The organism is Streptomyces sp. NPDC051173 (assembly GCF_040689515.1).
Classification (GTDB): Bacteria; Actinomycetota; Actinomycetes; order Streptomycetales; family Streptomycetaceae; genus Streptomyces.
On the sequence record NZ_JBFBBD010000007.1, the window covers coordinates 57,510 to 114,030 of the forward strand.

General features: G+C 72.6%; 50 protein-coding genes, 1 tRNA gene and 1 pseudogene (2 of these 52 only partly in view). 30 read left to right on the forward strand and 22 right to left on the reverse strand.

From position 1 onward, the window contains the following. The 8 genes from hpnE to AB0435_RS06875 form a co-directional block, all read left to right on the forward strand. Positions 1-1,290, forward strand: partial view of a hydroxysqualene dehydroxylase HpnE gene (gene hpnE, locus AB0435_RS06840; RefSeq protein ID WP_366003853.1) — the 3' portion only. The gene continues 171 nt to the left of window position 1, outside the view; only the last 1,290 of its 1,461 coding nucleotides appear in the window; its start codon lies off the left edge, out of view; the stop codon is at positions 1,288-1,290. Positions 1,291-1,361: 71 nt separating this feature from the next. After that, positions 1,362-2,426: a polyprenyl synthetase family protein gene (locus AB0435_RS06845; RefSeq protein WP_366003852.1), complete on the forward strand. Its 1,065-nt coding sequence runs from the start codon at positions 1,362-1,364 to the stop codon at positions 2,424-2,426. A 115-nt stretch (positions 2,427-2,541) separates the two neighbouring features. Next, complete coding sequence (gene shc, locus AB0435_RS06850; RefSeq protein ID WP_366003851.1) at positions 2,542-4,545, forward strand: squalene--hopene cyclase; 2,004 nt, start codon at positions 2,542-2,544, stop codon at positions 4,543-4,545. Beyond that, positions 4,545-5,195 (forward strand): 1-hydroxy-2-methyl-2-butenyl 4-diphosphate reductase, encoded by a 651-nt coding sequence (locus AB0435_RS06855; RefSeq protein WP_361527171.1) that lies wholly within the window; start codon positions 4,545-4,547, stop codon positions 5,193-5,195. Before shc ends, AB0435_RS06855 begins: the two co-directional genes overlap by 1 nt. 5 nt (positions 5,196-5,200) lie before the next feature. Then, complete coding sequence (gene hpnH, locus AB0435_RS06860; protein WP_366003850.1) at positions 5,201-6,223, forward strand: adenosyl-hopene transferase HpnH; 1,023 nt, start codon at positions 5,201-5,203, stop codon at positions 6,221-6,223. A gap of 5 nt (positions 6,224-6,228) precedes the next feature. Continuing rightward, positions 6,229-7,395: a flavodoxin-dependent (E)-4-hydroxy-3-methylbut-2-enyl-diphosphate synthase gene (gene ispG / locus AB0435_RS06865; protein ID WP_366426382.1), complete on the forward strand. Its 1,167-nt coding sequence runs from the start codon at positions 6,229-6,231 to the stop codon at positions 7,393-7,395. Positions 7,396-7,477: 82 nt separating this feature from the next. Then, positions 7,478-9,406, forward strand: a complete 1,929-nt coding sequence (gene dxs, locus AB0435_RS06870; RefSeq protein WP_366426383.1) for a 1-deoxy-D-xylulose-5-phosphate synthase — start codon at positions 7,478-7,480, stop codon at positions 9,404-9,406. Continuing rightward, positions 9,403-10,809 (forward strand): aspartate aminotransferase family protein, encoded by a 1,407-nt coding sequence (locus AB0435_RS06875; RefSeq protein ID WP_366003847.1) that lies wholly within the window; start codon positions 9,403-9,405, stop codon positions 10,807-10,809. Before dxs ends, AB0435_RS06875 begins: the two co-directional genes overlap by 4 nt. 68 nt (positions 10,810-10,877) lie before the next feature. Here the strand turns inward: AB0435_RS06875 and AB0435_RS06880 are convergent, their stop codons facing one another. From AB0435_RS06880 to AB0435_RS06890, 3 genes are all read right to left on the reverse strand, one after another. Then, on the reverse strand, positions 10,878-11,669 hold the full coding sequence (locus AB0435_RS06880) for a hypothetical protein (protein ID WP_366003846.1): 792 nt from the start codon (positions 11,667-11,669) through the stop codon (positions 10,878-10,880). A gap of 67 nt (positions 11,670-11,736) precedes the next feature. Next, positions 11,737-13,113, reverse strand: coding sequence for a HAMP domain-containing sensor histidine kinase (locus AB0435_RS06885; protein WP_366003845.1), 1,377 nt, complete (start codon positions 13,111-13,113; stop codon positions 11,737-11,739). Continuing rightward, a complete protein-coding gene (locus tag AB0435_RS06890; RefSeq protein WP_366426384.1) occupies positions 13,110-13,772 on the reverse strand; it encodes a response regulator transcription factor in 663 nt (220 codons plus the stop codon). Before AB0435_RS06890 ends, AB0435_RS06885 begins: the two co-directional genes overlap by 4 nt. Before the next feature lie 322 nt (positions 13,773-14,094). On the opposite strand from AB0435_RS06890, the gene AB0435_RS06895 reads away from it, so the two are divergent. Continuing rightward, complete coding sequence (locus AB0435_RS06895; protein ID WP_366003843.1) at positions 14,095-14,643, forward strand: carboxymuconolactone decarboxylase family protein; 549 nt, start codon at positions 14,095-14,097, stop codon at positions 14,641-14,643. A 21-nt stretch (positions 14,644-14,664) separates the two neighbouring features. Here AB0435_RS06895 and AB0435_RS06900 read toward each other — a convergent pair whose 3' ends face one another. The 5 genes and pseudogenes from AB0435_RS06900 to AB0435_RS06920 all read right to left on the reverse strand — a co-directional run bounded on the left by AB0435_RS06900 (position 14,665) and on the right by AB0435_RS06920 (position 19,121). Then, the gene (locus AB0435_RS06900; protein ID WP_366426385.1) at positions 14,665-15,525 is read right to left on the reverse strand and encodes a TIGR04222 domain-containing membrane protein; all 861 of its coding nucleotides are present in this window, start codon (positions 15,523-15,525) and stop codon (positions 14,665-14,667) included. 4 nt (positions 15,526-15,529) lie between these two features. After that, positions 15,530-16,817, reverse strand: a pseudogene (locus AB0435_RS06905) (DUF692 domain-containing protein). A 328-nt stretch (positions 16,818-17,145) separates the two neighbouring features. Beyond that, positions 17,146-17,994: an SAM-dependent methyltransferase gene (locus tag AB0435_RS06910; RefSeq protein WP_366003839.1), complete on the reverse strand. Its 849-nt coding sequence runs from the start codon at positions 17,992-17,994 to the stop codon at positions 17,146-17,148. Further along, entirely contained in the window at positions 17,991-18,248 is a 258-nt protein-coding gene (locus AB0435_RS06915) for a DUF397 domain-containing protein (protein WP_116214726.1), read from the reverse strand. The genes AB0435_RS06910 and AB0435_RS06915 overlap by 4 nt, the downstream gene beginning before the upstream one ends. 3 nt (positions 18,249-18,251) lie before the next feature. Next, a complete protein-coding gene (locus AB0435_RS06920) occupies positions 18,252-19,121 on the reverse strand; it encodes a helix-turn-helix transcriptional regulator (protein ID WP_366003838.1) in 870 nt (289 codons plus the stop codon). Between the two features lie 193 nt (positions 19,122-19,314). Here AB0435_RS06920 and AB0435_RS06925 point away from each other — a divergent pair, with 193 nt between their 5' ends. Further along, positions 19,315-19,725: an ATP-binding protein gene (locus AB0435_RS06925; RefSeq protein WP_366003837.1), complete on the forward strand. Its 411-nt coding sequence runs from the start codon at positions 19,315-19,317 to the stop codon at positions 19,723-19,725. Between the two features lie 13 nt (positions 19,726-19,738). Here the strand turns inward: AB0435_RS06925 and AB0435_RS06930 are convergent, their stop codons facing one another. After that, positions 19,739-20,530, reverse strand: coding sequence for an SGNH/GDSL hydrolase family protein (locus AB0435_RS06930; RefSeq protein ID WP_366003836.1), 792 nt, complete (start codon positions 20,528-20,530; stop codon positions 19,739-19,741). A gap of 210 nt (positions 20,531-20,740) precedes the next feature. Here AB0435_RS06930 and AB0435_RS06935 point away from each other — a divergent pair, with 210 nt between their 5' ends. From AB0435_RS06935 to AB0435_RS06950, 4 genes are all read left to right on the forward strand, one after another. Then, on the forward strand, positions 20,741-21,538 hold the full coding sequence (locus AB0435_RS06935; RefSeq protein ID WP_366003835.1) for a tyrosine-protein phosphatase: 798 nt from the start codon (positions 20,741-20,743) through the stop codon (positions 21,536-21,538). 146 nt (positions 21,539-21,684) lie between these two features. Beyond that, complete coding sequence (locus tag AB0435_RS06940; protein WP_366003834.1) at positions 21,685-22,329, forward strand: alpha-ketoglutarate-dependent dioxygenase AlkB; 645 nt, start codon at positions 21,685-21,687, stop codon at positions 22,327-22,329. Between the two features lie 252 nt (positions 22,330-22,581). Beyond that, positions 22,582-23,757: an MBL fold metallo-hydrolase gene (locus AB0435_RS06945; RefSeq protein ID WP_366003833.1), complete on the forward strand. Its 1,176-nt coding sequence runs from the start codon at positions 22,582-22,584 to the stop codon at positions 23,755-23,757. Positions 23,758-23,902: 145 nt separating this feature from the next. Continuing rightward, entirely contained in the window at positions 23,903-24,769 is an 867-nt protein-coding gene (locus AB0435_RS06950; RefSeq protein WP_366003832.1) for a chitosanase, read from the forward strand. 48 nt (positions 24,770-24,817) lie between these two features. On the opposite strand, the gene AB0435_RS06955 is transcribed toward AB0435_RS06950, so the two are convergent. The 3 genes from AB0435_RS06955 to AB0435_RS06965 all read right to left on the reverse strand — a co-directional run bounded on the left by AB0435_RS06955 (position 24,818) and on the right by AB0435_RS06965 (position 29,962). Further along, positions 24,818-28,045, reverse strand: a complete 3,228-nt coding sequence (locus tag AB0435_RS06955; protein WP_366426386.1) for an amidohydrolase family protein — start codon at positions 28,043-28,045, stop codon at positions 24,818-24,820. A gap of 269 nt (positions 28,046-28,314) precedes the next feature. Continuing rightward, complete coding sequence (locus AB0435_RS06960; RefSeq protein WP_366003830.1) at positions 28,315-29,220, reverse strand: transketolase; 906 nt, start codon at positions 29,218-29,220, stop codon at positions 28,315-28,317. Positions 29,221-29,254: 34 nt separating this feature from the next. Then, positions 29,255-29,962: a transketolase gene (locus AB0435_RS06965; RefSeq protein WP_366426387.1), complete on the reverse strand. Its 708-nt coding sequence runs from the start codon at positions 29,960-29,962 to the stop codon at positions 29,255-29,257. A 148-nt stretch (positions 29,963-30,110) separates the two neighbouring features. Between AB0435_RS06965 and AB0435_RS06970 the strand changes: the two genes are divergently transcribed. Continuing rightward, positions 30,111-30,184 (forward strand) — tRNA-Pro (locus AB0435_RS06970). Between the two features lie 58 nt (positions 30,185-30,242). On the opposite strand, the gene AB0435_RS06975 is transcribed toward AB0435_RS06970, so the two are convergent. Then, entirely contained in the window at positions 30,243-32,549 is a 2,307-nt protein-coding gene (locus AB0435_RS06975; RefSeq protein WP_366426388.1) for an NHL repeat-containing protein, read from the reverse strand. A 693-nt stretch (positions 32,550-33,242) separates the two neighbouring features. Here AB0435_RS06975 and AB0435_RS06980 point away from each other — a divergent pair. After that, positions 33,243-33,878 (forward strand): response regulator transcription factor, encoded by a 636-nt coding sequence (locus AB0435_RS06980; RefSeq protein WP_366003827.1) that lies wholly within the window; start codon positions 33,243-33,245, stop codon positions 33,876-33,878. Here the strand turns inward: AB0435_RS06980 and AB0435_RS06985 are convergent. Continuing rightward, entirely contained in the window at positions 33,817-34,950 is a 1,134-nt protein-coding gene (locus AB0435_RS06985; protein WP_366426389.1) for a histidine kinase, read from the reverse strand. The genes AB0435_RS06980 and AB0435_RS06985 overlap by 62 nt on opposite strands. 331 nt (positions 34,951-35,281) lie before the next feature. On the opposite strand from AB0435_RS06985, the gene AB0435_RS06990 reads away from it, so the two are divergent. Continuing rightward, positions 35,282-36,097, forward strand: a complete 816-nt coding sequence (locus tag AB0435_RS06990) for an AfsR/SARP family transcriptional regulator (RefSeq protein WP_366003825.1) — start codon at positions 35,282-35,284, stop codon at positions 36,095-36,097. A 17-nt stretch (positions 36,098-36,114) separates the two neighbouring features. Here AB0435_RS06990 and AB0435_RS06995 read toward each other — a convergent pair whose 3' ends face one another. After that, complete coding sequence (locus tag AB0435_RS06995) at positions 36,115-36,546, reverse strand: nuclear transport factor 2 family protein (protein ID WP_366003824.1); 432 nt, start codon at positions 36,544-36,546, stop codon at positions 36,115-36,117. Between the two features lie 179 nt (positions 36,547-36,725). On the opposite strand from AB0435_RS06995, the gene fabG reads away from it, so the two are divergent. The 3 genes from fabG to AB0435_RS07010 are packed head-to-tail and all read left to right on the forward strand — an operon-like array spanning position 36,726 to position 39,317. After that, on the forward strand, positions 36,726-37,511 hold the full coding sequence (gene fabG / locus AB0435_RS07000) for a 3-oxoacyl-ACP reductase FabG (protein WP_366003822.1): 786 nt from the start codon (positions 36,726-36,728) through the stop codon (positions 37,509-37,511). Then, positions 37,511-38,251: an SDR family oxidoreductase gene (locus AB0435_RS07005; RefSeq protein ID WP_366003821.1), complete on the forward strand. Its 741-nt coding sequence runs from the start codon at positions 37,511-37,513 to the stop codon at positions 38,249-38,251. Before fabG ends, AB0435_RS07005 begins: the two co-directional genes overlap by 1 nt. Positions 38,252-38,279: 28 nt before the next feature. Then, a complete protein-coding gene (locus tag AB0435_RS07010) occupies positions 38,280-39,317 on the forward strand; it encodes an LLM class flavin-dependent oxidoreductase (RefSeq protein WP_366003820.1) in 1,038 nt (345 codons plus the stop codon). Here the strand turns inward: AB0435_RS07010 and AB0435_RS07015 are convergent. Beyond that, positions 39,312-39,860, reverse strand: a complete 549-nt coding sequence (locus AB0435_RS07015) for a hypothetical protein (RefSeq protein WP_366003819.1) — start codon at positions 39,858-39,860, stop codon at positions 39,312-39,314. The two genes, AB0435_RS07010 and AB0435_RS07015, sit on opposite strands and share 6 nt — an antisense overlap. A 2-nt stretch (positions 39,861-39,862) precedes the next feature. After that, entirely contained in the window at positions 39,863-40,693 is an 831-nt protein-coding gene (locus tag AB0435_RS07020) for an SAM-dependent methyltransferase (protein ID WP_366003818.1), read from the reverse strand. Between the two features lie 232 nt (positions 40,694-40,925). Between AB0435_RS07020 and AB0435_RS07025 the strand changes: the two genes are divergently transcribed. Next, positions 40,926-41,816, forward strand: a complete 891-nt coding sequence (locus tag AB0435_RS07025) for a TIGR03619 family F420-dependent LLM class oxidoreductase (RefSeq protein ID WP_366003817.1) — start codon at positions 40,926-40,928, stop codon at positions 41,814-41,816. On the opposite strand, the gene AB0435_RS07030 is transcribed toward AB0435_RS07025, so the two are convergent. Then, the gene (locus tag AB0435_RS07030) at positions 41,779-42,480 is read right to left on the reverse strand and encodes a TetR family transcriptional regulator (protein ID WP_366003816.1); all 702 of its coding nucleotides are present in this window, start codon (positions 42,478-42,480) and stop codon (positions 41,779-41,781) included. The genes AB0435_RS07025 and AB0435_RS07030 overlap by 38 nt on opposite strands. Positions 42,481-42,544: 64 nt before the next feature. Between AB0435_RS07030 and AB0435_RS07035 the strand changes: the two genes are divergently transcribed. Continuing rightward, positions 42,545-44,011, forward strand: a complete 1,467-nt coding sequence (locus AB0435_RS07035; RefSeq protein ID WP_366426390.1) for a DHA2 family efflux MFS transporter permease subunit — start codon at positions 42,545-42,547, stop codon at positions 44,009-44,011. A gap of 16 nt (positions 44,012-44,027) precedes the next feature. On the opposite strand, the gene AB0435_RS07040 is transcribed toward AB0435_RS07035, so the two are convergent. Genes AB0435_RS07040 through AB0435_RS07050 form a run of 3 tightly spaced genes read right to left on the reverse strand, consistent with a single transcriptional unit; the run spans position 44,028 to position 47,079 of the window. Continuing rightward, the gene (locus AB0435_RS07040; protein WP_366426391.1) at positions 44,028-45,053 is read right to left on the reverse strand and encodes a methyltransferase; all 1,026 of its coding nucleotides are present in this window, start codon (positions 45,051-45,053) and stop codon (positions 44,028-44,030) included. Next, entirely contained in the window at positions 45,050-46,192 is a 1,143-nt protein-coding gene (locus AB0435_RS07045) for an acyltransferase (RefSeq protein ID WP_366003813.1), read from the reverse strand. The genes AB0435_RS07040 and AB0435_RS07045 overlap by 4 nt, the downstream gene beginning before the upstream one ends. Continuing rightward, a complete protein-coding gene (locus AB0435_RS07050; protein WP_366426392.1) occupies positions 46,189-47,079 on the reverse strand; it encodes an NmrA/HSCARG family protein in 891 nt (296 codons plus the stop codon). The genes AB0435_RS07045 and AB0435_RS07050 overlap by 4 nt, the downstream gene beginning before the upstream one ends. A 185-nt stretch (positions 47,080-47,264) precedes the next feature. Here AB0435_RS07050 and AB0435_RS07055 point away from each other — a divergent pair, with 185 nt between their 5' ends. The 4 genes from AB0435_RS07055 (at position 47,265) to AB0435_RS07070 (ending at position 50,732) form a co-directional block, all read left to right on the forward strand. Further along, on the forward strand, positions 47,265-48,170 hold the full coding sequence (locus tag AB0435_RS07055; RefSeq protein WP_366003811.1) for a DUF6081 family protein: 906 nt from the start codon (positions 47,265-47,267) through the stop codon (positions 48,168-48,170). Next, on the forward strand, positions 48,167-48,568 hold the full coding sequence (locus AB0435_RS07060; RefSeq protein WP_366003810.1) for a DoxX family protein: 402 nt from the start codon (positions 48,167-48,169) through the stop codon (positions 48,566-48,568). Before AB0435_RS07055 ends, AB0435_RS07060 begins: the two co-directional genes overlap by 4 nt. 71 nt (positions 48,569-48,639) lie before the next feature. Beyond that, positions 48,640-49,737 (forward strand): acyl-CoA dehydrogenase family protein, encoded by a 1,098-nt coding sequence (locus tag AB0435_RS07065; protein ID WP_366426393.1) that lies wholly within the window; start codon positions 48,640-48,642, stop codon positions 49,735-49,737. A gap of 296 nt (positions 49,738-50,033) precedes the next feature. Then, positions 50,034-50,732, forward strand: a complete 699-nt coding sequence (locus tag AB0435_RS07070; protein ID WP_366426394.1) for a hypothetical protein — start codon at positions 50,034-50,036, stop codon at positions 50,730-50,732. A gap of 33 nt (positions 50,733-50,765) precedes the next feature. Here AB0435_RS07070 and AB0435_RS07075 read toward each other — a convergent pair whose 3' ends face one another. After that, positions 50,766-52,505 carry a chloride channel protein gene (locus AB0435_RS07075; protein ID WP_366426395.1) on the reverse strand — a complete coding sequence of 580 codons (1,740 nt, stop codon included), beginning with the start codon at positions 52,503-52,505 and terminating at the stop codon, positions 50,766-50,768. A gap of 410 nt (positions 52,506-52,915) precedes the next feature. Here AB0435_RS07075 and cseB point away from each other — a divergent pair, with 410 nt between their 5' ends. The 4 genes from cseB to AB0435_RS07095 form a co-directional block, all read left to right on the forward strand. Further along, positions 52,916-53,656: a two-component system response regulator CseB gene (cseB, locus tag AB0435_RS07080; RefSeq protein WP_366007655.1), complete on the forward strand. Its 741-nt coding sequence runs from the start codon at positions 52,916-52,918 to the stop codon at positions 53,654-53,656. 5 nt (positions 53,657-53,661) lie between these two features. Further along, positions 53,662-54,909, forward strand: coding sequence for a HAMP domain-containing sensor histidine kinase (locus tag AB0435_RS07085; RefSeq protein ID WP_366426396.1), 1,248 nt, complete (start codon positions 53,662-53,664; stop codon positions 54,907-54,909). A gap of 233 nt (positions 54,910-55,142) precedes the next feature. Continuing rightward, positions 55,143-55,937, forward strand: a complete 795-nt coding sequence (locus AB0435_RS07090; RefSeq protein ID WP_366007657.1) for an ABC transporter ATP-binding protein — start codon at positions 55,143-55,145, stop codon at positions 55,935-55,937. A gap of 46 nt (positions 55,938-55,983) precedes the next feature. Further along, on the forward strand, positions 55,984-56,521 hold the 5' end (the start) of the coding sequence (locus AB0435_RS07095; RefSeq protein WP_366426397.1) for an FtsX-like permease family protein. It continues 2,021 nt past the right edge of the window; 538 of the gene's 2,559 nt are visible here — the first part of the coding sequence; the start codon lies at positions 55,984-55,986; the stop codon falls past the right edge of the window.

Here is a 56,521-nt window from a genome sequence, read left to right on the forward strand (position 1 = left end):
CTGGGCGGGCTCGCCTTCTCCTTCCGTCGTGGTGAACTGACGATCGACAACGGACAGCACGTCTACCTGCGCTGCTGCACCGCCTACCGGTGGTTCCTCGACCGCGTCGACGCCGCCGAACTCGCCCCGCTGCAACAGCGGCTGGACGTCCCGGTGCTGGATGTCGGCCACCCCTCCGGGCGGCCGCGCCTCGGCCGGCTGCGCCGCGCGCAGCTGCCCGTGCCCCTGCACCTCGCCGCGAGCCTCGCCACCTACCCGCACCTCTCGCTCGCCGAGCGGGCCAAGGTGGGGCGCGCCGCGCTGGCCCTCGGCGGCCTCGACCTCGACGACCCCGCCCTGGACGGCGAGGACTTCGCGAGCTGGCTGCACCGCCACGGCCAGTCGGACCGCGCGATCGAGGCCCTGTGGGACCTCGTCGGCGTCGCCACGCTCAACGCCACCGCCGACCGGTCCTCGCTGGGCCTGGCCGCCAAGGTCTTCAAGACCGGGCTGCTGTCCGAGCCGGGCGCCGCCGACATCGGCTGGGCCCGCGTACCGCTCGGCGAGCTGCACGACGTCCGCGCCCGCGCCGCTCTCGACAAGGCCGGCGTGCGCACCGAGCTGCGCACCCGCGCCACCGCGATCACCCGGGGCGAGGACGGCGGCTGGCACGTCGACATCGAGGCCGGACCGGGCGGCGCCGAGCGGCTCGCCGCCGCCACCGTCGTGCTCGCCGTGCCCCAGCGCGAGGCCCACGGCCTGCTGCCCGAGGGCGCGCTCGACGACCCCGACCGGCTGCTGGACATCGGCACCGCGCCGATCCTCAACCTCCACGTCGTATACGACCGCAAAGTTCTGCGCCAGCCGTTCTTCACGGCGCTCGGCTCGCCGGTGCAGTGGGTCTTCGACCGCACGGACTCCTCCGGACTCGGCGCCCGCGCCGACGGCGGCCAGTACCTGGCCATCTCCCAGTCGGCCGCGTACGACGACATCGACCGGCCCGTCGCCGAGCTCCGCGAGCGCTATCTTCCCGAGCTGGAGCGCCTGTTGCCCGCGGCACGCGGCGCCGGCGTACGGGACTTCTTCGTGACCCGGGAGCGGACAGCGACGTTCGCCCCCACTCCGGGCGTCGGCCGGCTGCGGCCGCACGCCCCCACGAACGCGCCCGGCCTCTGGCTGGCCGGTGCGTGGACCGCCACCGGCTGGCCCGCGACCATGGAGGGCGCGGTGCGCAGCGGTGTCGACGCCGTCGGCGCGGCACTCTCCGAGCTCGGCCTACCCCGCCGGAACCCCTTGTGGGAGGCGGCATGAACGAGGCGAGCCACCCAGGCGTGCCGCCCCGCGAAGGGGCGCGCACGAGCACGACCACCAGAGGAGAGACCGTGACTTCGGCGATCCCAGCTGTCGACACCGCAGGCGTCAACGCCCTGCTGGAGCGCGGACGGACGCTTGCCACGCCGGTGCTGCGTGCTGCCGTGAACCGGCTCGCGCCGCCCATGGACACCGTCGCCGCCTATCACTTCGGCTGGATCGACGCCGAGGGCCGGCCGGCGCACGGCGACGGCGGCAAGGCCGTACGTCCCGCTCTCGCCCTGCTCTCGGCCGAGGCCGCGGGCGCCCGTCCCGAGGTGGGCATCCCCGGCGCCGTCGCAGTGGAGCTCGTGCACAACTTCTCGCTGCTCCACGACGACCTGATGGACGGCGACGAGCAGCGCAGGCACCGCGACACCGTGTGGAAGGTGTACGGCCCCGAGCAGGCCATCCTGGTCGGTGACGCACTGTTCGCGCTCGCGAACGAGGTGCTGCTGGAGCTCGGCACCGTCGAGGCGGGCCGCGCCACCCGGCGTCTGACCACCGCCACCCGCAAGCTGATCGACGGTCAGGCCCAGGACATCTCCTACGAGCACCGCGAGCGGGTCACCGTCGAGGAGTGCCTGGAGATGGAGGGCAACAAGACGGGTGCCCTGCTCGCCTGCGCGGTCTCCATCGGCGCGGTCCTCGGCGGCGCCGACGACCGCACGGCCGACACCCTGGAGGCGTACGGCTACCACCTCGGCCTCGCCTTCCAGGCCGTGGACGACCTGCTCGGCATCTGGGGCGACCCGGAGGCCACCGGCAAGCAGACCTGGAGCGACCTGCGCCAGCGCAAGAAGTCGCTCCCGGTCGTCGCCGCTCTCGCGGCGGGCGGCCCGGCCTCGGCCCGGCTCGCCGACATCCTCGCCGCTGACGCCAAGCTCAGCGACGCCCAGTCCGCCGACTTCGACGAGGAAGAATTCGCCAGCCGCGCGGCGTTGATCGAGGAGGCGGGCGGCCGGGAGTGGACCTCCCAGGAAGCCCGCCGCCAGCACGCCACCGCGATCGAGGCGCTCAACGGAGTCGACATGCCCACCGAGGTCCGCGCGCAGCTGACCGCGCTCGCCGACTTCGTCGTCGTACGAAAGAGATGATCACCATTCACCCGATCTGACAGATCGCAGTCGCCGGCCGACGCCCTGACGGAGCGTCGGCCGACGGAGCCCCCAGCACGGCAGAGAAGAAAGATCACTGCAAAAAGGGGAAACCATGACAGCGACGACCGACGGAAGCACCGGGGCCCTCGCGCCCCGCGCAGCCGCGGCCAACGAAAGCACCACAGCATCACCCCCGCTCCCGGCCGGCGGGGTCACCGTCGCGACGGCCGCCGAGCGGGCCACGGCCCGGGCCGTGGAACACCTCCTGGCCCGTCAGGACGCCGAGGGGTGGTGGAAGGGCGACCTGGCGACCAACGTCACCATGGACGCCGAAGACCTGCTGCTCCGTCAGTTCCTGGGGATCCAGGACGAGAAGACCACGCGGGCGGCGGCCCTCTTCATCCGGTCCGAGCAGCGGCCGGACGGCACCTGGGCCACCTTCCACGGCGGACCGGGAGAGCTCTCCGCCACCGTCGAGGCGTATGTCGCCCTGCGGCTCGCCGGGGACACCCCCGACGCCCCGCACATGGCCGCCGCCTCCGAGTGGATCCGCGCCCAGGGCGGCATCGCGGCCGCCCGCGTCTTCACCCGGATCTGGCTCGCGCTCTTCGGCTGGTGGAAGTGGGACGACCTCCCCGAGCTGCCACCCGAGATCATGTATCTGCCGAAGTGGGTCCCGCTCAACATCTACGACTTCGGCTGCTGGGCCCGGCAGACCATCGTGCCGCTGACCGTCGTCTCGGCCAAGCGCCCCGTACGGCCCGCGCCGTTCGCCCTGGACGAGCTGCACACCGACCCGGCACGGCCCAACCCCCCGCGCCCGCAGGCGCCCCTCGCCAGCTGGGACGGCGTCTTCCAGCGCCTGGACAAGGCGCTCCACCAGTACCGCAGGTTCCCGCTCGGCCGGGTGCGCCGCAAGGCGCTCGACGCGGCCGCCCGCTGGATCATCGAGCGGCAGGAGAACGACGGCTGCTGGGGCGGCATCCAGCCACCCGCGGTCTACTCCGTCATCGCCCTCCACCTCCTCGGCTACGACCTCGACCACCCCGTGCTCCGCGCCGGGCTGGAGTCGCTGGACCGTTTCGCCGTCTGGCGGGAGGACGGCTCGCGGATGATCGAGGCTTGCCAGTCGCCCGTCTGGGACACCTGCCTCGCCGCCATCGCCCTGGCCGACGCCGGGGTGCCGTCCGACCACCCGGCGCTCGTCAAGGCCGTCGACTGGATGCTGGACGAGCAGATCGACCGGCCCGGCGACTGGGTCGTGCGACGGCCCGAACTGGCCCCGGGCGGCTGGGCGTTCGAGTTCCACAACGACAACTACCCCGACATCGACGACACCGCCGAGGTGGTCCTCGCGCTGAAGCGCGTCGCGCACCCCGACCCCGCGCGGGTCGAGGCCGCGATCCGGCGCGCGGCCCGCTGGAACCTCGGGATGCAGTCGAAGAACGGCGCCTGGGCGGCCTTCGACGCCGACAACACCAGCCCCTTCCCCAACCGGCTGCCGTTCTGCGACTTCGGCGAGGTCGTCGACCCGCCGTCCGCGGACGTCACGGCGCACGTGGTGGAGATGCTGGCGGTCCTCGGGCAGCAGCACCACCCGCGCACCCGGCGCGGCATCGAGTGGCTGCTCGCCGAACAGGAGGAGAACGGCGCCTGGTTCGGCCGCTGGGGCGTGAACTACGTCTACGGCACCGGCTCCGTGCTGCCCGCCCTGGCCGCCGCGGGCATCCCCGCCTCCCACCCGGCCGTCCGCCGGGCCGTGCGCTGGCTGGAGAGCGTGCAGAACGCCGACGGCGGCTGGGGCGAGGACCTGCGCTCCTACCGCGACCCCGAGTGGATCGGGCGCGGTGCCTCCACCCCCTCGCAGACGGCGTGGGCGCTGATGGCCCTGCTGTCGGCGGGCGAGCGGGAGAGCAAGGCCGTCGAGCGCGGCGTCGCGTATCTCGTGGAGACCCAGACCGAGGACGGCACCTGGGACGAGCCGTACTTCACCGGCACCGGGTTCCCGTGGGACTTCTCCATCAACTACCACCTCTACCGGCAGGTGTTCCCCGTCACGGCCCTCGGCCGCTACGTGCACGGGGAGCCCTTCACCCCGAACCGCCGGGAGGCGTGATGACCACGGGCACGGGTCCTGCGTCCGCACCGCTGCTGATCGCCTGCGCGCTCGGCATCGAGCGCCTCGCCCTGCGCGGCGGCGGCCTCGGCGGTGCGGCCGGACCCGTGACCGTCCTGCGTACCGGCATGGGCCCGCACGCCGCGGACCAGGCCGTCACGCAAGCGCTCGGTGACGGCACGGCCATGCGGGACGCGGCCGTGATCGCCACCGGATTCTGCGCCGGCCTGGCTCCCGGGATGCACCCCGGGGACCTGGTCGTCGCCGACGAGACACACGACCGCGAGGGCCGCACCGAGTGCTCCGGCGTCGAGCTGCTCGCCAAGGAGCTCGCCCGGGCCGTGCCCAAGCGCGTCATCCACACCGGCCCGCTCGTGGGCTCGGACCACGTCGTACGGGGCGCGGAACGCTCGGCACTGCACGCCGCGGGCGCGATCGCGGTGGACATGGAGTCCGCCGCCACGCTCCGGAGCGCCGTGCGGATGGGCCCGCGCCCCGTTGCGGCCGTCCGGGTGGTCGTGGACGCTCCAGAACATGAACTCGTACGAATCGGGACGTTGCGGGGTGGAATATCAGCCTTCCGGGTGCTCCGCACCGTCCTTCCCGCATTTATCGAATGGCACCGATCTTTACTGCTCCCCAGGAGGTGAGCCAGATGGCCATGCCGCTCCGTCAGTCCATCCGGGTGGGTACCTACCTTTTTGAACAGAAGCTGCGCAAGCGGGAGAAGTTCCCCCTGATCGTGGAACTCGAACCGCTCTTCGCGTGCAACCTGAAGTGCGAGGGCTGCGGCAAGATCCAGCACCCGGCGGGCGTGCTCAAGCAGCGCATGCCCGTTGCCCAGGCCGTGGGTGCCGTGCTGGAATCCGGCGCGCCGATGGTGTCCATCGCCGGTGGCGAGCCCTTGATGCACCCCCAGATCGATGAAATCGTCCGGCAGCTGGTCGCCAAGCGTAAATATGTCTTCCTGTGCACCAACGCGTTGTTGATGCGCAAGAAGATGGAGAAATTCACCCCCTCCCCCTATTTCGCGTTCGCGGTGCACATCGACGGGCTGCGGGAGCGGCACGACGAGTCCGTTGCGAAGGAGGGCGTCTTCGACGAGGCGGTGGAGGCGATCAAGGAGGCCAAGCGGCGTGGCTTCCGGGTGACCACCAACTCCACCTTCTTCAACACCGACACCCCGCAGACCATCGTCGACGTGCTCGACTTCCTCAACGACGAGCTCCAGGTCGACGAGATGATGCTCTCGCCCGCCTATGCCTACGAGAAGGCTCCCGACCAGGACCACTTCCTCGGCGTCGAGCAGACCCGTGAGCTCTTCAAGAAGGCGTTCTCCGGCGGCAACCGCGCCCGCTGGCGGCTCAACCACAGCCCGCTCTTCCTGGACTTCCTGGAGGGCAAGGTCGATTTCCCGTGCACCGCCTGGGCGATCCCCAATTACTCCCTCTTCGGGTGGCAGCGCCCCTGCTACCTGATGAGCGACGGCTATGTGCCGACGTACCGGGAGCTGATCGAGGAAACCGACTGGGACAAGTACGGCCGCGGCAAGGACCCCCGCTGCGACAACTGCATGGCGCACTGCGGCTATGAGCCCACGGCGGTCCTCGCCACCATGGGATCGCTGAAGGAGTCGCTGCGCGCGGTCCGCGAGAGCGTCGCAGGAAACCGGAGCTGACCGCCATGGGATCCTCGGAGCCGGTCTCTCTGGGGCTCCCCGGCGTGCCGGCCCGGCCGCTCGCGATGCGCCGCACCTCGCGGCGCATCCAGGTCGGGCCGGTGGCGGTCGGCGGGGGAGCACCGGTGTCGGTGCAGTCGATGACCACGACCGTGACGGCCGACGTCGGCGCCACGCTCCAGCAGATCGCGGAGCTCACGGCGGCGGGCTGTCAGATCGTGCGGGTGGCGTGTCCCTCGCAGGACGACGCCGAGGCGCTGCCGGTGATCGCGAAGAAGTCGCAGATCCCGGTCATCGCGGACATCCACTTCCAGCCGAAGTACGTCTTCGCCGCGATCGACGCGGGCTGTGCGGCGGTGCGGGTGAATCCGGGCAACATCCGCCAGTTCGACGACAAGGTGCGTGAGATCGCCAAGGCGGCGTCGGACGCGGGCACCCCGATCCGGATCGGCGTCAACGCCGGTTCCCTGGACCGGCGGTTGCTGGAGAAGTACGGCAAGGCCACTCCGGAGGCGCTGGTCGAGTCCGCCCTGTGGGAGGCGTCCCTCTTCGAGGAGCACGGCTTCCGCGACATCAAGATCTCGGTCAAGCACAACGACCCGGTCGTCATGGTCAACGCCTACCGGCAGCTGGCCGCCCAGTGCGACTACCCCCTCCACCTCGGCGTGACGGAGGCGGGTCCGGCGTTCCAGGGCACCATCAAGTCGGCCGTCGCCTTCGGGGCGTTGCTCTCGGAGGGGATCGGGGACACCATCCGCGTCTCCCTGTCGGCCCCGCCGGCCGAGGAGATCAAGGTCGGCATGCAGATCCTGGAGTCGCTCGGGCTGCGGGAGCGCCGCCTGGAGATCGTCTCGTGTCCGTCCTGCGGCCGCGCGCAGGTGGACGTGTACAAGCTGGCGGACGAGGTGTCCGCCGGCCTGGAGGGCATGGAGGTCCCGCTGCGCGTCGCCGTGATGGGCTGTGTGGTCAACGGCCCGGGTGAGGCGCGCGAGGCGGACCTCGGTGTGGCCTCCGGCAACGGCAAGGGCCAGATCTTCGTCAAGGGCGAGGTCGTCAGGACCGTCCCCGAGTCGAAGATCGTGGAGACGCTGATCGACGAGGCGATGAAGATCGCCGAGGACATGGCGGCGGCGGGCGTCGCCTCCGGCGTGCCCGACGTCACCGTCGGCTGACCGCCGGCGTCGTACCGCGGGGGGAAACAGGGGCCGAGGCGGCAAGCCCGGCCCGGGGCCGAGAGAAGAGGAGGGGGCTCGCGTGTCGTTGCTGGAGAACATCCGCGGTCCGCGCGACCTGAAGGCGCTGGACGGCGAAGACCTGACCGAACTGGCCGAGGAGATCCGCCACTTCCTGGTGCACGCCGTGGCCAGGACCGGAGGACATCTCGGACCCAACCTCGGCGTGGTGGAGCTCTCCATCGCACTGCACCGCGCCTTCGACTCCCCGGCCGACCGCATCCTGTGGGACACCGGCCACCAGTCGTACGTGCACAAGCTCCTCACCGGCCGCCAGGACTTCTCCAAGCTGCGCGGCAAGGGCGGACTCTCCGGCTATCCCTCGCGCGACGAGTCCGAGCACGACGTCATCGAGAACAGCCACGCCTCCACCGTGCTCGGCTGGGCCGACGGCCTCGCCAAGGCCAACCAGGTGCTCGGCCGCTGGAACCGCCACGTCGTCGCCGTCATCGGCGACGGCGCCCTCACCGGAGGCATGGCGTGGGAGGCGCTCAACAACATAGCCGCCGCCCGCGACAGGCCGCTGATCATCGTCGTCAACGACAACGAACGCAGCTACGCGCCCACCATCGGCGGCCTCGCCGACCACCTCGCCACCCTCCGCACCACCGACGGCTACGAACGCTTCCTGTCCTGGGGCAAGGACGCCGTCCAGGGGCTGCCCGTCGTGGGCAAGCCGCTCTACGAATCGCTGCACGGCGCGAAGAAGGGCTTCAAGGACGCCTTCGCCCCGCAGGGCATGTTCGAGGACCTCGGACTGAAGTACCTCGGGCCGATCGACGGGCACGACATCGAGGCCGTCGAATCGGCGCTGCGCCGGGCCAAGCGCTTCCACGGCCCCGTCCTCGTCCACTGCCGCACCGAGAAGGGCCGCGGCTACAAGCCCGCCCTGGAGGACGAGGCGGACCGCTTCCACACCGTCGGCGTGATGAACTCGCTCACCGGTGAGCCCCTGGCCGTCTCCTCCGGCCGGTCCTGGACCTCGGTCTTCGGCGACGAGATGCTCAAGATCGGCGCCGAGCGGCCCGACGTGGTGGCGATCACCGCCGCGATGCTCCACCCCGTGGGCCTGACCCGGTTCGCCGAGGCGTACCCGGACCGCGTGTGGGACGTCGGGATCGCGGAGCAGCACGCGGCGACGTCGGCGGCCGGTCTGGCGACGGGTGGTCTGCACCCGGTCTTCGCGGTGTACGCCACCTTCCTCAACCGGGCCTTCGACCAGGTGCTGATGGACGTGGCGCTGCACAAGTGCGGTGTCACCTTCGTCCTGGACCGGGCGGGCGTCACCGGCACCGACGGTGCCTCCCACAACGGCATGTGGGACATGTCGATCCTCCAGGTCGTCCCCGGCCTGCGGATCGCCGCGCCCCGCGACGCCGACCAGCTCCGTGCGCAGCTGCGCGAGGCCATGGACGTCGGCGACGCCCCGACCGTCATCCGCTTCCCCAAGGAGACCGTGGGCGAGCCCGTCCCGGCCCTCGGCCGGGTCGGCGGCATGGACGTGATCGCCCGCACCGGCACCACCGAGCCGGAGGTGCTGCTCGTCGCCGTCGGCACCATGGCCCAGGTCTGCCTCCAGGCGGCCGACCTGCTCGCCGCCCGCGGCACCCCTTGCACCGTCGTCGACCCACGCTGGGTCAAGCCCGTCGACGCGGCCCTGCCCGCCCTCGCCGAACGGCACCGGATCGTCGCCGTGGTCGAGGACAACAGCCGCACCGGCGGCGTCGGCTGGGCCGTCGCCCAGGCCCTGCGCGACGCCGAGACCGACGTCCCCGTGCGCACCTTCGGCATCCCCGAGCAGTTCCTGCCCCACGCCAAGCGCGGCGAGGTCCTGGCCGACCTGGGCCTCACCCCCGCCGAGATCGCCGGCCGGATCAGCGCCGCCCTGGCCCGTAAGGAGGCCGCGGCGGCGGACCCGGCCTGTAAGGAGAACAAGGAGAACAACGCATGACACCCGACGGCACCGACGGCGCGAAGGGATTCGACCTCACCCGGCTCCTCGCCGAGCGCGGCGGCGAGCGCTACGAGCTCCACGCCCGCCACCTCAACCACCAACTGCCCCGCATGCTGCACACCATCGGCTTCGACAAGGTCTACGAACGGGCCGAAGGGGCCTACTTCTGGGACGCCGACGGGCAGGACTACCTCGACATGCTCGCCGGCTTCGGGGTGATGGGCGTCGGCCGCCACCACCCCGTGGTCCGCAAGGCCCTGCACGACGTCCTCGACGCCTCGCTCGCCGACCTCACCCGCTTCGACTGCCAGCCGCTGCCCGGCCTCCTCGCCGAGAAGCTGCTGTCGTACACCCCGCACCTGGACCGGGTCTTCTTCGGCAACAGCGGCACCGAAGCCGTCGAGACCGCGCTGAAGTTCGCCCGCTACGCCACCGGGCGGCCACGGATCCTCTACTGCGCGCACGCCTTCCACGGCCTGACGACGGGCTCGCTGTCCGTCAACGGCGAGGACGGCTTCCGTGACGGCTTCGCCCCGCTGCTGCCCGACACCGCGATCCCGCTCGGCGACCTCGACGCCCTGGAGAGGGAGCTGCGCCGCGGTGACGTGGCCGCCTTCGTCGTCGAACCCATCCAGGGCAAGGGCGTCCACGAACCACCGCCCGGGTTCCTCCGCCAGGCGCAGGAATTGCTGCGCCGGCACAAGGCCCTGCTCATCGCCGACGAGGTGCAGACCGGCATCGGCCGCACCGGCGACTTCTACGCCTACCAGCACGAGGAGGGCGTCGAGCCGGACCTGGTGTGCGTCGCCAAGGCGCTGTCCGGCGGTTATGTGCCCGTCGGCGCGACCCTCGGCAAGGACTGGATCTTCAAGAAGGTCTACTCCTCCATGGACCGGGTGCTGGTCCACTCGGCCAGCTTCGGCTCCAACGCCCAGGCCATGGCCGCGGGCCTCGCGGTGCTGTCCGTCATGGAGGACGCCCGGATCGTGGCCAACGCCCGGCACACGGGCGACCTGCTGCGGACGCGGCTGGCGGCGCTGGTCGACAAGTACGAGCTGCTGCACGACGTGCGCGGCCGCGGCCTGATGATCGGCATCGAGTTCGGCAAGCCCCGCTCACTGGGCCTGCGCAGCCGCTGGGCGATGCTCCAGGCCGCCCGCAAGGGCCTGTTCGCCCAGATGGTCGTGGCCCCGCTGCTCCAGAAGCACCGCATCCTCACCCAGGTCTCCGGCGACCACCTGGAGGTCATCAAGCTCATCCCGCCACTGATCATCGGCGAACCCGAGGTGGACCGCTTCGTGACCGCGTTCACAGCCGTCATGGACGACGCCCACGCGGGCGGCGGTCTGATGTGGGACTTCGGGCGGACGTTGGTCAAACAGGCGGTGGCGAACCGCTGAGAAACCTTCGCGGGGCATGGCACGGATCCACGGGGCCCGTCCGGCACACCGGCAGCGCGTCCTGCCGCTCAGCCGGCGGCGTGGGCGCGCGTGTCGCGCCGTGACACGGCGATGTAGCCGACGAATCCGACGATCGCGACCGTCCACGCGAGCGTGACCGGCGCCAGCCCCAGGCCGAGGCCGCCGCGGGTGCGGTCGAGCGCCATCCAGTCGGCGAGGGAGGCGCCGAGGGGCCGGGTGATGACGTACGCCGTCCAGAAGGCGGTCACCGCGTTCAGGGCGCCGAAGCGATGTGTCAGAGCGGGCATGCAGATGGCGACCGCGAAGAGGGCGACCGACCCGAGATAGCCGAAGCCGGCGGTGGCGGTGAGGTCGCCCGCGGCGGTGCCGAGGGCGAAGGTGGCGAGAACGGCCGCCCAGTAGAACGCTTCACGGCGGCGGGTGCGGACGCTGTGGATGGACAGCGTCCGCTCACTCGCGTACCAGAGGACGAAGACCGCGGCCAGTACGGCGAGGAAGGCCGGGGCCGACGCGGCGTACGGCACGCCGAGGCCGACATGCAGGACGTCGGCGGCCATGGTGCCGAACACGCTGACCATGACGACGGCGGTCCAGTAGGCCCAGGCGACGTATCGGCGAAGAGTGAACTGCACCGCCAGGGAGGTCACCAGGGCCAGGCCGCCGAGCGCGACCGCCGGTATGGGGCCGAGCAGCCGGGCCAGGAGGTCCGACGCCGTCTCGCCCATGCCGGTGGTCAGTACCTTGATGATCCAGAAGTAGACGGTCACCTCCGGCACCTTGTTCGCCATCCGGCGTACAGGGACGAGGGGGCGGTCGTCGAGGAGGTGCGCTGCGGTCATGATCCGCACCCTTGCACTCCGAGCCTGAATACAACCTGAACAGCGTGGGGCGCTCGTCGGCAGCCGGTCACCCCGCGGGCAGGCTGACCAGGAAGCGTGCTCCGGGCGTCCGCCCGGGGTCGTGGGACACCTCGCCGCCGGCGGCGCGGGCCAAGCGCCGCGCGAGCGGCAGCCCGAGGCCCGCGCCGTCGTGCCCGTCGTCGGGGTCGGCCCGGCGGCCGGGCTGGAAGAGGTCGTCGACGAACGCCTCCGGCACGCCGGGGCCGTCGTCGGTGACGTCGATGCGTACGCCGCCGGGCAGCTGCCGCGCGGACACGGTCACCGTGGAACGGGCGTACCGGACCGCGTTGGTCAGCAGCGGGCCGACGATGCGTTCGAGGAGAGCGGGCGCGACGCCGGCCTCCAGCTCCGGATCCGTCACGTCGACGACGGTTGTCACCCGTTTCCGCGCGTCGAGGTTCCCGACGAGCCGGTGCAGGACGGGTGCGACGGCAGCGGCACCGGGGGCCGTGGTGGCGTTCCGCGCGCCCTCGCGGGCATCGTTCAGCAGCGTGTCGCAGATGGTGTGCATGGACCGGGCCGCCTCGGCGATCACCTCGTGGGTGGCACGGGTCTCGGCGGCGGAGCGGGGCCGGGCCCGCCACCAGTCCAGCTCGACGATGATCCGGGTGAGCGGGGTGCGCAGTTCGTGGGACAGCTCGCCGGTCAGCTGCTGCTCGTGGCGCAGCACGGTGCGGATCCGGTTCAGCAGCGCGTCCAACGAGGCGCCCAGGCGGGCGAGTTCGGCCGGATGGTGCTCCGCGCCGAAGCGTTCGTCGGAGCCGACGGCGCTCCACTGGGCGGCCTGGTCGGTCATGGTCCGCACGGGGCGCAGCGCCCGCCCGACGGCCAGGCGGGTCAGCGCGTAGGTGCACGCGAGCATGACGGCGTCCAGGATCAGCGAACCCAGCAGCAGGGTGTCCGCCGAGTTGCGGTACGGGGCGAGATCCAGCGCCGTGACGACAGTGGCGGCGCTGCGGTGGCCTGGCACGGGCCGCGAGCAAAGGCGGACGGAGCGGGGGTTTTCGCCCTCGACGGTCGTGCAGACCTCCTTCCCCGGCGCGGCGAGCCGGTCGGCGGCCCGGGTCAGGGTGCCGTCGGGCGCGGTGGAGGGCGGCTTCTCCACCAGCCGTGTCCCGGCGTAGATCCACACGTTCGCGTCGAGGAGGCGGTCGTTGACGGTTTCCAGCACCCGCGCCTGGGGACCGCTGGTGTCGATGGTCGTGGCGACGGCGGCCGCGCGGTTGCTCAGTTCGTCGTCCGCTTGGTGCTGCAGGTGCCGATCCATCACGGTGTTGAACGCCACGGTCAGGACGGTCATCAGGAGCGCGGCGGTGGTCAGCGCCACGAGGGAGAGCCGGCCGCGCAGGGTGCGGGGGGCCGGCCGCCGCAGGACACGGTTCATGACAGCCGGTGTCCGACCCCGCGCGCCGTCGTGAGGCTCAGGTCGCTGCCGCCCTCGCGCAGTTTGCGGCGCAGCCGGCTCAGGTACTGGTCCAGAGTGTTGTCGCTGACCTGTGCGCCGTCCGGCCAGGCGCCCCTGACCAGGTCGCGGCGGCGCACGATGCCGCCGCCCGCGGCCACGAGCGTGGCCAGGAGACGGAACTCCGTCGGGGACAGACCGATGTGGACTTCGCCGACCCTCGCACTGTGCTGTGTCGCGTCCAGGACCAGATCTCCGGCCGTGGCCACGGCCGGTGTCCCGGCGCGTTTGAGGGCGGCCCGCAGCCGGGCGACGAGTTCGGCGAGGTGGAACGGCTTGGGCAGATAGTCGTCGGCCCCGGCGGAGAATCCGGACAGCCGGTCGGTGAGGTGATGGCGGGCCGTGAGGAAGATGATCGGGGCGGCGAACCCGTTGGCGCGCATGGCCTGGCAGACGTCCCTGCCGTCCGCGTCGGGCAGCCCGACGTCCAGGACGACCGCGGCGATGCCGGCGGTGGTCAGTCGCAGGGCGGTGGCGCCGTCGGGGGCGAGCACGGGCTCGAAGTCCTCGTCGGACAGGCCGCGGCGCAGCACGTCACGCAGGGCGTGATCGTCCTCGACGACAAGGATCTTGTGGCGCATGGTCCTCCGACGGATCTTCACGGATCTGCCCGCTTGCCCGCCGATGAGCATGGGGAGCAGCAGTGCGGCCGCACGCCGTGACAGGGTGCGGGGCGGTGGTGGTCTCGCGTGCACCGCACGTACGGGCGGTGCTCGGCGGACGGCCGGGGGCCGTCGGCCGGTCCGGCACAGGATACGGCGGTTCGTCCGGAGAAGCAGACTCGGCCGGACGCTGGTCGGACAGGCGGTGGCGAACCGCTGAGAAACCTTCGCAGGGCATGTCACGGATCCACGGGGCCCGTCCGTCGTACGGGCAGAAGCGACCGCACCCATGGAGGCCCGCATGCCCCGCGTATCCCTCGAACCCGAGCGCACCACCCTCGTCCGCCTGATCCGGTGGTACTGCAAGCGCAGCTACGGCAAGGTCCTCGACCCGGTGACGGCCACCGCGCACAACGCGCGGGTCGTGCTCGCCACCAGCGGGTTCGAGTTGGCGGTGGCCCGGTGGAAGAGGCTCGACCCGCAGCTCAAGGCGCTGGCGGTGATGGCTTCGGCCGCGTCCATCGGCTGCTCGTGGTGCATGGACTTCGGCTACTGGGAACACCACCGGCACGGCATGGCGCCCGAGAAGCTGCGCGACGTGCCCCGCTGGCGCGAGAGCGAGGCCTACACCCCGCTGGAGCGGGACGTCATGGAGTACGCCGAGGCGATGTCCGCCACCCCGCCCACCGTCACGGACGAACTGGTGGAGAGGCTGCGGAAGCACCTCGACGACGCCGAGCTGGTCGAGCTGACCGCGATGGTCGCGGTGGAGAACCTCCGCTCACGCACCAACGCCGCGCTCGGCCTGACCAGTCAGGGCTTCAAGGAGACGTGTGAGATCCGGCCTTGAGGGCGGGCGCGGGTTCCGGGCTCAGAAGCCGCCGCCGCATCCCCCGCCGTACCCCGAGTGCGAACCGCAGGCGGGGCCGTGGGACGAGCACGTCGGGAAGGCGCACATCGCCCCGTAGCCGTTCGTGGAGCCTCCACCACCGTTTCCGGAGGACTCGCTCGCCCGCTCGGGCTTCGCCGCCCGGAGCAACTGGTCGCGCAGGACGCTGTCCGGGAGGGCCGAGGGGCCTTCGAGGGCGACCTTGCCCGGGGCCCCGCAGGGGTGTTCGGCCCGCGCCGCCCGGCGGCCCGCCGGGGTCGCCCTCGACCACCGGACGCGGACCGCCAGGCGCAGCGCGACTCCGCAGGCCACGCACGCGAGGAGGGCGCACGGCACGGGGTACGTGCGCGTGGCGAGGAGCAGCGCCGACGCCATGAGGGCGGCCGCGGTCAGGCCCGCCGTGTGCAGCCGCTCGGCCCGGCGGCCGGCCGCGTCCGGTCCGGGGGGCGCGAGCAGGCCCCCGCTCACCAGCGCCGACTGGATGTCGCGTACGGCCGGTGCGCGCAGCAGCGCCATCCGCGCGCCGCGCATGGTGCAGAACCAGCGGTCACCGCAGCACTTGAGCAGGGCGCGCTCGACCGGGTCGTACGTGACGGGGCTGAGCACCTTGATCAGGCCGTCGGTGGTCGCCGTGATCCGCCCGTCGTCGTCCATCACGGTGATCACCGTCTCCGCGACCCGCAGCGGACCGCCCGTCAGGCACGCCACCTCCAGCAGGCCCGGTGTGCCGCTCCCGGTGCGCGTCGGCGCGATCGCCCGGCGGCGCGACCGGACCAGCAGGGCCGAGGGGAGGGCGACGGTGGCCGCCGCGACGGCGAGTGCGATTGCCCATGCGGTGATCATGCTGTCACGTGCCTTTCGCGGAACGCGGTGTCGGGCGGACGGGACGGGGTGCGGCACGCGGCCGGAGGGCCCGTACGGCCGCGGCGAGCCGGCTCCGCGGCGGCCGCGGCGCCGCGCGCCAGTCGGCCAGGCGACGGCGGGGCCCGGGGGCGCGGGGGAGGCCGGCGGCCAGGAGGTGGTCGGCGAAGGCCGCGGCGTCGCGGTGGTATCCGCCGGTGAGGGGCCGGGTGCGGGCGTAGGCGAGGAAGAGGCCGCGGAACTCCTCGCCCGGGGCGGCGGGGAGGCCGGGCGCGGCCCTGGCTACGGTGTCCGCCCGCTTGGCGAGCAGTATCCGGCGCTGCACGTCGAGTTGTGCCCGGTCGAAGCCCCGCGGCGGCGGGCCGCCCGCGACGAGCGCGGCCAGCAGGGCGGCCTGGTCCCGGGCGAGGCGGGTGCGGGCCTGCTCCAGGCCGGAGTCAGACACGGCCGGGGCCCGGGGTCACCACGGCGCGTACGGCCGCGAGTTCCGCAGTGAGCTCGTCCGGGCCCGGGAAGCGGTCGTCGCGCTCCAGCAGGACGCCGGGTGGCTCGGCGCGGGCGTACAGCTCGGCGAGCAGGCCCAGCACCGGCGGGGGTACGGGGTGGGCGTGCGTGTCGTACCAGATGCCGTCGGCCTTCACGCCCCCGGCGACATGGACGTAGGCGACGGCCTCCAGGGGGAGGGCGTCCAGCGTCTCGGCGGGGTCCTGGCCCAGATTGACGTGGTTGGTGTGGAGGTTGGCCACGTCGACGACCAGCCCGACCCCGGTGCGCTCGACCACCTCGGCGAGGAACTGACCCTCCGTGAACTCCTCGCCGGGCCAGCGCAGGCAGGCGGCGACGTTCTCCAGGGCGAGGGGCACGGGCAGGAACTGCCGGGCCAGGCGGATGTTCGCGCAGATGACGTCGAGCGCGTCGCGCGTGCGGGGCACGGGCAGCAGGTGCCCGGCCTCCATGCGGGGCGTGCCGGTCCGCGGGCCTCCCGCGCGCACGGTCGCGAGGTGCTCGGTGACGAGCGGCGCGCCGAGCGCTTCGGCGCGCTCGGCGAGGGCGGCCAGCCGCGCGAGGTCGGGGCGGTCCGCGTCACCGAGCCCCAGGGTGACGCCGTGCGGGACGACGGGGACGCCACGGGCACACAACTGCCTTACGGGGCGGGGGAGGTGGGCGGGGTCGATGTTCTCCGCGACGGCCTCCACCCAGTCGGGAGGCGGGAGCCGGGCGAGGGTGTCGGCGAGCTCGGGCCGCCAGCCGATGCCCGTGCCGAGATTGCGCATGGGCCCACCCCCGTGTCCCCGCGCGCCCGAAATGGCCGCGTAAAGGGCTGATGCCCCGCGCTCGGGCGGCTCAACCGGGAATTTCCCCCGGCCCGCCCCCGCTTTCCAGCTGCGGGCCCGTCGGCGCCTGCGGCGGTGTCCTCAATCTCCCCCAGCTACCGCTGGGGGTGCCCCCAACTGGCTGAATCTCGCGAACCGTGGCCCTTGGTCTGCGGGCCGCAGGTTTTACGGGCCACGGTCCGCACAACAGCCTGTCCGGCGTTTGAGGACACGCCCGAAGGGCGTTCCGCCACAGACGGCCCGGAGCTGTCGACGCCCCGCCGACAGGCTAAGGCTTCTGCCCCACCCCGCCGTAGAAGATCGTGCTGTTGAGCTCCTCCGCGCTCGGCACCGGGCCGTCCGGGCGCCACAGCGGCACCCGCACCAGGCCCGGGTCCTGGAGCGCGAAGTCGCCGAAGAGCGGCTCGATCGCCGTACGGTCCCGCAGGTTCAGGGCCGCGGTCGCGTTCTTGTACGTGCCGAGCACGCTGTCCCGCGCCTTGACGTCCGTATAGCCGCCCGCGTAGCCCTCGTACGGCTCGGCGGTCGCGTGGGAGAGCACCAGGCGGCTGCCGGAGGGGAGCGCGGCGCCGAGCGTGGCGACGAGGCCGGCCGGGTCCTCCTCGTCCTTCACGAAGTGCAGGACGGCCACCAGCAGCAGGGCCACCGGCTCGGTGAAGTCGATGAGTTCGCGCACGACCGGGTGGGCGAGGACGGCCTCCGGCTCGCGCACGTCACCGAGGACGAACGCGGCCTGCCCGGCGCCGGTGAGCTTCGCGCCGGCGTGGGTCGCCACGATCGGGTCGTTGTCGATGTACGCGACCCGGACGTCCGCGGCGGTCTCGCGGGCCACCTCGTGGGTGTTCGGCGAGGTGGGAATTCCGGTGCCGATGTCGATGATCTGGCGGATTCCGTCGCGCACGCAGTCCCGCACGGCGCGGCGGAGAAAGGCGCGGTTGGCGCGGGCGGAGAGCCGCACCTGCGGGTGCACCTGGATGACGTGTTCCGCGGCCTGCCGGTCGACCTCGTAGTTGTCCCAGCCACCGAGGTAGTAGTCGTACATGCGCGCGGGATGCGGCCTGCTGGTGTCTATTTCCTCGGCCGAGAAACCCCGCTCGCTCACACCGTGCTCATTCATTCGCAGCTCACACTCGTTCCCGCGAGGAGGAAGTCGGCCTGGCCGGCCTTCGCTCCTCTGATGAAGCTTTCGATTTCGTGGTGCGTATAGATCAGGGCCGGGCCTTCCGGATCGGTGGACTGGCGCAGGGCGACCCGGCCGTCCCCCAGCCGCATGGCCTCGACGCAACTTCCCCCGTTGCCGCCGCTCCACGGCTTGCTCCACCCCTCGGTGCCGAGGTCGGTGGCAGGCATGCCGTTGTATATGCGATCCATGGTTCAGATCTCCTTACGAATGCCACCGAGGACGGCCTTGGTGGTGTGTGCCGGCGCGGCCTGCGCGCACATGCGGTCCAGCGCTTCCAGAAAGGCCGAGACATCGTCGCGCTGGTCGAAGTAGGAGGCCCCGACCAGGTTTTCCGCGTAGGCGATGTCCGGCAGTTCGGCGAGCGGGAACCGGAAGATATGGAACGGTCCGTACATCGCCGGGTGTGGCCCGGCGGCGAACGGCATGATCTGGAGCCGGACGTTCGGCAGTTCGGTCGCGTCCATGAGCCGGGCGATCTGCGCGCGCATGATGTCCGACCCGCCGCCGATGGGCCTGCGCAGCACGGTCTCGTCCATCACCACCCAGAGCAGCGGCGCGCCGTCCTGGGTGAGCAGCGACTGGCGCTGCCTGCGGACGGTGACCGCCCGGTCGATGTCGGCGGCGGGCGCGTGCGGCATTCCGGCGCGGAGCACGGCGCGCGCGTATTCCTCGGTCTGCAACAGCCCGGGGACGTAGTGCGGTTCGTACGCGCGAATGAGGTTGGCCTCTCCTTCGAGGCTCACGAAGGCGCTGAACCATTCGGGGAGGACGTCGCGGAATCGGTGCCACCAGCCGGGGCGGTTGGCCTCGCGGGCGAGGGAGAGGAAGCTCTCGACCTCTTCCGGCTCGGCGACGCCGTAGACACACAGCAACTTCTCCACATAGGGGAGCTTCAGGCCGACTTCGGCCTTCTCCATTCTGCGGATCGTGGCATGGGTCACATCGAGGGCGCGGCCCGCGTCCTCATAGGACAGCCCGGCCTTCTCCCGGAGGTCCTGAAGTCGTTTGCCGAGTACGACCCGAAGGACGGTCGGGGCGCCTGTCGGCCGCGCGTCCGCCACTGTTGTTCCCCCTCCGTGCCGTCAGCTGCTGTCATATGCCCGCAGTGTGCCATGCGCCCCCCGGAGCACACAGACTGCCCTGACGATTCTGCAAATTACAGATTGAACCTTGCCACACATGACCGGCATCGCACATAGTTGCGGAGTGGTCCCCTCCCATGACGCACCTTCGCTCGGACGCTACGGCAGTTCCATGGCCGCGCGTCTTCAGGACGCCTTTCACTTCCCGGCTCTCAACACCTCGGTGGCGGAGGCGCGCAGACGAGTCGCCGCGCAGCTGCGGGAGTGGGGGATCGACGAAGTGGCGTGCGACGACGCCCAATTGGTGGTGTCGGAACTCGTCACCAACGCCGTCCGGCACACGGACAGCGAGAAGGTCAGCTGTCAACTGCGCCTGAGCGGCGCGCACGTACGGATAGAGGTCACCGACCAGGGGCACGCCTCGACGGAGCCGCGGGCGCGGTGCAGCGGCGCGGACGAGGAGAGCGGGCGCGGGCTGCTGCTGGTCGGTGTGCTGTCGAAGGCGTGGGGGGTCCGGCCCGACGACAGTGGCCGTGGCCGTGTCGTCTGGGCCGACCTGCCGCACCGGCGGCTCCCCCACTGACCCGCCGGGTCGACTACAGCGGCAGGAGGTCGGGCCGCTTGGGCTCCACATGGTCCCCCGAGGACTCGCCGCGCAGCCGGCGGCCGATCCACGGCACCAGGTGCTCGCGCGCCCAGTGGATGTTGTCCCGGCGCACCTCGGCGGGGGAGCGCTGCCCTTCGTCGGGCCACGCCTGGTCCGGGTCGGCGGGCACCTCGAGGCCCAGCACCTGGGCGGCGCGCAGCGCGACGCGCGTGTGTCCGTCCGGCGACAGGTGGAGGCGGTCGTCGCTCCAGGCCCGCCGGTCCTGCACCGAGCGCAGCGACCACAGGTCGAGGACCGGGCAGTCGTGCCGGTCGGCGATGGCGCGGACGTGGGCGGTGTAGGTCGCGATCTTGCCCCGCAGGTGGCGCAGGACCGGGATGCCGCGGGTGTCGAAGCCGGTGCACAGCAACACCGTGCCGACCGAACCGGCGAGGTCCGCGACGGCCGCCTCGTAGCGCGCGGCCACGTCGTCGGGGTCGCTGCCCGGCCGCAGGATGTCGTTGCCCCCGGCGCAGAACGTCACGAGCTCCGGGCTGAGCTCCTTCGCCCGGGGCACCTGCTCCTCCACGATCTGGTCGAGGAGGCGGCCGCGGACGGCGAGGTTGGCGTACCGGAAGTCGTGTTCGGCGCGCTGGTCGGAGAGGAGTACCGCCAGCCGGTCGGCCCAGCCGATGAAGGCGTCGTCCGGCCCCGGATCCCCGACGCCCTCGGTGAAGCTGTCCCCGACGGCTGCGTACGACCCGATCGTGCTCTTGCTGAATGCTTGCGAATCGTCTGCCACGTCAGCACATCTTTCACCTTCCGGAGTGACTTACGCCACCGTAACCAGGGGTTGACGTGCAGTGATGTATCCCACCCCGGCAAAATCGGCTCAAGCGGAATACGTCGGCGCGGGTGCCCGCGACAGCTGATGGCCCGTACGGCGGTTGTCGTAAAGTCGGTCAGTCGCCTCGTCGACGAACAGCGTCGACGGCCGAACCCGGGAGCGCCCGTGACGCAGACGCCGCATGTCCCGTCCACCCAGCCCGAGCCGGCGGGGGTCCGCAACTTCCGCGATCTGGGCGGCCTTCCGGCCGCCGACGGGCGGCGCGTACGGCCCGGCGTCCTCTTCCGCAGCGGCCATCTCGCCCACGCGACCGAGGAGGACCGGAGCTTCCTCGGCACGCTGGGCCTGCACACGGTCTTCGACTTCCGCAACGCCGCCGACATCGAGCTCGACGGCCCCGACGCCGAGTTGCTCGGCGTACGGAACGTCAACATCCCCCTCAGCGACCCCGCGTACGGCGTCGAGTTCTGGAAACTCGTCCGCGCCGGGGACCTGGAACGGGTGCGGGAGGTGATGGACGGCACGAGGGGCGTGGACCGGATGTGTACGAGCTACCGCGAGATCATCACCACCCGCACCGCCGAGCACGGCCGCGTCCTGCGCATGGTCGCCGAGGACGCCGTGCCCGTCCTGATGCACTGCGCCGCCGGGAAGGACCGGGCGGGGCTGGCCATCGCGATCACCCTGCTCGCGCTCGGGGTGCCGCGCGACGTCATCGAGGCGGACTACCTGGAGTCGAACGCGCCCCACCGGCGCTACCGGATGCGGCAGCCGCGACCGGCGGAGCCGCCGGAGATCACGGCGCTGCTCTCGCCGATGTTCGAGGCGCGCGCGGAGTACCTCGCCGCGGCGTTCGCGGCGATCGAGGAGACGTGGGGCACGGCCGACCGCTATCTCGCCGAGGGCCTCGGGATCACCGGGCCGACGCGGGAGCGGCTGCGGGGGCGGCTGCTCACGCATTAGGCCTGTCCGGCGGATCGCTGCGGGGCGTCCGGCGCTGGACGACACCGCCGCGCAGCGGTAGTGCGCGGACGACACCACCCGCACTCGACCACAAGATCCGCCGGGCAGGCCGTAGGCCCGCGCGGGCGCCGACCTACGCTGGCGGTATGGACGACGCGCTCTTCCCCCGCCCCCGGGCCGAGATCGCCCCGGGCGCCGTCCACCTGCCCGGCTGGCTGACCCCCGCCGCGCAGGCGCGCACGCTCGCCGCCTGCCGGGAGTGGGCCAGGCCGCCCGCCGGGCTGCGGACCGTGCGGATGCCGGGCGGCGGGGAGATGTCCGTACGGACGGTCTGCCTCGGCTGGCACTGGTTCCCCTACGGCTACGCCCGCGCCGTCGTCGACGGCGCGCCCGTGAAGCCGTTCCCGCCCTGGCTGGGCGAGCTCGCGCGGGCGGCCGTCGCCGACGCCTACGGCACGGCGGCGGCCGACGTGCCCCCGTACGACATCGCCCTCGTGAACTTCTATGGCCCCGGCGCGAAGATGGGCATGCACCAGGACCGCGACGAGAAGGCCGACGCGCCGGTGGTCTCGCTCAGTCTCGGGGACGCCTGCGTCTTCCGGTTCGGCGGCGCGAGCGGCCGTGACCGGCCCTGGACGGACGTCGAGCTGCGCAGCGGTGACCTCTTCGTCTTCGGCGGTCCGGCGCGCCGGGCCTTCCACGGTGTGCCCCGCACCCTGCCGGACACCGCGCCGCCCGCGCTCGGGCTGTCGGGGCGGCTGAACATCACCCTCCGGGTGAGCGGGCTCTGAGCCGCGCCGCACGGGGCATGTGCACTGGGCATGTTCATGAAAAAATCGCGTGCGGCCGGGGCCTCGACCCTGCACAGTGGGGCACCGGGGGCGGCTTCCGCTGTCGCCGTCCGGGCCCCAATCGGGGGTGGGCCCGGGCGGCGGCACGCGGAGTTCGCGCGGGCGCGGCCCGGGCGTCGGGAGGGGGTCACCGGCCGCCGGCCGTCCCGGGCGGATAATGACGTGATCTGCCCGCTTCTCCCTGGAGGTGCCGTGACCGGCTTCCGCCCGAAAAGCTCACCGCTCGACGCTCTGCGCCCGGCCGCGTTCGGGGCGGATCCTTCCGGGGAGCGGATGGAGCGCATCCGGCGGTCTCCGAACTTCGCCGACGGGGTGTTCACCAACCCCGTGGCCGCCGACCGCACCCCCTCGGGCTCCCTGCTGAAGTTCCTGCCGACCTACTTCCGCAAGGAGGAGCGGGCCCGCCGCACACCCGCCGGCACGGTGCCCGTCCACCCCACGACCATCGCCGACCTGGCCGTTCCCGCCGCCTCCGGGCTGCGGCTGACCTGGCTGGGGCACTCCAGCGTGCTCGCCGAGATCGACGGCCACCGGGTGCTGTTCGACCCCGTGTGGTCGGAGCGCTGTTCGCCGTTCGCGTTCGCCGGGCCCAGGCGGCTGCACCCGGTGCCGGTGCCGCTGGCCGAGATCGGGCGGCTGGACGTGGTGGTCATCTCCCATGACCACTACGACCACTTGGACATGGCGACGGTCAGGGCCCTGGCCCGTACGGGCGTCCGCTTCGCCGTACCGCTGGGCGTCGGCGCCCACTTGGAGCACTGGGGCGTCAGGCCCGACCGGGTGACCGAGCTGGACTGGCACGAGTCGACCGTGGTGGGCGGCCTCACCCTCACCGCCACCCCCGCACGGCACTTCTGCGGCCGGGCGCTGCGCAACACCCAGCACACCCTGTGGGCTTCGTGGGTGGTGGCCGGTCCCGAGCACCGTGTCTTCCACAGCGGGGACACCGGTTACTTCCCGGGCTTCACGGACATCGGCGCCCAGTACGGGCCGTTCGACGCGACGATGGTGCAGATCGGTGCCTATAGCGAGTTTTGGCCAGACATTCATATGACGCCTGAAGAGGGCATGCGGGCCCATCTCGACCTCCAGGGCGAGGCCGCGCGGGGTGTCATGCTGCCCATCCACTGGGGCACCTTCAACCTCGCGCCGCACTCGTGGGAAGAGCCCGTCGAGGGTTCGGTCACCGCAGCTCAGCTGCATGGCGCGCGGGTCGCCACGCCGCGGCCCGGGCAGCCCTTCGAGCCCGCGGGCGCGCTGCCGTCCGACCCGTGGTGGCGGCCGATCGCGCTCCACCCGGCCGCGGTCCGGCCCGTGCCGGTGCGGGAGCGGGCGGACGGTGCGGAGGCCACCGTGGGGGCGCCGTAGGGCGGTTGACTCCTGGTGCGGAAGTGGCGCGTTCCCGCTCTGATGTGTAACGCACCTCTTGTGACGGAAGTGGATCTCCCGCTTCAATGCCGGTCATTGGTTAGGAAACCTTCCTGACAACGACCGGGAGACGGAGAGCCACCGCATGCCCATACGCACCTCGAAGAGGACCAGTCGCATCGCCCTGCTCGGCCTGGCCGTGGCCGTCCCGGCCTCGCTCGCTCTCGCGGGCGTCGGCCAAGCGGCCGCCGTGTCCGGCGCCGCACCGGCCCCCGTCCGGATACAGGCCGACCGGGCCGGGGCCGGCCTGGAGGACCCGCACGCCAAGGACATCGCGATGCAACTGGTGGCCAGCGCGGAGAACTCCACGCTCAACTGGCGGGCGCAGTTCGCGTACATCGAGCCCTACGACGACGGCCGCGGCTACACCGGCGGCATCATCGGCTTCACCTCGGGCACCGGCGACATGCTCGAACTCGTCGAGGGCTACACCAAGACGAAGCCGGACAACCCGCTCGCGAAGTACCTCCCCGCCCTCCGCAAGGCCAACGGCAGCGACTCGCACGCCGGCCTCGGCAAGCCCTTCGAGGCCGCCTGGAAGAAGGCCGCCGAGGACAAGGCGTTCTGCGACGCCCAGGAAGTCCTCCGCGACCGCATGTACTTCGACCCCGCCGTCAAGCAGGCGAAGGCCGACGGCCTGCGCACCCTGGGCCAGTTCGTCTACTACGACGCGATCGTCATGCACGGCCCCGGCGACAGCAAGGACAGCTTCGGCGGCATCCGCAAGGCGGCCATGTCCAAGGCGAAGACCCCGGCCCAGGGCGGTGACGAGAAGGCCTACCTCAACGCCTTCTTCGACGCGCGCAAGAAGGTCATGAAGAAGGAGGAGGCGCACAGCGACACCAGCCGGGTCGACACCGAGCAGCGCGTCTTCCTCGACAACGGCAACTTCGACCTCCGCCCGCCGCTGAAGTGGAAGGTCTACGGCGACTCCTACCAGATCAACGAATAGCCGACGGCTCCCCGCGCGCCCCGTGGAGGGCGCGCGGGGCCGGGGCCGTCAGAAGTGCGGCAGCTCCATGTCGCAGCAGGAGTCGCGCCGCAACTGCCGCCCGACCTCAAGCCATTCGCTGTGCGAGCGCGCCGCGTGCGCCTGCCGGTCGCCCGCGCCGCCGTACGCCCCCACGAGATCCGCCTGCTCGAAGGGGATCCCGCCGCGCAGCACCGACACCGTCCGCACGAGCGTGTCGAAGTCCGTGAACGGGTCACCGTCCACGATCGTCACATCGGCCAGCTTCCCGGCCTCCAGCGTGCCCAGCTCCCGCTCCGCGCCGAACACCCGCGCGGGCAGGACCGTCGCCGTCCGCAGCGCCTGCGCCGGCGACAGCCCGTAGCGGTGCAGGGCCCGCAGTCCCAGGTGCAGGGACAGCCCGATCGGCACCAGAGGCGCGTCCGTGCCCAGGGCGACGATCCCGCCGCCGGACAGGACCCGGCGGTAGACGTCGATCTCCCGCTCCAGCGTGGTCAGCTGGTCCGCCGTCGGCGCGGCCGCCGCGGTCGCGCGCACGACGGCCGCGTCCCACGGCGGCATCAGCTCCGTCACCCGGGGATCCTCCGCCAGCGCCGGGGTCTCGCCGATCAGCGGCACCGAGGTGAAGATCGTGGCGATCATGTGGAAGTCGGTACCGGTGTAGATCTCCACCAGGTCCTCGTACGCCCGGCCCGTCGCCGTCGTCGCGTGCCCGAACTCCAGGCGCTGCGTGGCCTGGAGATGGGTCGTCAGGTCCTGGCCCAGCTGCACCCCGGGAGAGCAGAGGTGGCTGCCCGCCCGCACCCCGAGCCGGTCGTGGGCGTACCGCGCGGCCTCCTCCATCACCCAACCGGGCGCGCGCACATACGTCTTGACGAAGTCCCAGCCGAGCCCGGCTCCCCGGTCCAGCGACCTCCGCAAGCCGTCGCGGGTGCGGTGCGCGCGGCCCATGCTGTACGCGACCCGCGCCCCGTCCAGCAGCTCGCCGGTCGCCAGCAGACGGGGCCCGGCCAGTGCCCCCGACGCCACCGCCTCGCGGATCCGGGCCTGTTCATAGGCGAAGCCGCCGAGCGAGACCGCCGTGGTGATGCCGTACGCCAGCTGGAGCGCCGTCTGCCGCCCGCCGTAAGTGCTCTGCCACGGGTGCGTGTGCGCGTCCCACAGCCCCGGGAGCACCGTGTGCCCCGACGCGTCGACCGCGCGCAGGGCGGGGCGCCGGGACCGGTGCGGCTCCACGGCGGCGATCCGGCCGTCGCGCACCACGACGTCGACGTCCTCGCGCACCGCCTCGCCCGTCCCGTCCCAGAACCTCCCGGCGTGCACGACGGTGTCCGCGGGGGTCGGCCGCCGGTAGTCGAGCGGGACCGGGACCGTACGGGCCGACCCGCCCGCCACGTCCAGCAGCCGCAGCCGCCCCGACGACAGGTACAGGATGTGCCGTGAGTCCGCGGACCACGACGGATGGTCGGCCGCCTCGTCCGTCAGCCGGCGCGGCTCGTCGTCGGGCGTCCCGTCGGCGCGCACGGGCAGCAGCCACAGCGCCGACTCGTGGATCACGGCCATGTGCCGGCCGTCCGGCGACCAGACGGGGCCGGAGTCGTAGCGGTCGGCGAGCGAGGCGTGCGGGGCGATGGCGTGGAGGCGGCCGCGGCCGTCGGCGGTGTCGAGCACCCGGATGAGGTTGTAGCCCTCGCGGAACCGCTGGTTGAGCCGATTGCGGTCGCACAGCGCGACGTAGCGGCCGTCGGGCGACCAACTCGGTCTGCCGGGCAGCCCGCCCGCGCCCAGCGGCGCCGCGAGCACCCGGTCCGTGCCGGCGGCGAGATCGCGCACCACGAGATTGCCCGACATGTCCAGGCTCGCCAGCCGCGTCCCGTCCGGCGAGAGCGCGGGGAGGACGCGGCCACCGCCGGCCAGCAGGGTCTCCTCGCCGGAGGCGAGGTCGCGGCGGCGCACGGCGAGCAGCCCGTCGCGGTCGTCGCTGTAGACCAGCGACTTCCCGTCGCGGGTCCAGGCCGGCGCGAGCAGATAGCGGGTGGCCGCCGCGCTCGTGACCCTGCGCGGCCGCCCGCCGGAAACGTCCGCGATCCACAGGGAGTTGAGCGCCACGAACGCCACCTGCCGGGCGTCGGGCGACAGCGCGGGCAGATGCACGGCACGCGCCTTGTGCACACCGCCGACCTCGAAGTCGTACCGCTTGAGTTTGTAACGGGGCCGGTCCAGCGCCAGCTTCGCGGTGAAGGGGATCGTGGCGACCGCCGCGGCGGCCTTGCTGTCCGCCGGTCCGGGCCGGATGATCCGGAACTGGCCGCTCACCGTGAGGAGCAGCTCGTCCCGCGACACCCACCGCGGGGGTACGGGCTCCACGTCACCCTCGACCGCCACGGCCGCACCGTCCACCACGAGCGTGCAGGACGCGGCGGGCGCCGCCGTCGTGCGCAGATAGGCCAGTGTGCCGCCCGGCGAGACGGCCGGGGTCATCACTTGCGCGGCGGCCGTCTCGGTGTGCTCGGTACGCACCGGCCCCTGGCCGTCGGACGCCACCGACACGACCGTACGCGCCTCCAGCACGCCCGCCGCGACGCGCCCGCGGACGAACCACAGCCGCTTGCCGTCCGGCGACCACACCGGGTCGAAGTCCTCCCACGCGCCGTCCTGCAACGGCCCGTCCTGCCCGGCCAGGCCGCTGATCCGGGTGAGCGCGCGCGTCCGCACGTCCACCACCCACACGCGGTACGGGCTCCCGGCCACCGGGTCGCCGCCACGCTCGGAGGCGAACGCGATCCGCGTGCCGTCCGGCGACCACGCGGGCCCGCGGTCGTCCCACGGCCCGTCCGTGAGCTGCCGCAGCCCGGAGCCGTCGGGCCGCAGCGTCCAGAGGTGGAAGCCGCCGCCGCGGTAGGCGCAGACGGCGAGCGTCCTGCCGTCGGGGGAGTGGACGGGGCGGGTGGGTTCGAGATCGGCGGGCGTGATCGCCACGGCGTCGCCACCCGCGCGGGGGAGGGACCACAGGACGTTCTGCACCTCGGCGATCAGCCGGTCACCGGCCGGGGACAGGGACGCGGAGCCGTTGGTGGCGGCGGTGAAGGACAGGGCGGCGCGCGGCGCGTGGGGGGCCGCCGCGGCGGCCGCGTCGGCGGGGAGCGTGGCGGCGACGCCCGCCGCCGCGGCGGTACCGGCCGCGGCTTGCAGGAATCTGCGCCGGGAGAGCGCGGAGAGGGAGGGCGCGGGTGCGCCGGCCGGGCCGGGGGTGTCCAACTGTCCTCCTGGGGCGGGGGATTTGCGGTGATGCGCGGGACGGCTCGATGGTTGCCGGGGGACGGGCCGTAGGTCAACACCGCGCACGCGTCTCCCGTGCCACCGGTGAGGTGCGGGGGACGGGTGCGGGCTGCTCGCTGGTTTGTCGGCCCGCGAACACGCGGGCTACGCGCTCACCGGTGCACCGGCCCAGGAGTCTGTGGCTCCGCTGGTTCAGGGGGCTCCCCGCACAGGTTCAGGACCGACTCTCACCGGTTGCGGAACGCGCCTCACCGGTTGAGGAACGGCGCGATCCGGTCCCGGAGCGAACGGGGGTCCAGGCTCTGCCCCGCCAGGTGCTCGTCGATCGAGCCGTAGCGGCGCAGCGATTGCCGCCCGATGCCCAGGCCGAGCACGCGGTGCGGCAGATCGGGGAGGGCGTCGTTGACGGCGGCCGTGGACGTCCCGGCCAGGTAGGGCTCGACGAGTACGACGTCGGCCCCGTTCGCCTGGCCGCCGAGCGCGGCCCGCAGGGAAGCGTCGTCGAAGGGCCGTACCGTCGCCGCGTACAGCACGGTCACGTCCAGCCCCTCGACCGCGGCCAGCACGTTGTCCAGCATCGGCCCGACCGCGACGACAACCCCGCCGCGCCCCTCGCGCACGGTGTGGAACCCCGGTCCGGAGACCGGCCGGGCCGTCGTGTTCGCGTGCGCCGAGAGCCGTACGTACACCTGGTCGTCCCCCGCGGCGACCGCGTGCCGCAGGAGGGCCTCGGCCTCGTCCGGGTGGCCGGGGACGTGCACGGTCCAGCCGTCGAGGGTGTCGAGGAGCGCCACGTCCCCGGGCGCCATATGGGTGCGGCCACCGGCCGGCCAGTCGTACGAGCCGCCCGTGCTGACCAGCACCCCGCCGGCGCCCTGGTGCTCGAAGTCCAGCTTGACCTGCTCGAAGGCCCGCTCCACGAGGAAGCTGGCGAAGGTGTGCAGCACCGGCCGCAGCCCGGTCAGGGCCAGCCCGGCGCCCGTGCCGATGAGCAGCTGCTCCCGGATGCCGACGTTGATCACCCGGTCGGGGTGGGCGCGCCGGGCGTCCGCGAACCCGGCCACGCCGATGTCGGCGAGCACGAGGGCGAGGCGCGGGTCGGTGTCGAGCAGCTGGGAGAGGGTGGAGGTGAAACGCTCGCGCATGGTGTCCATCGGGGGTGCCTTCCTGGGCTTCGCGCTCTGGGCTTCAGGCGTTCTTGGGGGCGACGCGGGCGACCACGGCGTGGGGCCTGCCGGGGTGCGGCGCGGTGAAGGCCGCGTGGAGGGCGTCGTGATCACGGCCGTCGACGGTGGCGGTGGACCACCCGGCCGCCTCGAAGCGGGACGCGATGCCACCGCGCCACCCGTGGGTGGCCGACGTGTTGTCGATGATCAAGGTGTGGAGCGCGTCGAGCCCGGTGGCCCCGGCGTAGGCGAGGGCCTCGTGGTTGCTGCCCTCGTCGAGCTCGGCGTCCCCGATCAGCACCCACACCCGGGCCCCGCCCCTGCCCTGGGCCCGCAGCCCCAGCGCCGTCCCCACGGCCAGCGGCAGCCCGTGCCCGAGCGAACCGCTGCCGATCTCGACGCCCGGCACCAGCATCCGGTCCGGGTGGTGCCCAAGCGGCGACTGGTACCCCCCGAACCCGCTCAGCCACTCCTCGGGGAAGAAACCCTTGGCGGCGAGCACCGCGTAGTACGCCATGGGCCCGTGCCCCTTGGACAACAGGAACCGGTCCCGGTCCGGCGCCTCCCGCAGCGCCGGAGAGACCCGCAGTACGCGGTCGTAGAGCACCCAGAGCGCGTCGAGCGTCGAGGTCGCGGCGGGCCCGTGCTTCTCGTCGCCGCTCATCAGGGTCATGAGCCGGGGGAGGTCGTCGTAGCTGAACAGAGGGGTTGTGCCGGCCGATGTCGTCATGTTGATCAGCGTGCAACCTCGACCAAACTTGAGGTCAATCCCCGACCGCCGGCCGACCCCCGCAAACCCGTGCGCGCCCGCCCCCTGAAGTGCGGTATTGTTCTCGTGCGCGGTCGGCGAGGGAAAAAATCCCGAGCCGGACAAGCACCGGGACGTGGCGCAGTTTGGTAGCGCACTTGACTGGGGGTCAAGGGGTCGTGGGTTCAAATCCCGCCGTCCCGACATGTGAAATCACCCTCTGATCTGGGAGAAATCCCAGGTCAGAGGGTGTTTTTCGATGTCAGGCCACGACCGCACTCAGCGGCACCGGGGCGAGGCGGCCGATGACGGCCTTGCCGTCGTCGGGTCGCGATCCCGGCTTGGCGTCGGGGAGGGCGCGGATGCCGATGGTGTAGATCAGCGAGAGGGGGTCCGTGGCGCCGGTGTTGAGGTGGGGCGAGGACGACACGACCAGTGTCCTGCCGTCGTCCTCCAGCCGGGTGTCGAGGTTGCCCGTCACGCGGGGCTTGGCGAGGTAGTAGCCGAAGGAGGCGGCACCGGTGTAGGCGAAGCCGGTCGGGGCGGTGAACCGCTGCTCGATGGTGCCGGGGTTGACCGGCTGGTTGTCGAGCGAGTGGATCTCCAGGTTGAACGTGGTGCTCTGACCGGGCGCGGCCGTCGGTACGGACTCCTGGACCGGGCGCAGCGCGGTCTCGTCCTGGGCGGAGCCGGTGACCTGCCCGGAGATCTGTACCGGGACGTGCCGGCCCACGCTCGCGGAGCCGTTGTCGTACCGGCCGGGTGTGGCGTCCGCCCGTGCCTGCACCGGGATGGTGTAGATCAGCGAACCGGTGTCGCTGCCCGTGGTGTTGACGTGCGGGTTGGAGGTGATGATCAGGGTCCGGCCGCCGTCCTCGATCCGGTAGTCGAGGTTGCCGGAGACGGCGCCGCTGATGGACCGGTAGTACGCGTAGCTGGGCTGGCCGGTGAAGACGAATCCGGTGGGCGCGGTGTAACGCTGGGGGATCACACCGGGGTTGACCGGTTGGCCGGTGGGCGAGAGGTACCGCATGTTGAAGGACGTCGACCGGCCGGGGCCCACCTCCGGGACGGTGTCCTGATAGATCGTCAGTGCCGTCTCGTCCTTCTCGGGCGAGGGGACGACCACGGTGACGGGCAGCTCGTAGGTGTTGTCCTTGAGGTTCAGATCGCCGCCGTACTGGATCTCCAGCGTGGAGGTGTACACGCCGGGCGGGGTGGTGGTGGGGGCGGCGACGCGGAACACCCCGTCGAGGGACCCGTCGTGGGGCATGAGCCGCTGCCCGGCGAAGGTGCGGCTGAGCCGCTGGCCCGTGGTGCCCGGGCCGCCGACGAGACCGTCCGCGAGGGTGAGCACCACGGTCACGTACTGGCCGTCGGCCGGGTTCGGGCCCCGGTTCTTGATCCGGGCGCCGAGGTCGAACTCGCGGCCGCGCGGCGTGGTGAACGGGTTGACGACCTCGCCGTACAGATCGGCGGCAGGCGGCGGCGGGGGCGTCATCCGCGCCACGTGCGTCACACCGCGCACGCGTTGGTTGCTGGCGTCACCGATGTAGAGGTTTCCGGCGCCGTCCAGGGCCACGCCGTAGGGGTTGTAGATCCTGGTGGCCACGGCCGGACCGCCGTCGTCCACGTACCCGGCGATGCCGTTGCCCGCGACCGTGGTGATGATGCTGTCGGAGGTCACTTTGCGGACGCGCTGGTTGGCCGAGTCGGCGATGTACAGGCTTCCGGCGTTGTCGATCGCCACGTCGCGGGGGTAGTAGAGCGTGGTGGCGATGGCGGGTCCGCCGTCGGACACGTATCCGGCGGTGCCGTTGCCGGCGACGGTGGTGATGATGCCCTTGGTGTCCACTTTGCGGACGCGGTGGTTGCCCCAGTCGGCGATGTACAGGTTCCCCGGCTCGTCCAGTGTGATGCCGTAGGGGAGGTAGAGCGGGGTGGCGGTGGCGGGTCCGCCGTCGGAGATGTATCCGGCGTTGCCGTTGCCCGCCACGGTGGTGATGATGCCCTTCGTGTCCACCTTGCGGACACGGTGGTTGCCGTAATCCGAGAAGTACAGATTGCCGGAACGGTCCACCGCCACTCCTGTGGGCCAGTTGAGGGGTGTGGCGGTGGCGGGTCCGCCGTCGGAGATGTATCCGGCGTTGCCGTTGCCCGCGACCGTGGTGATGATGCCTTTCGTGTCCACCTTGCGCACGCGGTGGTTGGCGCCGTCGGTGAAGTAGATGTTGCCCGCGTCGTCGAGCGTCACTCCGATCGGCTGGTTGAGCGGTGTGGCGGTGGCGGGTCCGCCGTCGGAGATGTATCCGGCGTTGCCGTTGCCGGCGACCGTGGTGATGATGCCACTCGGCGTGACCTTGCGGATCCGGTAGTTGTACCGGTCCGCGATGTAGAGGTTGCCGCTCTTGTCCAGGGCGAGGCCGGTGGGCTCGTAGAGCCGGGTCAGCGCCGCGGGTCCGCCGTCGGAGCCGTAGCCGGCGATGCCGTTGCCCGCCACGGTGGCGATGGCACCGTCGGGCAGGCCGCTGGGCTGTGGGCCGGTTCCGGCTGCTGTTGCTGTGGCCATGGTGGGCACTCCTGTCCGGGTCGGAGGATGTGGCCGGTCAGTGGTACGGGTGCCGGGCGGCCTATGGCCGCCCGGCCGTCGTCGTGGGTGCCTGGCGTGGCATCGGGCAGGGCATGGACGGAAAGCGCGCCCTCGCGCGTCAATTCCCTTTCGGTCGCGGCCGCGATTTCGTCCTCCCGCGTACATACGAGGGCCGCGCCTCCGGGGGGACAGGGGAAATCCGCACCGGAGGTGAGGCCCTCGTATGTACGCGGGATTCACCTGGCCACTGGCCGGCGGTCTCGCCGCCGCCCGCGTAGGTGCGGAGCCGGTTCCGGGAACGCGTGACGGACTGGTCGGCGCCATCGCCGCCGCGGCGGTGCCGTTGGGTTTCGTCGTGGCACGAGAGGTGTGCCACCGGCTCGCAGGGAAGGGGACACCCGCCCATGACCGCGCACCCGCCCCCGGCCTCGCACCGCGTCCCGTACGCCGCGCGGGGCGACGCGTCGTCGCCATGGCCCCACTCCTGGGGCGCGGGCGGCTCGGAAGCAGCGGCTCCCCTCGGCGCGCCATGGCGCCAACGCGCCTGTATCCAGAAGAACATGGCGAGAAAGGGACGATTGTTCGGGTAACGGGTCCGTAGGCTGGATCTCGCAGCGAATGGGCCGCGTTCGGCGGAGCGCGGTTCTGGGGCGCGAGCATCACGGGGGAACGGTGATCCGGATCCTGCTGGCCGAGGACATGCACATGGTCCGGGGGGCGCTGGTCGCGCTGCTCCGTCTCGAAGCGGATTTCGAGGTGGTCGCCGAGGTGGCGGACGGCAGGGGCATCATTCCCGCGGTACTGACCCTACGGCCGGACGTGGCGATCCTCGACATCCATCTGCCGGGCACCAACGGCCTCGACGCCGCCCGGCGGGTGAACGAGGTGGCGCCCGAGTGCAAGGTCGTCATCCTCACCGCCCTGGAGGAGCGGGGCACCGTCCGCAAGGCGCTCGACGCCCAGGTCAAGGGCTTCCTGCCCAAGGACGCGCCACCGGCCGAACTCGCCGCCGCCATCAGGACCGTGGTGTCGGGCAGGCGCGTGATCGACTCCCGGATACCCCCTGCCGCCTGGGAGAACGAGGACCGGCCCGCCGCCACGCCGGCCAGGGGCAGCCCCCTGACGGCGCGCGAGACCGACGTCCTGCAGCTCGCCGCCGACGGCAACTCCGCCCAGGAGATCGCGCGCGCCATGCACTTGTCGACCGGCACCGTGCGGAACTACCTGACGTCCGCCGTCACCAAGCTCACCGCACGGAATCGGCTGGACGCCGTCCGGATCGCGAGGGAGAAGGGCTGGATCCGCTGAGCTCCCGGGGCGGGCCGACCGGGCATTCCGCGCGGACGAGAAACCGGCCCCGGCCCTGGGGTCCCGCCCGGAAGACGCCCCCCGCCTCCTCCAGCCGGCGGGCCAGGTTGCCCAGCCCGCCGTCGCGGCGGCGGGCCATGCGGCGCCGGGCGTCCCCCGGCGCGCCGTCGTTCCACAGGGTCAGCACCAGCCGCTCTCCCGACGGGAGGACCGTGATGCGGCACTCGCGCGCCGCGCTGTGCCGCAGGATGTTGGTGACGCCCTCCCGTACCACGGTGGCCAGTACGGTGCCGGTCTCCTCCTTCCGGGACGGCCGGGCGTCATGGATCTGCACGGCGATGTCGGCCGCCTCCAGCACCCGGGCGGCGGAGCGGAGTTCGGCGGTGAGCGAGAGCCGGCGGTAACCCTGGGCGACGCACCGCACATCGGCGAGCGCCTGCCGTGAGATGTTCACCATCTCCCGCAGCTCCGCACGGGCGCGCCCGGCCTCCCCTTCGCTGCCCTCCTGCATCAGACGGCCCGTCAACTCCCCCTTGAGGGTGATGGCGGAGAGGCTGTACCCCAGCAGGTCGTGCAGGTCCCGCGAGACCCGGAGCCGCTCCTCCTGCACCGCGAGCCGGGCGATCTCGTCCCTGGCCCGCCGGAGTTCCACGCTCCACGAGGCCATCAGGGTCATCCCGTACACCATCAGGCCGTTCACCACGCAGGAGAGCACCCCGAGGCCGATGCCGAGCGGGTGCTGGCTGACCATCCAGGCGTAGGCACCGGTGAAGGCGGCCGTGGAGCAGAACAGTACGGCCGAGAGCGGCGGTTCGACGGCGAGCAGGATGGAGCCCGCCAGGAAGCCCGGCATCCCGGCCCAGGGGAGCCCCAGGACGGGCAGCAGGCCATAGGTGAGCGCGGCCTGGAGCGCGAGCGTCCACCGTCCGGCGCGGGCGCGGAACCGGGTCGCCCCCTCGGCGCAGTGCACGGCCTGGAGCGCCAGCACCAGGAGGAAGCCCGCGAGATACAGCACCGTGTGGGAGGGCTGGGGATGAGAGGTCAGGAGGTTGAGGAAGGCGAGAGTGCCCATTGCGGCCTGTACGGAGAGAATGATGCACGTGGCGAACCACTGCGGCGGTTCACCCTTGGCTGTAACCACCATGCGACCTGCCCGTCGAGTGATATTCCAGGGGTTCTTCCGGCACGCGGGGAGTTGCCTCCCCGGCAAGGCGAACCGACTCTAGCCCAGCGGCAGTTGAATGGTGACACCCCTCCGGATGATTCCGAAGCGCGGAATTGTGAATTCCTCACACGCGCGTGCTTGTTTCACCACCCACCCGGTGACGGCCTCACTGTCCGGCGGCCGGTGAGTGGTGGGAGCCTCGGGCCAGGACCGGATTCCACCTGATCGGAAGGCGTACATGGACATCGAAGTGCTGGGGGAGCTGGCGATGTACGAGAACGGGGCATCCATCGTGCCCAGTGCCGGGAAGCCACGGCAAGTTCTCGCCCTGCTCTCCTTGTGGTCGGGGCGCGTCGTCCCCGTGACGACGCTGATGGAAGAGCTGTGGGGCGACGAGATCCCCCGCAGCGCCGCCACCACACTGCAGACGTACATCCTTCAATTGCGCCGGCGTATAGGAGCCGCCCTGCGGCAGTCGTCGGCCGCCGGTGACCGCTCACCGAAGGACGTCCTCGCGACGGCCTTCGGCGGATACCGCATGACCGTCACCCCGGGCAGCTGCGACTGGACCCAGTTCCAGCAGTGGGCGGCACCGGGGCACAGCGCCCTCATGGCCGGGGACGCCCGCGCCGCCTCCGCGCACCTGACCCGGGCCCTCGCCCTGTGGCGGGGCCCGGCCCTCGTCGACGTCCCGGCCGGGCGGGTGCTGGGACTGGAGGTCCTCTACATGGAGGAGACCCGCATGCAGGCGCTGGAGGAACGCATCGAGGCCGACCTCCGGCTGGGCTATCACGCCGTGCTGCTGGGCGAGTTGCGCACCCTGGTCGCCCGCTACCCGCTGCACGAGAACTTCTGCGCTCAGCTGATGACGGCGCTGTGCCGCTCGGGCAGCCCCTGGCGGGCGCTGCAGGAGTTCCGGGAGCTGCGCGGGCGCCTCCGCCACGAGCTGGGCGTCGAGCCCTCGGCCCGCCTCCAGCGGCTCCACTGCGCGGTGCTCTCGGGCGCCCCCGAACTCGACGGGGAGCGGGCGTACGCGCAGGGGCGGCCCGCCTGAGACCGGTGCCCAGGGCGTCAGTCGAGGTGGTCGTGGGAGATGCTCCGGGACCGGGTGAGGACGCGCTCCCCGTCCACCTCCAGGACGTCGCGCACCACACAGCTGGGGGCGATCTCCGGCTCCCGCCGCCCCGGCCGGACGGTGACCACCAGCGCGTACACCGTCGAGTGGACGCTGCCGTCCGGCTGGGGAGTCAGGGCGACGTGGTCGAACCAGTGCCGCCGCCGGACCGGATCCCCGGCGAACCGCTCGTGGAACGCGACCAGTTCGGCGACGATAGCCGCCCGGCCCCGGGCCGGCGCGACGGCGGGGGAGTGCTGGAAGCTGCCGTCCTCCGTGAAGGTCAGCGCGTACTCCTCGAACCGGCCCGCGTCCAGGGCCTGCATCTGATGCGCGTAGAAGTGCTGGATCCGCGCGTGTACCTCGGTGTCGACGACGGGTGCGCTCATCGGTGCTCCTCGGGAGTGGCGTACGGGCCGCCGCCCAGCGTGGTGGCGCGGCCTCGAAACCCCCTCGAAGGGGCGGGCCCCCGGGCTCCACCCGGCGTCCACCTGTGCTCAAGGCGGCCTGCCGACCCTCGCGTCGACCGGACCGTGCCCACCGACGAGAAGACGGGACCGACAGACGCATGAGCGAGACGGAAACACCCGTGGCCCTGGTGACCGGAGCGACGAGCGGCATCGGCAAGGAGATCGCCCACCGGCTGGCCCGGTGGGGCGCCCGCGTCCATATCTGCGCCCGCGACAAGGGCGGACTCGACCGCGTCGTAGGCGAGTTGCGCGACGCGGGGGCCGAGGCCGACGGCGCCGTGTGCGACGTGTCCCGGCCCGGGCAGATCAAGGAGTACGTGCGGACGGCCGTCGACCGCTTCGGCCCCGTCGGCATCCTCGTCAACAACGCGGGCCGCAGCGGAGGCGGCGCGACGGCGGAGATCACCGACGAGCTCTGGTTCGACGTGATCGACACCAACCTCAACAGCGTCTTCCTGATGACCCGGGAAGTGCTCACCGTCGGCGGAATGCTGACGGCCGGGCGCGGACGCATCGTCAACATCGCCTCCACGGGCGGCAAGCAGGGTGTGGTGCACGCCGCCCCCTACTCGGCCTCCAAGCACGGCGTGGTCGGCTTCACCAAGGCGCTCGGCCTGGAGCTGGCCAGGACCGGCATCACCGTCAACGCGGTCTGCCCCGGATTCGTCGAGACGCCCATGGCGCAGCGCGTCAGGGAGCACTACGCCGGCATCTGGGGCGTCAGCGAGCGGGAGGCGCACGACCGCATCACCACCAGGGTGCCGATGGGCCGTTACGTCGAGCCCCGGGAGGTCGCCGCGATGGTCGAGTACCTCGTCGGGGACGATGCCGCGGCGGTGACCGCGCAGGCCCTGAACGTCTGCGGTGGACTGGGGAACTACTGATGGCCGCCCCCGCGCGCGTCGCCCTGGTGACCGGCTCCTCCTCGGGGATCGGCCGGGCCGTCGCCGGCCGGCTCGCCGCCGAGGGCATGCGGATCGTCGTCAACTCCGCCCGCTCCACCGAGGCCGGCGAGAAGGTCGCCCGCTCCCTGCCGGACGCGGTCTACGTCCGGGCCGACGTCTCCGACGAGGACGAGGCACGCCGCCTGGTGTCGTCCGCGGTCGAGCACTACGGCCGCCTCGACCTCTTGGTCAACAACGCGGGCGGCACCCGCGTCATCCCCCACGCCGACCTGGAGGCGGCCACCGCCGAGGTGTGGCGGGAGATCCTCGGGCTCAACGTGGTCGGCACCTGGCAGACGACCGTCGCGGCCATGCCCCACCTGACGCGGACGGGGAACGGGGCGGTGGTGAACATCTCCTCCGTCGCCGGCAGCCGGCCCGCCGGCAGCTCCATCCCCTACGCGGTGAGCAAGGCGGCCATCGAGCACATGACCCGCCTGCTGGCCAACACGGTCGGCCCCCGGGTCCGTGTCAACGCCGTCGCCCCCGGCCTGATCGAGACGGCCTGGACCCGCGACGACGCGTTCTTCGCGCCGATCGCCGAGAAGGTGCGCCAGGGCACCCCGCTGCGGCGCGTCGGCCTGCCCGAGGACGTGGCCGAGGCCGTGCTGGCCCTGGCCGACGCGGCGTACACGACCGGGCAGGTGCTGCTGGTCGACGGCGGCGCCCACCTGATCTGACGGAAACCGACCCGACGGAGGAGGGGCCATGCGGCTCGGTGCCACCATCCCGTACCAGGAGGCGGCGCAACTCGCGTGCGCAGCAGAGGAGTTGGGGTACGACGTCCTGCTGGCGCCCGAGGGCTATCGCTCCGACGCCGTGAGTGTGCTGGGGCTCCTCGCCGGAGCCACCCGGCGCATCGGCCTCGCCTCGGGCGTCATGCAGATCCCGGCGCGCCCGCCCGGCGCGACGGCGCTCACCGCCGCCACCTTGGACGCCCTCAGCGGCGGCCGGTTCCGGCTGGGCCTCGGGGTCTCCGACCCCGCCGTCTCCCAGGGCTGGTACGGCGTGCCGTTCGACCGGCCGCTGGCCCGCACCCGGGAGTACGTCGACATCGTGCGGCGTGCCCTGGCCGGCGGGCCGGTGACCTACGAAGGCGAGCACTACCGGCTGCCCGACCCCGCGGGCGGCGGGGCCGCGCCGCTGCACCTGCGCACGGAGCGCTCCGGCCGGAGCGTCCCCGTCTATCTGGCGGCCGTCGGCCCGCGCGCCCTGCGGCTGGCCGGTGAGGTCGCCGACGGCTGGATCGGGGTGTTCACCCCGCCCGAGTCGGTCGCCCGGGCGGTCGCCGCGATCCGGGAGGGGCGGCGGTCCGCCGGTCTCGGCATGACGGGCTACGACGTACTGCCGAGCCTGCCGGTCGCGGTCGCCGACGACGTGGGCACCGCGGTGGACAGCCTCCGCGGCCAGTACGTGTACCTGCTGGGGATCGGCGACCCCGAGCGGAACGTGCACTGCGGGCTGGCGCGGCGGCTCGGCTACGGGCCGGCCGTCGACCTGCTCCGCGAGCGGCTCGCGGCCGGTGACCGCAAGGGCGCCGCGGCCGCCTTGCCGGAGGAGTTCGTCGACCGCACCGCCCTGGTCGGCCCCGTGCCCAGGCTGGCCGAGCGGATGAGCGCCTACGCCGAGGCGGGGGTCACCACGCTGGGGGTGATGGTGTCGGCGGCCGCCGCGACGCCGGACGGACGTGTCCGGATCCTGCGCGCGGCGGCCGAGGCGCTCGAACTGGCGGGCGTGGCGTCATGAACGCGGCCCGCCGGGCGTGACCGTCAGCAGCGGGGACCGGTCGGGGTAGCCCACGACCGTGCCCCGCCTGCCGTCCGAGTGCCGGGCCCAGCGGTAGCTCCACGCCGGGTCGTCGAACGACGACCCGGCGAGCTCCGTGCGCACGGCGGCACCCCTGCCGCCGGCCCGCAGCGTCCACCGCAGGCCGGGGAGGGCGAAGGGCGCGCCCGGACCGAACGGCCCGGGCGCGCGCAGCAGGACGCCTCCGGCCGCCGGCCCGACGCGGGCGTCCGCCGCGGACACGCCGCCGCCCGTGAGCGCGTACCCCAGCACCCGGGCCCCGGCCGGCGTGGCGAAGCGGAGCGCGATATCGCTGATGCCGCTGCTGAGCCGGGGGCTGAAGGTGATCGGCTCCATCGCCAGGACGACGTCGAACTCCTCGTCCGAGGGCACCGACCGGGGCGCGGTGGCCGTGAAGTGCAGGGTGTAGGGGATCGTGTGGTCGTCGCCGTCCGGCTCGGTGTGGACCCGGCAGGTCAGGGACAGCGTGAGGGTCGTCTCCACGGTCAGTCCTCCCGGACGGCCGCGGCCAGCCCGCTGAGCCGGTCCCGGTCGGGGGCGGGTGCCGGACCGCCGCGGCCGTAGCGCTCCAGCAGCGCCGCCCGGGTCGGTGCGTCCCGTACGGTCCAGCCGTGGCCCGCCAGCCAGCCGGCCGGGTCGTCGAGCGTGGACAGCCAGGAGGCCCCCAGCCCGTCGAGGGTGTCGGACGTCCCGGCCAGGCTGCCCCGCTTGGTCTCCGGGTCCAGGTGGTCGAGTGCCAACTCCGAGCCTGGGGCGGAGAGGTGTCCGATGCGCTCGGCCAGCAGGTCGTTGTCCGCCGCCGGGAGATAGGGCAGCAGCCCCTCGGCCAGCCACGCCGTGGGCACCTCCGGGTCGAAGCCGGCCGCGCGCAGCGCCGGGGCCCAGTCCTCGCGCAGGTCGGCCGCCAGCACCGTGCGCCGGCAGGAGGCGGCCGCTCCCTCCCGGGAGAGCACCTCCTCCTTGAAGGCCAGCAGGGCCGGCAGGTCCAGCTCGAAGAGGCGCGTCCCGGGCGGCCAGGGCAGCCGGAACGCGCGGGTGTCGAGCCCGGCGGCGAGGAGCACCACCTGCCGTCGGCCACGCTCCGCGCTGCCCAGGAGATAGTCGTCGAAGAAGCGGGTGCGTATCGCGACGTACCCGCTGAAGGCCCCCATGCCGGCCACGGCGCTCGCCCCGGCCGCGTCCACGAAGGCCTGTGCGTACGGATCCTTGAACAGCCCGTCCGCGCGGCCGCTCTCCACGGCCCGGCCGACGGCGATGCCGACGGCTGTCAGGCTGACACCGGTGGGCATGTCGCGTCCGGTGGCGCTACCGTTCATCCCGACTCACCTTTCCTTCCCGTTTCGTCCTGTTTTCTTCCCGTGCTCTCCCGCCGTGCGCGCGGGCTGCCGCGGATGCTGGTGCGCACGGCTGGAGCGGGCCTCGAAGCTCCCTGGAAGCCGGGAACCGCACGGACGTCGCCCGGAAGGCGGTGGCGGTCCACCCCGCCCGGTGGCATCGTTGACCCGGTGCGATGTGGTAACTCCCTTACTTCCACCGGAGGTTGACAGCGTGACGAGCCCGCTCAGGGTCGGTGGTGACCTGCCCTACTTCGGCACCCGCCAGGAACTCCACGACTACGTCCAGGCGTTCGAGGAGCTGGGCTACCAGCACCTCGTGTTCGGTGAGCACGTGCTGCCCGCCCGGGCGCCGAACTGGCCGTCGTCCCTGCCGCCGTGCGACCCCTGGCACGAGGCGTTCACCCAAGCCGCCTTCGTGGCGGCGCTCACCTCGCACGTCGAGATCGCGCCGTCGGTGGTGCTGCCGCTGCGCTCGGCGGGCATGGCGGCCAAGCAGGCCGCCGAGATCGACCTGTTCTCCGGCGGGCGCCTGCGGCTCTGCGTCTCCGTGGGCTGGAACCGCGAGGAGGTCCGCGCCCTGGGTGCCGACCCGACGACCCGCGGCCGCCTGATCGAGGAGCAGGTGGAGGTGATGCGGCTGCTGTGGACCGAGCCGTTCCTCACCTACCGGGGCGAGCTGGTCGAGGTCGAGGACGTTGCCGTCAACCCGCGCCCGGAGAAGCCGATTCCGGTGTGGATGGGGGGTGGCGACTTCGAGGGCGGCGGGGTGCCCCGGCCGGTCGTCCTCGACCGGATGGCCCGGATCGCCGACGGCTACCGGATGTTCGGCCCGTTGATGCGGGACGTCGACGCCGGGCTCGACGTGGTCCGGCGGCTGCGGGGCCTCGTGGAGAAGCACGGCCGGGATCCCGGGGCGTTCGGCATCGAGGCACGCGTCCCGCTGCAGATGCTGCCCGAGGGCGCCTGGGAGGAGCGGGTGGAGACCTGGCGGCGCGCCGGGGCCTCGCACCTCACGCTCTCCAACCGGCGCGGTACGGGCGGGGCGGACGCGGAGATCGCCCGCCTCACCCGGTTCCGTGAGCTGACCCGGGGTCTGTGGTAGCCAACTGCCGCAGCAGCAGCCGGATCTGCTCGCTGTAGCGCTCCCGGAACTCGGGCGACCGGGGGTCGAGCCCGGACGCCTCCCGCGCGGTGTGCGGCATCACGATGGGGGCCATCACCATGCCCATGACCGCGAGCCGCAGGAAGCCCGTGTCCAGGTCGGGGGAGATCTCGCCGCGCTCCCGGGCCCGCCGCAGCCGTTCCAGGTCGGTGTCGATCGCCGACGCCTCCTCCGGCGTGTGCTGGTCGTCGCCCGCGAGCCCGCGCCAGATGGCCAGCCTGGCCGGCCGGGGGTCGGCCAGGCCGCGCTCGAGGTACTGGACGGCGACCTCCTCGAGCGGTGTGTTCTCCTCCGTGAACAGCGCCTCCCGCTCGGCCCATTCGCGCTGCAGCTCGCGGTAGAGGCCGTCCTTGCCCCCGAAGTAGTAGCTGATCAGCTGCTTGTTGACGCCTGCGCGGGCGGCGATGTCCTGCACCCGGGCACCCGCCAGCCCGTGCCGGGCGAACTCCTCCAGCGCCGCGTCGAGCAGCAGCGCGCGCGACCGCTCGGCGTCGCGCTGCCGCTCCTCGGTCCGGGGGGCCCGGCGCGGCCGGGGCCGCGCCGCGGAGGCGTCCTCAGGGGCGGCTGTCGCGGGGGCCGGGGCGTCGGCCTTCTTCGTCGTCATGAGGACACTCTAATCAATCATCCGGGTGGTTGACAGAGTCATTCTGTGGGATGACCATGGAGGTATGGCTGCACAAGATGAGCAGACGCGTACGCCCGGGCTCACTCGTGAGGTACGCCAGGCAGTGCTCGTGGTCCTGCTCGGCGCGATCCTCGCCTTCCTCGACTCGACCGTCGTCAATGTGGCCCTGCGCCACCTCTCCCTCGACTTCGACACCTCGCTGGACACCGTCCAGTGGGTCGTCACCAGCTATCTGCTTGCCCTCGCCGCGGTGACCCCGATATCCGCCTGGGCCGCCAGGCGGTGGGGCTCCCGCACCCTCTACGCGGTGGCGCTCACCGTGTTCACCGTCGCCTCCGCGCTGTGCGGTCTGGCGGGCTCCGCCGAGCAGCTGATCGGCTTCCGGGTGCTCCAGGGCATCGGCGGCGGCCTGATGATGCCCGTCGGCCAGGCGATCCTGGTGCGGGCCGCCGGGCCCCAGGGGCTGGCCCGGGTGATGAGCGCGATCGGGGTGCCGATGGTGCTCACACCGGTCTTCGGCCCGACCGTCGGCGGGCTGCTGCTCGACCACGCCGGCTGGGAATGGATCTTCTGGATCAATGTGCCGATCGGCGCGCTGGCTCTCTATCTGACCCTCCGCCTCCTCCCGCGCGATCAACGGGAGGAAGCGGGCCCGCTGGACGCGATCGGGCTGTTCCTCGTCTCCGTGGGCGTCGTGGGGATCACCTACGGCCTGGCCCAGGCGGGGCAGCGCGGCGATCTGCTCGACGCCCAGGTCGTGGTGCCCTTCCTCGCCGGCCTCGCCCTCACGGCCGCCTTCGTGCTGCGGTCCGTCCGGATCGAGCGCCCGCTGCTGGACCTGCGCCTCTACGGCAACCGGATGTTCGCCGCGTCCTCCTTCGCCACCTTCGCCATGGGCGCGGCCATCTTCGGCGGCATGGTGCTGATGCCGCTGTACTACCAGATGGTCCGGCACGAGGACGCCGTCCACACCGGCCTGCTGCTGGCCCCGCAAGGGCTGGGCGCGGCGGTCGCCATGTGGCTCTCCGGGCGGCTCTTCGAGAAGATCGGCAGTCTCACCGCCGTCATCGGCGGCGTCGTCTGCGTCGCCGCCACCGTGCCCTTCGTGCTGATCGGGGCCACCACCTCCTACTGGCTGCTGGGCCTGGCCATGGTCGTCCGGGGGTTCGGCATCGGCCTGGCCGGCATGCCCGCCATGACGGCGGCCTTCCGCGCCCTGCGGCCGGAGCAGATCGGCGACGCCACCCCGCAGCTCAACATGCTGCAGCGGGTGGGCGGTTCCATCGGCACCGCGCTGTTCGTCGTGGTGCTCCAGCAGCACCTCGACGACGCCGCGGGCCGTCCGGGCGACCAGGCGTCCGGCTTCGGCACCACATTCATCTGGGTGCTGGCCGCCGCCCTGGTCGCGATCCTGCCGGCCGTGCTGATGACGGCGCTGGAGCGGCGTGCGGCGGCCTCCGGGGTCCCGGAGGCCGTCGAGGCGGACGCCCACGGTGCGCCCACCAGTTGACGCGCCGGGGCCGCGGTCAGGCCACGGCCTCGATGAGGGCCTCGGTGCGGGGGCTGGTGGGCATCGCCTCCGGCCCCCGCACCGACCTGATCGTCAGCCCGGCCCGCTCCAGGAGCACGCGGAACTCCTCGATCGTCCGCTCCCGGCCGCCGAGCACCACCAGCATCTGGAGGTCGGAGAACTTGCCGGGGTGGAAGCCGTCGCCCGCGGGGATCACCTGGTCGACGAGGAGGAGCCGGGAGCCCCGGCCCATCGCCTCCCGGACCCGGCCCAGGATGCGCAGGGCCTGGTCGTCGTCCCAGTCGTGCAGCACCCGCGAGAGCACATAGGTGCTGCCTCCCGGTGTCACCGCCTCGAAGAAGCTGCGGCCCACGATCTCCACCCGGCCGGCCACGCCCTCGCGGTGCAGCACTTCGGGTGCTCCGTCCACCACGTTGGGCAGGTCCTGGAGGATTCCGCGCAGTTCCGGGTTGGCCCGCAGTACGTGGGCGACGAGCGTTCCCACGCTGCCGCCGAGGTCCACCAGGGTGGTGTCGGAGGAGAAGTCGCAGAGGTCGATGGCGGGCGGCACGGTGCCCCGGCCGACCATCGTGTGCAGCACCTTGCGCATCTCGTCGTCGTGGTCGAGGAATTCCCAGGCGTCCATGTGGAAGATCTGGTCGAACGCCGGCTTGCCGGTCCGCACGCTGTAGAGGACGTCCGCCCAGGCGCGGAAGGTCTCCGCGCCGTTGAGGGTGACGAACTGGGCCAGGCCGCCGGTGCGGAAGGCGTCGCCGAGCGGGGAGAGCGCGAAGCTCCGGCCGGGGTGCTCGTGGAAGAGCCCCAGGGCGGCCGCCGCGCGGCAGAAGCGGTAGAGGGCGTCCGGGTGGCTGTCGGTGGCGGCCGCGAGTTCCTCGCTGCCCCGCGGGCCGTCGGCCAGCAGGTCGGCCAGGCCGAGCCGGGCCACCACATAGAGGGTCTGATGGGTCCAGGGAGCGTTGTTGAAGGCCAGCTGGAAGAGCTGGTCGTGTGCGGAGGGTCCGTTGTCTTCGGGGGATGTCATGACAGTTCACCCACTTTGAGGAGGAGTTGTTGACGCGGGCGGCTCCACCTGTGCATGACCGGCTGCTCGACACCGCGGTGGAGCAGCCAGGCGAGCGTCAGCGCGCCGCCGAGCACTGGCAGGGAGAGCGCCGCGGCCGACCAGCTGTTCAGGCTGTGGGCGGTGTCGATGCCCAGCCGGCGCGCGACCTCGTCGATCAGGAGCTGATGCACCATGTACAGGGCGAACGACACCTCGCCCAGCCACACCATCACCGGCCGGCGCAGTACGGACGGGTGTCCGCCGGCGTCGGCCATGGCACCGGACACGATCAGCAGGGCCAGCGGTGCCACGCACACCGCGACCGTCCCGTACTGGCCGGGCGCGTACAGCGCCGCCACGTACGCCCCGAGCACGAGCGCCCCGGCCGGCGCCTGCGGCACCCGGGGGAAGCGGCCGTGGGCGACCAGCCGGGCCAGCACCATGCCCAGCAGGAACTCCAGGCACCGGGTGACGGGGAAGAAGTACACGAACCACAGCTGGACCTCGGAGTACGGCATGCGCGGGGAGAGGGCCGGTCCGCCCGGCAGCAGCTGGGCCACCAGGGGCACGCACCACACCATCGCGACCAGCCCGCCGGCGCACCACCACAGCCGCCGCTCCGGCACCGCCCTGACCGCGCGCAGCAGCAGGGGGAAGGACAGATAGAAGAACGCCTCGCAACACAGCGACCAGCTCACCGTGTTGACCCCGTTCAGGACCGAGCCGACGGGCAGCCAGGTGTGCAGCAGCGCGAGGTTCGGCAGCAGCTGCCCGGCGGACAGGGAGCCGCCGTGCCAGACGATCAGGAGAACCGCGGCCGCCGCCGTGACGAGGTGGTTGGGGTAGATCTTGCAGGCCCGCCGGCGCCAGAACGCCCGGGCGGGCTGGTCCGCCCGGGCCGACCAGGTGAGCACGAAGCCGCTGAGGACGAAGAAGAAGGAGACCCCGGCCGACCCGGCCTTGCTCCAGAAGAACCCGGTTCCGGTGTCCGACCCCCAGCTGCTCGGCACGAACTGGAAGAAGGAGTGCGAGAAGAAGACCGCGGCGGCGGCCAGGAAGCGCATCCCGGTGAGCGAGGGGAGCGCGGGAAGGCGTTCCGGCACCTCCGCGGGGGTCACCGCTGTTCCTGGGGCGTCCATCCGGACTGGCGCAGGAACGCGTCGAAGGTCAGCAGACCCGGGTGGGCGGAGCGCAGCGCGGGGATGTCCGCCTTGTAGCCGACCTCGTTGAACCAGACGAACGTCTTGGCCATCCACTCGTTCTGCCGGGCGATCTCCTCGATGGGCACCGTGACGAAGCGCGCCGGGCGGCCGGCCTGTCGGCCCAGCGCCTCCGCGATCTGCGTCCCCGTCAACTCGTCCCCGGCGATCTCGAGTTCCGCGCCGATGAAGCGGGCCGGGTCGTCGAAGGCGTCGGCGGCGAACCATCCGATGTCGCGGGAGGCGATCATCTGCAGTGTGGTGGTGGGCAGCAGACCGCGGCTGAGCACCAGGGTGCCCTCCGGGTCCAGGACCGGCGGCAGGTCCAGGAAGTTCTCCATGTAGTAGACGGCGCGCAGGAACGTCGTCGGCAGCCCCGCCGACCGCACCGTCCGCTCGACCTTCAGCTTGGTCTCCCGCCACCCCACGCCGCCGGGGTTCTCCACGCCGCCGACCGAGCTGTGCACCAGGTGGGCCACCCCGGCCTCCCGGGCGGCCTCGGCGACCAGGGCCGCGTGCCGCTCCTCACCGTCCAGCCCGTTGCCGTGGGTGGGCGTGAAGACGCTGAACACGCCGTACGCGCCCGCCACGGCCTTGCGCACGGAGGCCGGGTCGTCGAGCGAGCCCTGGACGAGCACCGCTCCCCGCGAGGCCAGCTCCCGGGCGCCCGCCTTGCCCGGATCGCGCACGAACGCATGGACCGCCCAGCCCCGTTCGAGCAGGTTGCGCGCGACCGACCCGCCCTGCCGGCCCGTCGCCCCCAGCACCAGGACCCAGCGCTCCGCACTGTTTCCGCCGACTGCCATCGCATTCCTCCGCATCGCTCGTTCCGGCGGCCCACGGTCGGAGCGCCGACTGGAATCCGGGTGGAGAGGGGGTCGAGCGGATCGTCCACCGTGGACCGAGCCGCTCGTCCACCGTGGATCGAGCGGACTTCGAGCCCCGGCCGCCAGCCTCCGGACGCGACACCCGGCACGGCTGAGGGAGCGCCATGACGATGCATCAGATGACACGGGTCACGCTGTTCGACTGGCACGGAGCGGCCGGCTTCCATACCGCGGGACCGCGGCCCGACTGGCAGATCAGGCCCATCGGCCCCCTGCCCCGGGGCGACGCGACCGCGCGCGCCACCCCGGCGGGGCTCGTCGTCGAGCCGGCGGCCACGGACCCGGACACCGGGGCCCCGGCCTTCCGGTCCGGTGGCGGTGACGACCACCTCAAGTGGTGCGCCCTGGCCGCGCACACGTCCTCCTCCGGCCTGCCCGGCTACGACGCGCCCGCCTCCGGTGAGCTGACCCTCCGGGCCGAGCTGGCGGCGCGCGTCTTCAACGCCGGCCGGCATCCCTTCGGCGACGCGGTGACCGACGCCGAGGGCGACCCGAGGCTCGGGGCCGGGGCGCTGCTGGCCATCGACCGGGAGACCGGCCTGGTCTTCGACTTCTTCGTCTCCAACCGGCGGATCCACGCGGTGTACGAGCGGATGCGCCCGCCGGGTGCGCGGTACGCCGCGTTCACCTGCCTGGTGCCGGTCGCCGAGCGGACCCCCGACCGTACCCACCTCCTGGAGATCGGCCTCGACCGCTCTCGGGGCACGGTCCACTGGCGGGTGGACGGCCGGGAGGCGCATTCCGTCGGCGACCTGGGCACTCCGCTCCGCGACCACCTGGTGATCGACCACGGTGGCCCAGCCGTACGCGCGACACCCAGACAACTCGCCTGCGGCATCGGCCTGTTCACGCTGCTCGACGCGGTGGGCCCGGACGGCAGGGCACTGCCCCACAGCCACCGCGCACCACACCGGCTGTGGGGTCAGGGAGTGCGCCTGACCGTCCGCCGGATCACGGTCACCACGGATAAATCGGAGAAACCAGATAAACCGGAGAAGGGGGAATCATGAGGACGGCGGAGAAGGCCGTACGCGGCCTGGCCCGGCCGCTGCTGGCCGCCAGTTTCGTCACCGGCGGCTACGGCGTGCTGCGCGACCCCGGCCCGTTGCCCGCGCTGGCCGAGCGCCACGGGGTCCCGCTGCCCGGGGCCGCGACCCGCTGCGCGGCGGTCGGCATGGTCGTCGGCGGGGTGGCGCTCGGGGCCGGTTACCGGCCCCCGCTCAGCGGCGGCCTGCTGGCGGCGTGCCTGATCCCCACGACCGTGACCGTGCACGACTTCTGGCGGCAGCAGGACCCCGCGCGCCGGCACGCCCAGCGCCACGAGTTCTTCAAGAACCTCAGCCTGCTCGGCGCGCTCGCGCTCGCCGCCGTCGACGCCCTCACGGCGGGCAAGGAGGCCAAGCGATGACACGGACCGGCACGACAGAGCCGAACGCCGGTCAAGTGACTGGCGGAACAGGTGGGTTGACGGTCAAGGCGATGGACGTCGCCCGCGTCGCCGCGGAGCACGCCCAGGCCATGGACCGGGACCGCAGGCCCCACCACGACGTCGTCCACGCCGTCGTGGACGCCGGATTCGCCCGGCACTTCGTCCCGGCCCGCTGGGGCGGCGACGCGGGCACCTTCGCCGCACTCGTCGACGCGGTCACCGCGGCCGGCGCCGGCTGCGCGTCCGCCGCCTGGGTGGCCTCGCTCAGCGCGTTCGTCTCCCGGATGGCGGCCCATCTGCCCGAGGACGGCCAGCGGGAGGTGTGGGCGGACGGGCCGGACACCCTGCTGGTGGGGGCGCTCATGCCGGTCGGCCGGGCCGAGCCGGTGCCCGGCGGCTGGCGGCTGTCCGGCAAGTGGTCGTTCATCAGCGCCGTGGACTTCGCCCAGTGGACGCTGGTCTGCGCGACCACACAGTCAGGTGACGGCGCCGCGCCGCACGCCCGCTACTTCGCCGTGCCGCGTTCCGCCTGCACCGTGCTGGACACCTGGTTCTCGGTCGGGATGCGCGGCACGGGCAGCAACACCCTCGTGCTGGACGAGGTGTTCGTGCCCGCGCGCATGTCGTTCGCCCGTGACCGGGCGATGGACGGCACCGGGGCCACGTCTCCCGCCCCCTGCCACCGGGTGCCGCTGAAGGCGGTCAACGGGCTGTCCTTCGTGGCCCCCGTGCTGGGGGCGGCACGCGGCATGCTGACCGAGTGGACGGAATGGGGGGCGGCCAGGGCGGCGGGCGGGGGTGACGCCCTGAAGGCCGCGCGTGACACGGGCTTCCGGGACGTACTGGCCCGCACCGCGGGCGAGCTGGACGCCGCCGAGCTCCTGGTGCACCGGGTCGCCGTCACCGCCGACGAGGGCGCGGCCACCGGACTGCTGACCGCGCGCGGCGCCCGGGACTGCGCTCTCGCCTCGGAGATGCTGCTGGCCGCCGTCAACCGCGTCTTCCGCGCGACCGGCACCTCCGGCCAGACGGCCGACGGCCCGTTCGAACGCGCCTGGCGGGACGTCAACTCGGCCACCAGCCACCTGGTGCTGCGCATGGACCCGGCGGCCGCCGCGTACGCGGAGCAGGTGCTCGCGAACAGGTGACGGGGGAGACGGAAGGCCCGCCGGGCAGCCCGCCCGGCGGGTCTTCCGTGCGTCGCCCCGGCCGCCACCCGCCTCCTCCGCGGGCTGGGGGCGACCCGACGACGGCGAACCGCACCCAACTCCCGCCCGGCGCCCGGCTCTCGGCCCGGGCGTCAGCCCCTCTGGCATCGAAGTGCCTCGCCCGGGGGGGGGCTCGCCTTGGGCCGTCCGGGGGAACGCGTGCCCGCGACTCTGTTCCCGAATAGCGCGCTATGCCATGCTCGCACCGTTTGTTGCCATACTGGGGAGGTTTGCATATGTCCGGCCCTCGTCCGCCGCGTCGCTCGGCGTGGTCGTTCCGTCCGGGCGCGCTGGGGCGCGGCACGGTCGTGACCGCACTGGCGCTGTCGTTGACGGCCCTCGGGGGAGGCGTGCAGCAGAGCGTCTCCGCCCAGGCCCGTGGTGTCCCGCAGTCGGCCCGCGCGCTGCGGCTCCACGACCAGATGCGCGAGTTGTGGGACGACCACATCACCTACACCCGGCTCGCGATCGTCGGCTTCGCCGGGAATCTGCCCGACCTCCAGCCGACCGAGCAGCGCCTGCTGCGCAACCAGACGGATCTGGGCGACGCGTTCAAGCCCTACTTCGGGACCAAGGCCGGCAACGACCTCACCGCCCTGCTGCGGACGCACATCCTCACCGCGGTCGACATCCTGGCCGCGGCGAAGGCCGGTGACACCGCCAAGCTCGCGGCGGCGGAGAAGGCGTGGTACGCGAACGCCAATGGGATCGCCGACTTCCTGCACGCCCTCAACCCCGGCCCCTGGCCCGCCGCGGACCTGCGCGCCATGATGAAGAACCACCTCGACCTGACGCTCCAGGAGGCGACCGACCGTCTCCAGGGCCACTACGCCAATGACATCGCGGACTTCGACGAGGTGCACCGTCAGATCCTGGGCATGGCCGACATGCTGTCCGACGGCATCATCCGGAGATTCCCCGAGCGGTTCCTCTGAGCGGTGCCGACCGTCCGCCCGGCGCGGCCCGCGTCAGACCCCGACGCCCGCGCGGTGCCGCCGGAGGATGACGCGCCCGCGGTGACGTTCCTCGGTGAGCCGGTACCGGCGGGCGTGCAGCAGGTCCGCGAGGGCGATCACGCCGACCAGGCGCTTGCTGCCGGGGTCGATGACGGGCGCGCTGGTCAGCGCGTACTCAGCGAAGAGGAAGGCGACATGGCGGAGCGTGTGGTCGCTGTGCACGACGAGTTGGCAGGGGCGGGCGGCGTCGGAGACGGCGGCGCTGCCGCCCTGCTGCACGAGACCGGTGAGCGTGCGGCGGGTGGTGACGCCCGATACGGTGCCGTCCGGCTTGAGTACGGGTATCAGGCGCTGCGGCCTGCCCGTCGTACGCCGGTGCTCGGCGAGGCGGTCGGCGAAGGCCGCGTCCACGGAATCGCCCTCTTCGAGGGAGAGGGGTTCCGTGTGCATGACCTCGCGGACGAAATGCGCCTCCAGCGGGTCGGTGACGTATTCGCGCGTGAGGTGCAGCCCGCGCCGCGCCACCTTCTCCGTGAGGACGGAGCGCCTGAGCACCAGCACGGACAGTGCGTAGGCCGAGGTGGCGGAGATGAGCAACGCCGGTGCCGCGTCCCAGGCGTGGGTCAGCTCCAAGGTGAACACCACGCCCGTCAGGGGCGAGCGCATCACCCCGCCGACCACGGCCGCCAGGCCGAGCATCGCCCAGAAGCCGGGGGCGACCGGCGGGAAGAGCATGCCCTCCCAGGCGCCGAGCGCGCCGCCGATCATGAAGACGGGTGCGAGCACCCCGCCTGACGTGCCCGAGCCCAGGGAGAGCGACCAGATCAGGGTCTTGACGACGAGGACGCCGAGGATCAGGGACAGCGTGGCGCGGCCCGCGAGCAGTTGGCGGATCACGTCGTATCCGACGCCCAGCGCACGCGGTTCGACGAGACCTCCGGCGCCGATGACGAGGCCCCCGATCGCGGGCCACCACATCCAGTGGAACGGCAGCCGGGCGAAGGCGTCCTCGGCCCGGTAGACCAGCCAGGTCACCACGACGGCCAGGCCGCCGCCCGTGAGCCCGCAGACCACGGCCAGCAGGTCGGCCGTCGGGGACGGGCGCACGGTGGGGTCGACCGCCGGGAAGAGCGGGGCCGTGCCCAGCAGGAAGCCGCGGACCACGGTGGCCACGGCGACGGCGGCGACGACGGGCACGAAGCTCCGCGGCCGCCATTCGAAGAGAAGCAGTTCCACGGCCAACAGGACTGCCGCCATAGGTGAGTTGAAGGTGGCGGCCATGCCGGCCGCGGCCCCGGCCACGAGCAGGGTCTTGCGCTCGGCCGCCGTCAGGTGCCGCATCTGCGCCACGAGAGAACCGATCGCCCCTCCGGTCATGATGATCGGCCCCTCGGCGCCGAACGGCCCGCCGGTGCCGATGCTGACGGCGGCGGAGACCGGCTTGAGCAGCGCCAGGCGCGGGGCGACGACGCTGCCGCGCGTGAGGATCGCCTCGATGGCCTCGGGCATGCCGTGCCCGCGTATCTTCTCCGAGCCGAACCGTGCCATCACGCCGATGACCAGACCGCCGAGCGCCGGGGCGCCCAGCACCAGCCACCAGGCGGGCCGTCCCTGCCCAGGGGCGACGAGTGACGTGCCGAGGCTCTGCCGGAAGACGAGATTGGTGATCACGCCGATCAGCCGGAGCAGGACGAACGCGGCCCCGGCCCCCGCCGCACCGATCGGTAAGGCCCAGGCGGCGATGGCCAGCATCCTCGGGCGAACGGTGAAGTCGCCCAGCCGCGGTCCCTGACGGTCATCGTATGGTCCGTTCGCCACCATGGCCGAAGTATTGCGCTGTGCAACACTTCGGCCACCGAAAACCTTGAAAAAGGAACGAATGGGAATGCGGGGGCACCGGTGGGTGAACCACCGCACGCCTGAGTGATGCCCCCGGAGTGCAGCCGTGCGCCCGGAGCACCGCGCCGACCCACCGGGTTTTGTATCAGGCGCGTATCAGGAACCGCTTGGTCAGCCATCGAATCGGTGCGACGGCCCACGGCGAAGGGTTCACGGAGAGCCGGAGCGCGTGGCCACCCGTATCGTTCCGTCCAGGTCGCCGGCCGCGCGTGCGGCCGGGACCGCCGTCCCACCCGACCGTCCGAAACAGGAGCGATCCGCCCGTGTCCTCGCCCGCCCCGGCTCCGGCCTCCCCGCGCCCCGTCCGCGTGCTGCTGGTGGAGGACGACGACCTGATGCGCCGGTCCTTCACCGTCGCCCTGGAGCGCTACGGCTACGCGATGAAGGCCGCGGCCGACGGCCTCACGGGGCTCGAACTCTTCCGGGACGAGGACTTCGACCTGCTGATCCTGGACGTGATGCTGCCCGGACTGGACGGGATCGGCCTGTGCCGCAGGGTCCGGGAGACCAGCCTGGTGCCGGTGCTGATGATGTCCGCCCGCGGCGACGGGCTCGACGTCGTCGCTGGTCTGGAGGCCGGAGCCGACGACTACGTGGTCAAGCCCGTGGACACCTACGTCCTCGTGGCCCGCATCCGTTCGCTGCTCCGGCGTGCAACGTATGCCGCCGCCCCGGGACCCGGGCACGCCGCGGGGGAGGAGCCGGCGCCTTCCGAGGGGGAGACGCTGGCCTTCGGCGACCTGACCATCGACACCGCCGGCATGGAGGTGTTCGTCTCCGGCAGCCAGGTGGCGCTGACCCCGACCGAGCTGAAGCTGCTCCTGGAGTTCGCCGCCCACCCGGGCGTCGTGCTGGAGCGCCACACCCTGCTGCGCAACGTCTGGGAGTACGGCTGGGACGGCGACAGCCGGGTCGTGGACCTGTGCGTGCAGCGGCTGCGCAGGAAGCTGGGCCGGGACCGGATCGAGACGGTCCGCGGCTTCGGCTACAAGTTCAGGCGCTGAGTCCGGTGCGCCCGTTCTCCCGGCTGCGGCCGGCCCGCGCGTCCCTGCGCTGGAAGATCGCCGCACTGGCCGCGGCCACCGCCTGCCTGGTGGCGGTCGCGGTGGGCCTGCTCGTCCACCTGTGGACCGCGCACGACATCCGCGCCCGGGCCGAAGCACGGGCGTTCAACAGCGTGTACTCGGCGATGGACGTCTACCGCCGCACCGGAACCCTCGCGGACGGCGCCGAGCTCGACCCGGCCGAACTGCCCGCCGCACTGCGCCACCCGTCCGACGGCGACCGGCACACGGCCTACGACGGACACGTCGAGGGAAACGTGGGGCCGAGCTTCTGGGCCGCCCAGCGGACCGGCGGCCCGGACAGCCCGGTCCTCGCCGTACAGGCCAACATGAGCACGGAGCTCCACACGCTGCGCCGGCTCGACGTGACCATGGCGGTCGCCTCGCTGGTCGCGGTCGCGGCGGCCGTGCCGCTCGCGGCCTACGGCGCCGGGCTGCTCGCCCGCAGGCTCCGGCGGGTCTCCGAGACCGCGGGCCGCATCTCCGCCGGGGACCTGGACGCCCGGACCGGGCCCACCAAGGGCGACGACGAGGTGGCCGACATCGCCGCCACCGTCGACGCCATGGCCGACAGCCTCGGCCGACGGCTGCGCACCGAGCGCCAGTTCACCGCGGACGTGGCCCACGAGCTGCGCACCCCCGTCGGCGGTCTGCTGGCCGCCGCCGACCTGCTGCCCGCCGGCGAGACGGAGGACCTGCTCCGGGCCCGGGTGCGCGATCTGCGCGGCCTGGTCGAGGACCTCCTGGAGATCTCCCGGCTGGACGCGGGCGCCGAACAGCCGGTCCGCGCCCACGTCCCGCTCGGCGCCGTCGTCTCCGAGGCCGTGGCGCGCACCGGCTACGACGCCGAGGTCACCGTCGCGGACGAGGCCACGACCGTGGAGACCGACCCGCGCAGGCTGGAGCGGATCGTCGGCAACCTCGTCGTCAACGCCCACCGGCACGGCGCCACCCCGGTGCGGGTCACCGTCGAGGGCCGTACGGTCGTCGTACGCGACCACGGCCCCGGCTTCCCGGCCGACCTGCTGCTCGACGGCCCGCGCCGCTTCCACACCGGCGCGGCGGAACGCGGCGCGGGCCACGGTCTGGGCCTGACCATCGCCCTGGGTCAGGCCCAACTGCTCGGCGCCGGGCTGCGCTTCGGCAACGCCCCGGACGGCGGCGCCGTCGCCACCCTGCGCCTCCCGGCCTGACACCCGGTCCTTACGAACCGGCCTGACACCCAAGCCCGTACAGAACTGGCCTGACACCCGGCCCTTTTACGGATCTGCCCTGGCACCCGGCCCGTACAGAACCGCCCCGGCACCCGGCTCCTACACAACTGCCGCGAAGCGGCGCGGAAGCCGATACACGGCCGCCCAGGCCCCGATACGTTCCCCGGACACCCTTCGAAGTGCACCTTTGCGCACCCGAAGAGGAGTTCCCCGTGACCGCCGACCCCCTTGCCCCGTACGCGCCGAACCCGACGACCGGGATCGCGGCCGCGGCCACCGACCTGTCGAAGGTCTACGGCACCGGCGACACGCGCGTCGTCGCCCTGGACCGGGTCAGCATGGCCTTCCGGGAAGGCGAGTTCACCGCGATCATGGGGCCCTCCGGCTGCGGCAAGTCCACCCTGATGCACTGCGCCGCCGGGCTCGACACCCCCAGCTCCGGCTCCGTGCGCGTCGGCACCACCGAACTCGGCACGCTCAACGACCGGCAGCTCACCGAGCTGCGCCGGGACCGGATCGGCTTCATCTTCCAGGCGTTCAACCTGCTGCCGACGCTGACCGCGCTGGAGAACATCACACTGCCGCTCGCCATCGCCGGGCGCCGCCCCGACCGGCAGTGGCTGGACCGTGTGGTCTCCATGGTCGGCCTCTCCGAGCGCCTCGGCCACCGGCCCGCACAGCTGTCAGGCGGACAGCAACAGCGCGTCGCCGTGGCCCGCGCCCTGGTCTCCCGCCCCGCGATCATCTTCGGCGACGAGCCCACCGGCAATCTCGACTCCCGCGCCGGGGCCGAAGTCCTCGGCTTCCTGCGCGACTCGGTGCGCGAACTGGGCCAGACCGTGGTCATGGTCACCCACGACCCCGTCGCCGCGGGCTACGCCGACCGCGTGGTCTTCCTCTCCGACGGCCGCCTGGTCGACGAGATGACACGCCCCACCCCGGACCGGGTCCTGGAGCGGATGGCGCGCCTTTCCGGGCAGAACGACACCCGTTCACGCACCCGCTGACCCGCGCCGCACCTCTCCCGCCCCCCTACGTCCCCGAAAGCTCCCCATGCTGAGAACAGCCCTGCGCAACGTCCTGGCGCACAAGGCCCGCCTGGTCATGACCGTCCTCGCGGTCTGCCTGGGCGTCGCGTTCGTCTGCGGCACCCTCGTCTTCGCGGACTCCTCCGCGGCGGCCTACCGCGCCGCCGCGTCGAAGAACTTCGCGGACATCGCGGTCACCGTGAGCCCGAAGGCGCCCCCGCTGGGGACCGCCGTGAACGAGCGCGCCGACGTGCTCGACGACGCGCTCGTACGGAAGCTGGCCGCCTTGCCCGGCGTCGCCGCCGTGCGGCCCTCGGCCGACGGCGTGGCCACCCTGAACGCCGCCGACGGCACCCCGCTGCGGGCCGACAAGGCCTGGGCGCACCCGGCCGCCGCCTACGTACCGGGCAAGGACGGCAAGGACAGCCGCTACCCGCTGGTCAAGGGCCGCGCCCCCACGAAGAGCGACGAACTGGCCGTGGACAGCGGCACCGCCGCCGCGGGCCACCTCCGGATCGGCGACACGGTCACACTGGCCACCGACGGCCCGGTGATGACCAAAC

Bases quoted from the DNA above. Each gene is read 5' to 3' on its own strand.
- AB0435_RS07030 (WP_366003816.1), bottom strand. From the start codon at position 42,480: ATGACGACGAAGAAGGCCGACGCCCCGGCCCCCGCGACAGCCGCCCCT.
- AB0435_RS06895 (WP_366003843.1), top strand. From the start codon at position 14,095: ATGCCCCGCGTATCCCTCGAACCCGAGCGCACCACCCTCGTCCGCCTG.
- AB0435_RS06910 (WP_366003839.1), bottom strand. From the start codon at position 17,994: ATGAATGAGCACGGTGTGAGCGAGCGGGGTTTCTCGGCCGAGGAAATA.
- AB0435_RS07055 (WP_366003811.1), top strand. From the start codon at position 47,265: ATGACGATGCATCAGATGACACGGGTCACGCTGTTCGACTGGCACGGA.
- AB0435_RS06960 (WP_366003830.1), bottom strand. From the start codon at position 29,220: ATGGACACCATGCGCGAGCGTTTCACCTCCACCCTCTCCCAGCTGCTC.
- AB0435_RS06900 (WP_366426385.1), bottom strand. From the start codon at position 15,525: ATGATCACCGCATGGGCAATCGCACTCGCCGTCGCGGCGGCCACCGTC.
- AB0435_RS06975 (WP_366426388.1), bottom strand. From the start codon at position 32,549: ATGGCCACAGCAACAGCAGCCGGAACCGGCCCACAGCCCAGCGGCCTG.
- AB0435_RS06880 (WP_366003846.1), bottom strand. From the start codon at position 11,669: ATGACCGCAGCGCACCTCCTCGACGACCGCCCCCTCGTCCCTGTACGC.
- AB0435_RS07010 (WP_366003820.1), top strand. From the start codon at position 38,280: ATGCGGCTCGGTGCCACCATCCCGTACCAGGAGGCGGCGCAACTCGCG.
- AB0435_RS06855 (WP_361527171.1), top strand. From the start codon at position 4,545: ATGACCACGGGCACGGGTCCTGCGTCCGCACCGCTGCTGATCGCCTGC.
- AB0435_RS06950 (WP_366003832.1), top strand. From the start codon at position 23,903: ATGCCCATACGCACCTCGAAGAGGACCAGTCGCATCGCCCTGCTCGGC.
- AB0435_RS07065 (WP_366426393.1), top strand. From the start codon at position 48,640: ATGGACGTCGCCCGCGTCGCCGCGGAGCACGCCCAGGCCATGGACCGG.
- AB0435_RS07060 (WP_366003810.1), top strand. From the start codon at position 48,167: ATGAGGACGGCGGAGAAGGCCGTACGCGGCCTGGCCCGGCCGCTGCTG.
- AB0435_RS06940 (WP_366003834.1), top strand. From the start codon at position 21,685: ATGGACGACGCGCTCTTCCCCCGCCCCCGGGCCGAGATCGCCCCGGGC.
- AB0435_RS07020 (WP_366003818.1), bottom strand. From the start codon at position 40,693: ATGAACGGTAGCGCCACCGGACGCGACATGCCCACCGGTGTCAGCCTG.
- hpnH (WP_366003850.1), top strand. From the start codon at position 5,201: ATGGCCATGCCGCTCCGTCAGTCCATCCGGGTGGGTACCTACCTTTTT.
- AB0435_RS06915 (WP_116214726.1), bottom strand. From the start codon at position 18,248: ATGGATCGCATATACAACGGCATGCCTGCCACCGACCTCGGCACCGAG.
- AB0435_RS07050 (WP_366426392.1), bottom strand. From the start codon at position 47,079: ATGGCAGTCGGCGGAAACAGTGCGGAGCGCTGGGTCCTGGTGCTGGGG.
- AB0435_RS07035 (WP_366426390.1), top strand. From the start codon at position 42,545: ATGGCTGCACAAGATGAGCAGACGCGTACGCCCGGGCTCACTCGTGAG.
- AB0435_RS06925 (WP_366003837.1), top strand. From the start codon at position 19,315: ATGGCCGCGCGTCTTCAGGACGCCTTTCACTTCCCGGCTCTCAACACC.
- AB0435_RS06965 (WP_366426387.1), bottom strand. From the start codon at position 29,962: ATGACGACATCGGCCGGCACAACCCCTCTGTTCAGCTACGACGACCTC.
- AB0435_RS06890 (WP_366426384.1), bottom strand. From the start codon at position 13,772: ATGCGCCACAAGATCCTTGTCGTCGAGGACGATCACGCCCTGCGTGAC.
- AB0435_RS06995 (WP_366003824.1), bottom strand. From the start codon at position 36,546: ATGAGCGCACCCGTCGTCGACACCGAGGTACACGCGCGGATCCAGCAC.
- AB0435_RS06875 (WP_366003847.1), top strand. From the start codon at position 9,403: ATGACACCCGACGGCACCGACGGCGCGAAGGGATTCGACCTCACCCGG.
- AB0435_RS07040 (WP_366426391.1), bottom strand. From the start codon at position 45,053: ATGACATCCCCCGAAGACAACGGACCCTCCGCACACGACCAGCTCTTC.
- AB0435_RS07070 (WP_366426394.1), top strand. From the start codon at position 50,034: ATGTCCGGCCCTCGTCCGCCGCGTCGCTCGGCGTGGTCGTTCCGTCCG.
- ispG (WP_366426382.1), top strand. From the start codon at position 6,229: ATGGGATCCTCGGAGCCGGTCTCTCTGGGGCTCCCCGGCGTGCCGGCC.
- AB0435_RS07005 (WP_366003821.1), top strand. From the start codon at position 37,511: ATGGCCGCCCCCGCGCGCGTCGCCCTGGTGACCGGCTCCTCCTCGGGG.
- AB0435_RS06985 (WP_366426389.1), bottom strand. From the start codon at position 34,950: ATGGGCACTCTCGCCTTCCTCAACCTCCTGACCTCTCATCCCCAGCCC.
- shc (WP_366003851.1), top strand. From the start codon at position 2,542: ATGACAGCGACGACCGACGGAAGCACCGGGGCCCTCGCGCCCCGCGCA.
- AB0435_RS07075 (WP_366426395.1), bottom strand. From the start codon at position 52,505: ATGCTGGCCATCGCCGCCTGGGCCTTACCGATCGGTGCGGCGGGGGCC.
- AB0435_RS06990 (WP_366003825.1), top strand. From the start codon at position 35,282: ATGGACATCGAAGTGCTGGGGGAGCTGGCGATGTACGAGAACGGGGCA.
- fabG (WP_366003822.1), top strand. From the start codon at position 36,726: ATGAGCGAGACGGAAACACCCGTGGCCCTGGTGACCGGAGCGACGAGC.
- AB0435_RS06885 (WP_366003845.1), bottom strand. From the start codon at position 13,113: ATGAACCGTGTCCTGCGGCGGCCGGCCCCCCGCACCCTGCGCGGCCGG.